The 57,671-nt window shown below is 38.2% G+C and carries 36 protein-coding genes and 6 tRNA genes (2 of these 42 only partly in view); 18 read left to right on the top strand and 24 right to left on the bottom strand.

Annotated features, from left to right (window positions below; genetic code table 11):
• From proB to K5X82_08360, 7 genes are all read right to left on the bottom strand, one after another.
• On the bottom strand, window positions 1-1,081 hold the 5' portion of the coding sequence (proB, locus tag K5X82_08390; protein ID QZT38902.1) for a glutamate 5-kinase. It extends 23 nt beyond the left edge of the window; the window shows 1,081 of its 1,104 coding nt (coding positions 1-1,081); it begins with the start codon at window positions 1,079-1,081; its stop codon lies beyond the left edge, outside the window.
• Window positions 1,082-1,085: 4 nt separating this feature from the next.
• Window positions 1,086-1,871, bottom strand: a complete 786-nt coding sequence (proC, locus tag K5X82_08385; GenBank protein ID QZT38901.1) for a pyrroline-5-carboxylate reductase — start codon at window positions 1,869-1,871, stop codon at window positions 1,086-1,088.
• Between the two features lie 142 nt (window positions 1,872-2,013).
• Window positions 2,014-3,138, bottom strand: a complete 1,125-nt coding sequence (locus tag K5X82_08380; GenBank protein ID QZT38900.1) for an aminotransferase class III-fold pyridoxal phosphate-dependent enzyme — start codon at window positions 3,136-3,138, stop codon at window positions 2,014-2,016.
• A 2-nt stretch (window positions 3,139-3,140) separates the two neighbouring features.
• Window positions 3,141-4,115, bottom strand: coding sequence for an N-acetyl-gamma-glutamyl-phosphate reductase (gene argC, locus K5X82_08375; GenBank protein QZT38899.1), 975 nt, complete (start codon window positions 4,113-4,115; stop codon window positions 3,141-3,143).
• A 157-nt stretch (window positions 4,116-4,272) separates the two neighbouring features.
• Entirely contained in the window at window positions 4,273-5,466 is a 1,194-nt protein-coding gene (locus K5X82_08370) for an argininosuccinate synthase (protein ID QZT38898.1), read from the bottom strand.
• A gap of 201 nt (window positions 5,467-5,667) precedes the next feature.
• A complete protein-coding gene (locus K5X82_08365; GenBank protein ID QZT38897.1) occupies window positions 5,668-6,342 on the bottom strand; it encodes a GNAT family N-acetyltransferase in 675 nt (224 codons plus the stop codon).
• A 66-nt stretch (window positions 6,343-6,408) separates the two neighbouring features.
• On the bottom strand, window positions 6,409-6,921 hold the full coding sequence (locus tag K5X82_08360; protein QZT38896.1) for an ArgR family transcriptional regulator: 513 nt from the start codon (window positions 6,919-6,921) through the stop codon (window positions 6,409-6,411).
• Window positions 6,922-7,256: 335 nt separating this feature from the next.
• Here K5X82_08360 and carA point away from each other — a divergent pair, with 335 nt between their 5' ends.
• Both carA and carB read left to right on the top strand, forming a co-directional pair.
• Window positions 7,257-8,345, top strand: a complete 1,089-nt coding sequence (gene carA, locus K5X82_08355) for a glutamine-hydrolyzing carbamoyl-phosphate synthase small subunit (GenBank protein QZT38895.1) — start codon at window positions 7,257-7,259, stop codon at window positions 8,343-8,345.
• Between the two features lie 38 nt (window positions 8,346-8,383).
• Window positions 8,384-11,608 carry a carbamoyl-phosphate synthase (glutamine-hydrolyzing) large subunit gene (gene carB / locus K5X82_08350; protein QZT39102.1) on the top strand — a complete coding sequence of 1,075 codons (3,225 nt, stop codon included), beginning with the start codon at window positions 8,384-8,386 and terminating at the stop codon, window positions 11,606-11,608.
• A gap of 404 nt (window positions 11,609-12,012) precedes the next feature.
• Here the strand turns inward: carB and K5X82_08345 are convergent, their stop codons facing one another.
• A complete protein-coding gene (locus K5X82_08345; protein QZT38894.1) occupies window positions 12,013-13,470 on the bottom strand; it encodes a sulfatase-like hydrolase/transferase in 1,458 nt (485 codons plus the stop codon).
• A 188-nt stretch (window positions 13,471-13,658) separates the two neighbouring features.
• The gene (locus K5X82_08340) at window positions 13,659-15,122 is read right to left on the bottom strand and encodes a sulfatase-like hydrolase/transferase (protein ID QZT38893.1); all 1,464 of its coding nucleotides are present in this window, start codon (window positions 15,120-15,122) and stop codon (window positions 13,659-13,661) included.
• A 1,017-nt stretch (window positions 15,123-16,139) separates the two neighbouring features.
• Here K5X82_08340 and K5X82_08335 point away from each other — a divergent pair.
• On the top strand, window positions 16,140-16,796 hold the full coding sequence (locus K5X82_08335; protein QZT38892.1) for a DUF6266 family protein: 657 nt from the start codon (window positions 16,140-16,142) through the stop codon (window positions 16,794-16,796).
• A gap of 338 nt (window positions 16,797-17,134) precedes the next feature.
• On the opposite strand, the gene K5X82_08330 is transcribed toward K5X82_08335, so the two are convergent.
• Window positions 17,135-18,769, bottom strand: a complete 1,635-nt coding sequence (locus K5X82_08330; protein ID QZT38891.1) for a peptide MFS transporter — start codon at window positions 18,767-18,769, stop codon at window positions 17,135-17,137.
• A gap of 344 nt (window positions 18,770-19,113) precedes the next feature.
• Here K5X82_08330 and K5X82_08325 point away from each other — a divergent pair, with 344 nt between their 5' ends.
• The 4 genes from K5X82_08325 (at window position 19,114) to K5X82_08310 (ending at window position 24,153) form a co-directional block, all read left to right on the top strand.
• Entirely contained in the window at window positions 19,114-20,634 is a 1,521-nt protein-coding gene (locus K5X82_08325) for an NAD(P)H-hydrate dehydratase (protein QZT38890.1), read from the top strand.
• Between the two features lie 69 nt (window positions 20,635-20,703).
• Window positions 20,704-21,822, top strand: coding sequence for a DUF4831 family protein (locus tag K5X82_08320; protein ID QZT38889.1), 1,119 nt, complete (start codon window positions 20,704-20,706; stop codon window positions 21,820-21,822).
• Between the two features lie 86 nt (window positions 21,823-21,908).
• Window positions 21,909-22,661, top strand: coding sequence for a hypothetical protein (locus K5X82_08315; GenBank protein QZT38888.1), 753 nt, complete (start codon window positions 21,909-21,911; stop codon window positions 22,659-22,661).
• A gap of 130 nt (window positions 22,662-22,791) precedes the next feature.
• Window positions 22,792-24,153, top strand: a complete 1,362-nt coding sequence (locus tag K5X82_08310) for an MFS transporter (protein QZT38887.1) — start codon at window positions 22,792-22,794, stop codon at window positions 24,151-24,153.
• Between the two features lie 66 nt (window positions 24,154-24,219).
• Here K5X82_08310 and K5X82_08305 read toward each other — a convergent pair whose 3' ends face one another.
• Window positions 24,220-25,551 (bottom strand): PhoH family protein, encoded by a 1,332-nt coding sequence (locus K5X82_08305; GenBank protein ID QZT38886.1) that lies wholly within the window; start codon window positions 25,549-25,551, stop codon window positions 24,220-24,222.
• Between the two features lie 228 nt (window positions 25,552-25,779).
• Between K5X82_08305 and K5X82_08300 the strand changes: the two genes are divergently transcribed.
• The gene (locus K5X82_08300) at window positions 25,780-27,069 is read left to right on the top strand and encodes a bifunctional folylpolyglutamate synthase/dihydrofolate synthase (GenBank protein QZT38885.1); all 1,290 of its coding nucleotides are present in this window, start codon (window positions 25,780-25,782) and stop codon (window positions 27,067-27,069) included.
• A gap of 76 nt (window positions 27,070-27,145) precedes the next feature.
• On the opposite strand, the gene yccS is transcribed toward K5X82_08300, so the two are convergent.
• From yccS to K5X82_08275, 5 genes are all read right to left on the bottom strand, one after another.
• Window positions 27,146-29,290, bottom strand: a complete 2,145-nt coding sequence (gene yccS, locus K5X82_08295) for a TIGR01666 family membrane protein (GenBank protein QZT38884.1) — start codon at window positions 29,288-29,290, stop codon at window positions 27,146-27,148.
• 147 nt (window positions 29,291-29,437) lie between these two features.
• Complete coding sequence (locus K5X82_08290; GenBank protein ID QZT38883.1) at window positions 29,438-31,381, bottom strand: dipeptidyl peptidase 3; 1,944 nt, start codon at window positions 31,379-31,381, stop codon at window positions 29,438-29,440.
• An 8-nt stretch (window positions 31,382-31,389) separates the two neighbouring features.
• Window positions 31,390-32,100: a LytTR family DNA-binding domain-containing protein gene (locus K5X82_08285; protein QZT38882.1), complete on the bottom strand. Its 711-nt coding sequence runs from the start codon at window positions 32,098-32,100 to the stop codon at window positions 31,390-31,392.
• 16 nt (window positions 32,101-32,116) lie between these two features.
• Entirely contained in the window at window positions 32,117-32,800 is a 684-nt protein-coding gene (locus K5X82_08280) for an RNA methyltransferase (GenBank protein ID QZT38881.1), read from the bottom strand.
• A gap of 122 nt (window positions 32,801-32,922) precedes the next feature.
• Window positions 32,923-33,195, bottom strand: coding sequence for an HU family DNA-binding protein (locus K5X82_08275; protein QZT38880.1), 273 nt, complete (start codon window positions 33,193-33,195; stop codon window positions 32,923-32,925).
• A gap of 511 nt (window positions 33,196-33,706) precedes the next feature.
• On the opposite strand from K5X82_08275, the gene K5X82_08270 reads away from it, so the two are divergent.
• The 6 genes from K5X82_08270 to K5X82_08245 all read left to right on the top strand — a co-directional run bounded on the left by K5X82_08270 (window position 33,707) and on the right by K5X82_08245 (window position 34,311).
• Window positions 33,707-33,791 (top strand) — tRNA-Ser (locus K5X82_08270).
• 6 nt (window positions 33,792-33,797) lie between these two features.
• A tRNA-Trp gene (locus tag K5X82_08265) sits at window positions 33,798-33,870 on the top strand.
• 46 nt (window positions 33,871-33,916) lie between these two features.
• A tRNA-Ser gene (locus K5X82_08260) sits at window positions 33,917-34,001 on the top strand.
• Between the two features lie 28 nt (window positions 34,002-34,029).
• Window positions 34,030-34,114 (top strand) — tRNA-Ser (locus K5X82_08255).
• A 6-nt stretch (window positions 34,115-34,120) separates the two neighbouring features.
• A tRNA-Pro gene (locus tag K5X82_08250) sits at window positions 34,121-34,195 on the top strand.
• A 28-nt stretch (window positions 34,196-34,223) separates the two neighbouring features.
• Window positions 34,224-34,311, top strand: a tRNA-Ser gene (locus K5X82_08245).
• Window positions 34,312-34,427: 116 nt separating this feature from the next.
• On the opposite strand, the gene K5X82_08240 is transcribed toward K5X82_08245, so the two are convergent.
• The 3 genes from K5X82_08240 to K5X82_08230 all read right to left on the bottom strand — a co-directional run bounded on the left by K5X82_08240 (window position 34,428) and on the right by K5X82_08230 (window position 36,400).
• Complete coding sequence (locus K5X82_08240; protein ID QZT38879.1) at window positions 34,428-34,919, bottom strand: hypothetical protein; 492 nt, start codon at window positions 34,917-34,919, stop codon at window positions 34,428-34,430.
• Window positions 34,909-35,511, bottom strand: coding sequence for an NAD(P)H-dependent oxidoreductase (locus tag K5X82_08235; GenBank protein ID QZT38878.1), 603 nt, complete (start codon window positions 35,509-35,511; stop codon window positions 34,909-34,911). The genes K5X82_08240 and K5X82_08235 overlap by 11 nt, the downstream gene beginning before the upstream one ends.
• Before the next feature lie 325 nt (window positions 35,512-35,836).
• Window positions 35,837-36,400 carry a Crp/Fnr family transcriptional regulator gene (locus K5X82_08230; GenBank protein QZT38877.1) on the bottom strand — a complete coding sequence of 188 codons (564 nt, stop codon included), beginning with the start codon at window positions 36,398-36,400 and terminating at the stop codon, window positions 35,837-35,839.
• 674 nt (window positions 36,401-37,074) lie between these two features.
• Between K5X82_08230 and K5X82_08225 the strand changes: the two genes are divergently transcribed.
• A complete protein-coding gene (locus tag K5X82_08225; GenBank protein QZT38876.1) occupies window positions 37,075-42,483 on the top strand; it encodes a leucine-rich repeat protein in 5,409 nt (1,802 codons plus the stop codon).
• Between the two features lie 264 nt (window positions 42,484-42,747).
• On the opposite strand, the gene rhaD is transcribed toward K5X82_08225, so the two are convergent.
• The 3 genes from rhaD to K5X82_08210 all read right to left on the bottom strand — a co-directional run bounded on the left by rhaD (window position 42,748) and on the right by K5X82_08210 (window position 47,078).
• A complete protein-coding gene (gene rhaD / locus K5X82_08220; protein ID QZT38875.1) occupies window positions 42,748-43,536 on the bottom strand; it encodes a rhamnulose-1-phosphate aldolase in 789 nt (262 codons plus the stop codon).
• A 93-nt stretch (window positions 43,537-43,629) separates the two neighbouring features.
• A complete protein-coding gene (fucK, locus tag K5X82_08215; protein ID QZT38874.1) occupies window positions 43,630-45,102 on the bottom strand; it encodes an L-fuculokinase in 1,473 nt (490 codons plus the stop codon).
• A 188-nt stretch (window positions 45,103-45,290) separates the two neighbouring features.
• Window positions 45,291-47,078, bottom strand: coding sequence for an L-fucose isomerase (locus K5X82_08210; GenBank protein QZT38873.1), 1,788 nt, complete (start codon window positions 47,076-47,078; stop codon window positions 45,291-45,293).
• 114 nt (window positions 47,079-47,192) lie between these two features.
• On the opposite strand from K5X82_08210, the gene K5X82_08205 reads away from it, so the two are divergent.
• On the top strand, window positions 47,193-48,101 hold the full coding sequence (locus K5X82_08205) for an AraC family transcriptional regulator (GenBank protein ID QZT38872.1): 909 nt from the start codon (window positions 47,193-47,195) through the stop codon (window positions 48,099-48,101).
• A gap of 2,864 nt (window positions 48,102-50,965) precedes the next feature.
• On the opposite strand, the gene K5X82_08200 is transcribed toward K5X82_08205, so the two are convergent.
• Entirely contained in the window at window positions 50,966-52,459 is a 1,494-nt protein-coding gene (locus K5X82_08200; GenBank protein ID QZT38871.1) for a TolC family protein, read from the bottom strand.
• Window positions 52,460-52,872: 413 nt separating this feature from the next.
• Here K5X82_08200 and K5X82_08195 point away from each other — a divergent pair, with 413 nt between their 5' ends.
• Window positions 52,873-54,009, top strand: a complete 1,137-nt coding sequence (locus K5X82_08195; protein ID QZT38870.1) for a 6-bladed beta-propeller — start codon at window positions 52,873-52,875, stop codon at window positions 54,007-54,009.
• A gap of 141 nt (window positions 54,010-54,150) precedes the next feature.
• On the opposite strand, the gene K5X82_08190 is transcribed toward K5X82_08195, so the two are convergent.
• Window positions 54,151-56,007, bottom strand: a complete 1,857-nt coding sequence (locus K5X82_08190; GenBank protein ID QZT38869.1) for an alpha-L-fucosidase — start codon at window positions 56,005-56,007, stop codon at window positions 54,151-54,153.
• Between the two features lie 613 nt (window positions 56,008-56,620).
• Between K5X82_08190 and K5X82_08185 the strand changes: the two genes are divergently transcribed.
• A protein-coding gene (locus K5X82_08185) for a beta-N-acetylhexosaminidase (GenBank protein ID QZT38868.1) crosses the window boundary here: on the top strand, window positions 56,621-57,671 show its 5' portion. The gene runs 578 nt beyond the window's last position; the window shows 1,051 of its 1,629 coding nt (coding positions 1-1,051); the start codon lies at window positions 56,621-56,623; its stop codon lies beyond the right edge, outside the window.

The raw sequence follows: 57,671 nt of genomic DNA, 5'->3' as shown, positions 1-57,671 counted from the left end.
CACAGTGTACGATGGGTTTTTTATCCTTTTGCCCCATCTCTTGGGTTAAGGTGTGTGCATCGTAGTTCGCTTTCCCAATGCCAATGGGTTGTCCTGCTTCATCTAAAAGCTTGATAATCTCTCCTGTTTCGAAAGGTTCGACTATTTCGATTACGCCTATTGGCAGAACACTAACCCCCTCATTTGAGTGTAACGCCATTTTGGCTCCATGGTTTAATTTTATGGCTCCTTGTGCAAAATCATAGGAGTGTGCTAACCATCTGCGAATAGGTTTTGCCTTATCGTGGTTGCTCTGAAACCATGTATATGGAGTTTTTGGATTCTGAAATACAATATCTTGGATGATCTGGTGTCTTAACCCCGATCCAATAACCACATCTACCCCTTGACTGGTCATCTTTTTTGCAATACTGAATTTGGTTGCCATCCCGCCACGACCTCTTGTCGATTTAAGCGGTTGGATATATTTCTCTAAATCGGTGCTCTCTTCGGTGACCACATCTATTAACACTGAATCAGGGTGGCTCGGGTCTCCGGTATATAGTCCATCCACATTGGTCAGTAAAAGAAGCATGTCGGCTTTTGTCATAGAAGCAATGAGACCTGATAATTCATCATTATCTGTAAACATAAGCTCCTCCACCGAGATGGTGTCGTTCTCGTTTACAATAGGAATCACCTGTTGCTCTAACAGGGTGTCGAAACAGTTCTTCATGTTGAGGTAGTGACCACGGTCTGAAAAGTTCTCTTTGGTCGTAAGAATTTGTGCACAAGTCAATCCATGTTCTTTAAAAAGATCACTGTAGCGACGAATAAGCTTTACTTGTCCTACGGCTGAATAGAGTTGACGCTCTGAGACGTTGTCCATCTTACCTGTGGTATCTATTTCACTACGACCAGCTGCTACTGCTCCCGAAGAGATGAGAATGACCTCTACACCTTTGGTGCGTAAAGCGGCAATCTCATCCACTAGATGTGCCATGATAGCAATGTTAAGCTTGCCGTCTTCTTTGGTCAACACATTGCTACCCACCTTGACAGCAATACGTTTTATGGACCTATTTTCTAGTTGTCCAGCCATAGAGTTAGGATTTAATCTTATTGTAAGAGGTTAATACTCCTTGAATAAGTGCAGACGAGAAGCCTTGGTGCTCCATGGTGTTTAATCCGGAGATGGTAATACCATGTGGTGTGGTTACCTTGTCAATCTCTTGTTCAGGATGATTCCCATTTTGAAGTACCAATTCTGCTGCCCCTTTGACCATTTGTGCTGCAATCTTCAGTGAATTCTCTGCATTAAAACCTATCTCTATTCCTCCTTGTTGTGCGGCACGTATAAATCGAAGTGCAAAGGCAATTCCACAAGATCCTAGTACGGTTGCTGCAGCCATCATATCATCCTGAATAATTAAAACAGGACCCAATGTTTGGAATAACTTCTCGATGGCAGCTACATTCTCTACCGTAGTGATTTGGTGTGATATACAGGTGATCGATTCCTGTAGTTCAATGGCAGTATTTGGCATCGCTCTGAAACATATTGAAGGTATCCCCCATACATTCTCCATATGCTCTAAATTGATTCCTGCAACCAAAGAGACAAAGATCTGATTTTTAGTTAACAGTGGTCTTATCTCTTCTAAAATACCTAATGCTTGTGCAGGTTTTACTGCAAAGATGATAAGATCGGCACCGGTAATTGCCGCTACGTTATCACTTCCTACAAGAACACCTTTTTCTTCTAAAGCTTTAAGATAATGGACACGTCTACGTGTAACATGAATGGATTGGGGGGCCATTCCAGCTTTTAATATTCCTTCTGTCACTGCAACGCCTAAGTTGCCTCCGCCAATTACTGCTATTTTATCCATATCTTACTGTTATCTAATAAAAAAATACAATGAGTTTTGTCATGTAAAGATAACAATCTCTCTCTATTTCATTATAATAGTACCTACTTTTAAGTATTATGCTAATGATATGTTAGCATAAACCGTATCTGTTTTGCTATCTCTATATCAATACCTTCTTAAAGGTTTCAATAAATCGATCTGCTGCTTCTAGTGTAAGAGTTAATGGGGGAAGCAGACGAATGATGTGTTGCCCACTTACACCAGTAAAGATATGATGATCTTTAAGTAGCGAGAGTCTTAATGGAGCAATCGGTTCGTCCATCTCAATTCCTATCATTAATCCTTGTCCTCTAACCTCTTTGATCTGTGGGATAGATGCAAGTGCATTCATGAGATGATTTCCTATCTTTTCGGCATTCTCTATTAAAGACTCCTTTTCCATTACCTCTAAGACTGATAATGAAGCGCTGCAAGCCAGGTAGTTACCTCCAAAGGTGGTGCCAAGCATTCCTTTCACGGCTTTTATATGTGGTGCAATAAGAACACCTCCTACCGGAAATCCATTCCCCATCCCTTTGGCCATCGTTACGATATCGGCTTTCACCCCACTATGTTGGTGTGCAAAGAATTTACCACTACGTCCATATCCTGATTGGATCTCGTCAAGAATAAGAACAACTTTATATTGGTCGCACAGACTTCGAACTCCTTCTAGGAATGCTTTGTCTGGTATTCTGATTCCTCCAATACCTTGGATTCCTTCAACGATAATGGCAGCGACTTTCTCTTCTTTAAGGGTCGCTTTAACTGCTGAAAGATCGTTGAAAGGCAAGATTATATTTTGGTGTTGTGCATTAATAGGTGCAATGATCTTCGGGTTGTCTGTTACTGCCACTGCTGCAGAGGTACGTCCATGAAATGATTTATCAAAAGAGATTACCTTTGTTTTGCCAGTATGAAATGAGGCTAGTTTAAGTGCATTCTCCACAGACTCAGCCCCTGAATTTGTCAAGAATAGATCGTAATCAGAATAGCCACACATGCTTCCAAGTTTAGAAGCTAGAGCCTCTTGTAATGGGTTCTGTACAGAGTTAGAATAGAACCCAATTTTGGCAACTTGATCTTGCAAATTATTTACATAGAGAGGGTGACTATGACCTATAGAGATCACGGCGTGTCCTCCATATAGATCTAAGTACTCTTTTCCTTCATTATCTGTAATGGTGCAATCTTTGGCACTAACAGGGGTAATATCAAACAGAGAGTAAACGTCGAATAGTTTCATAACTAAAATACCGATGGTTTAAGATGAAGACCAGTGAATTCATCTAGTCCATATAAAATATTAAGATTTTGTACCGCTTGTCCTGAAGCCCCTTTGAGTAGATTGTCGGTACATGTAAGGATCATTAGCTTTCCTTGATGTACTTCTAGGTAAACCAGCGCTTTGTTGGTGTTGACCACCTGTTTCAAGTCGGGATTCTCTTCCACGACATGAACAAAAGGGTGAGATGCATAGTAGCTTTTGTAACATGCTTGTGCAGCTTCCAAAGAACCACTGTATTGGGTGTAAGCACTCACAAATATTCCTCGTGTATGATTGCCTCTTAGTGGAATAAAGTTGATATCGTGATTGAAATCGGGCTGTAGCTGAGTGATGCTTTGTCCAATTTCGCCTAAGTGTTGGTGTGAGAATGCTTTATAAACAGATAGGTTGTTGTTTCTCCAACTGAAATGAGATGTTCTTGAAGGTGCTTGACCTGCACCCGTAGAGCCTGTGATGGCTTGGATATGAATATCGTCTTTCAGTAGTTGGGCATTGGCTAATGGAAGTAGTGCCAGTTGGATTCCAGTGGCAAAACACCCTGGATTGGCAATATGTTGTGCTTGGGCAATGGTTTCTCTGTTTAATTCAGGAAGACCATAAACAAAGTCGTTTCCTTTGGCTTTCAAGCGATAGTCGTGAGAGAGGTCGATGATCTTCACATGACTAGGGATATCTGTCTTCTCCATATACTCTTTCGACTTGCCATGTCCCATACATAAAAAGATGGTATCTACATGATCCATTTCGATATCAGAGAAACGAATGTTGGTTTCTCCAATAAGGTCTTTGTGTACCTCTGTAACCAACTTGCCATCATAGCTTCCGCTTTGAATATGGGTGATCTGAACATATGGGTGAAAAAGAAGAATACGAAGTAGTTCTCCCGCTGTATAGCCAGCGCCACCAACGATGCCAACACTTATTTTATGATCCATGGTATTCTAATTTATAGGCTTCCTTCTCTCGATATATGAGAGAGGTGATTTTTTAATTTTGGGTTGTATTTATCTTAAGGGACCCACTATCGGGGTCCCTCTATTCAGGATAAATTTAAGTATTGGATGAACCAATACATGTGTTTTTGAATTGGTATTACTCCTCGTTCACCGAGTAGTATATCTTAAGTTGATTTGAAAGAATCTTTGTGAATCCTTTGACATCATCAGCACTCCAGCCTTTATTCATTTCACCATATTCGCCGAACTTAGAGCGCATCAGGTCATTCTCTGATTGAATACCTACTAGAGTGAAGTGTTCTGGTTTTAACATGATCGATACTTCCCCAGTAACATTACGTTGGGTGTTCTCTAAGAACTTCTCAATATCACGCATCACGGGATCAAGGTACATCGACTCATGCATAAACATCCCGTACCAATTGCCTAGCTGATCTTTCCAATGTTGTTGCCACTTGGTCAAGGTGTGCTTCTCTAGCATCTCGTGTGCCTTGATGATTAACATCGGAGCTGCTGCTTCGAAACCAACACGACCTTTAATTCCAATAATAGTATCCCCAATGTGCATATCACGTCCAATACCAAATGCAGAACCGATCTCTTCTACTTTACGAATGGCATCTATCGCATTGTCATAAGCTACACCATTGACAGTACTTATCTCTCCTTTGTTAAAGCCAATAGTCATCGTCTCAGGAGTGGTCTTCTCTACCTGTTTTGGGTAGGCCGACTCCGGAAGTGTTTGATCCGAAGTTAAAGTCTCTTTTCCTCCGATACTAGTACCCCAAAGGCCTGCATTGATCGAGTACTCCATCTTCTCGAAATCAGCATCTACTCCATGTTCTTTTAAGTAGTTGATCTCATATTCACGGGTCAACTGCATGTCACGTGTAGGAGTGATGACTTCGATTTGTGGTGATAGAACTTCGAAGGCTAAGTCGAAACGAACCTGATCGTTACCAGCCCCAGTGCTACCATGAGCAATATATTTAGCTCCAATTTCATTGGCATATTGTGCAATAGCCATGGCTTGGAAAATACGTTCTGAACTAACAGAGATAGGGTAGGTGTTGTTACGCATCACATTGCCATAAACCATATAACGTATCCCTTTATCATAGTACTCTTGGGTAACGTCTAGTGTAACGTGAGCTTTCACTCCCATAGCAAGTGCCTTCTTCTCAATGACAACTAACTCTTCTTGGGTGAAACCTCCTGTGTTTGCTAAGGCAGTATAAACTTCTAAACCTCTCTCTTTCGCTAGATACATGGCACAATAAGAGGTGTCTAATCCACCACTATAGGCCAAAACTACTTTCTTATTTTCCATTGGAGTATGTATATTAAACGATGATTTTGATCTTAAATATGATGAGATTTCTAGGCTGGGTGATGTATCCTACCTCTGTAAGACAAACGATTTTAGACAGTATTCCTGTTTGCCTCACTTGCTTAGGCTACATCCCCTTATACCATAGAAATTTTTATGCTTCTATTTTATAACCAATACTATATTGAAACAGTTTTATCTCTATTTTACTGTAGAACGGGTATTATTCTCAACACGGACTCCAGTAAATGCAAAGGCGACCATTCTGTCCTTACGATTTCTAAGCCATAACTTCCATCGCTGCCATCTGCTTTCCTGCTTCTGTTTCTCTTCTTCCCATACAGGATCGAAGAGCATTCCAGTACATAAACATTTGGTTTTTTCTGTACGTTCCAGAATGTCGTAGTTAACACAACTTTTACAACCACCCCAAAAGGCTTGGTCGTCGGTTAACTCTGAAAAAGTTACGGGACGATAACCTAATTCTGAATTGATTTTCATCACAGCAAGTCCTGTGGTTAATCCAAATATTTTAGCATCAGGAAATTTTTGACGTGAAAGTTCAAAGGCTCGCTTCTTGATTCGTTTTGCTAGCCCATGTCCTCGATATTCAGGAGATACAATCAGACCTGAATTGGCCACAAACTTATTGTGTCCCCACGATTCAATGTAGCAGAATCCTGCAAACTCATTGCCATGAAGTGCAATCACTGCTTTGCCTTCCGAAATCTTATTGGCTACATATTCATATGTACGTTTTGCAATACCCGTTCCACGCTCTTTTGAGGCTTTCTCGATAGTATCATTGATAACTTCTACATATAGTATATGTGCTTCGGTAGCTACGACCACGTCAATATTAATTCCCGCTTTCATTCGTTTTCTCTCGTTAATAAATTATCTACTCCATAACGATTCTCTGATACCAATACGATATTGATATTAAGGATAGTCTTCTAGATGAATGGAGTTAGATAGTCTAGGGAATAGTTGAATCAGTGCTATTGCTACTGACTTTCTTGTTACTCCCTCTCTAATGACAAGTAAAATAGTATCGTCACCAGCTATTGTTCCCAATATCTCAAAAATATCCTGACCATCTATAATGGCCGCAATGCTACTCGCGTAGCCTGGAGTGGTCTTAATTACTCCAGTATTGCTTGAAAAAACCAAGCTTCTAAAGCCATCGGCTAGAAAGTTAACATGCGACGTGTTTGACTCATTTCCCGACGAATTATCTACCGTATCCTGTGAAGGTGGAAGGTGGTAGTAGAACCCGCCATTTTCATCTCGCATCTTAACAACTCGCAGACTGTTTAGATCTCTTGATAGTGTTGCTTGCGCAACTTCGTATCCTGCTTCATCCAATAGTCTTAGTAAATGTTCATGGTTTTCTATGTGAAATTTCTGTATCAACTCCACTATTTTTACTAAGCGCTCCTTTTTTGTTTTCATTTTTGATGAATATTTATTCATGAATACAATGCAAATATATCACTTTTATTCACAACTCCTACATAAATATGCAGAAATAGTGAATAATATCCTTTGTTAAACCAATGTTAATGAAAAAATATTCATTTTTATAATAATTTATTTGGCAGTTTCTTTTTTTTTACCCTAAATTTGTACCGTGTTTAAAATAAGGCTCAAAATACCGATCTCCAAGGTCGCATTGTCTGGAAGGAATGCGTTCTCACTACTTAAAAATTTAAGTAGTGGGGGCGCATTTTTTTTATGTTTTTTTTTACGAAATAATAGATATATACCATACATATAAATACGCTGTGATGCATAAACTTCGTAATGTTAAGTTAGTTTTGGAAGATGGAACGATCTTCGAAGGAAAGTCATTTGGAAAGGAAAAATCGATTGCTGGTGAGGTTGTCTTTTACACCGCAATGGTAGGATATACCGAAAGCCTTTCTGACCCTTCATATAAAGGACAGATATTGGTTCCGACTTATCCTATGGTAGGGAATTACGGAATCCCTTCGGCTGATCAGCAAGAGGGAGTAGAGAAATTCTATGAATCAGATCGTATCCATGCATCGGGTCTTGTTGTTGCCGATTACACGGATGACTACAGTCACTGGAATGCCGAAAAGAGTTTGGGTGATTGGTTAAAAGAGAACGATGTTCCGGGGATTACTGGTATTGACACTCGTCAGCTAACTAAGATTCTAAGAGAGAAAGGATCGATGAAAGGAAAGATCGAATTTGAAGATCAACCGATCGATTTCTGTGATCCTAACGATGAGAATCTAGCTGCTTTGGTAAGTACCGATGAAGTAATTACCTATGGAAATGGTAATCATAAAGTCGTTCTTGTAGATTGTGGAGTTAAGTATAATATCATCCGTTGTCTACTGAAAAGAGATACTACAGTGATTAGAGTACCGTGGGATTATGATTTCACTCAGATCGATTGCGATGGTATATTTCTTTCAAATGGACCTGGTGATCCAATAAAATGTGAAGCAACGGTTTCTCATATTCGTAAAGCTTTAGATGGAGACACTCCAATTATGGGTATCTGTTTAGGAAACCAGCTTTTAGGACGTGCTGCAGGATGTGAGACGTACAAACTGAAATATGGTCACCGTAGTCACAACCAACCTGTACTGTTAAATGGAACACAACGCTGTTTCATTACCAGTCAGAATCACGGTTATGCGATCAACCAAGATACGCTACCTGAAGAGTGGGAGGAGCTGTTTATCAATGTAAATGATGGAACCAACGAAGGAATACGCCATAAGAGCAAGCCATTCTTCTCTACACAGTTCCACCCAGAAGCTTCTTCTGGACCAGTAGATACAGAGTATCTATTTGATGAATTCATCGAGAGTATCGAGAAAAGCAAAGCGAAGCAATAACCCAAAGACATTACTTTAAGATCATGATTAAGACAGATATCAAAGATAGAGTGAAGAAAGTTATCGTATTAGGTTCCGGAGCCCTTAAAATTGGGGAAGCAGGAGAGTTCGACTACTCTGGTTCACAGGCGTTAAAAGCATTAAAAGAGGAGGGGGTTGAGACCGTTCTTATCAACCCTAACATCGCAACGATCCAAACTTCAGAGGATATTGCAGACAAAGTATATTTCTTGCCTGTAACAGCTGAGTTTGTGGAGAAGGTAATTATTAAAGAGAACCCACAAGGAATACTCTTGGCATTTGGTGGACAGACTGCATTGAACTGTGGTGTGGCACTTTACGAACAAGGTATTCTAGAAAAATATAATGTTGAGGTTGTAGGTACACCTGTACAGGCTATTATCGACACGGAAGATCGCGAGATCTTTGCAGGTATCTTAGGTGAAATAGATGTAGATACCCCTAAAAGTATTGCATGTGAAAATATGGCACAAGCCAAAGTCGCAGCAAAGAAGATTGGCTTCCCATTGATTATTCGTGCTGCCTTTACCCTTGGAGGTATGGGATCAGGATTCTGTAATAATTTTGAGGAGTTAGAGAAACTAGCGAATAATGCATTCTCTTACTCTCCACAGATCCTTGTAGAAGAGTCTTTAAAGGGATGGAAAGAGGTAGAGTATGAAGTGGTTCGTGACCGTTACAACAACTGTATTACGGTGTGTAATATGGAGAACTTTGATCCACTAGGAATCCATACAGGAGAGTCTATCGTTGTCGCTCCATCACAAACACTTACCAATGCCGAGTATCACAAACTGCGTGAGGTGAGTATTCGCATCATCCGCCGTGTAGGTATCGTGGGAGAGTGTAATGTACAGTTTGCTTTAGATCCTAACTCAGAAGAGTATCGTGTGATTGAGGTGAATGCACGTCTATCTCGTTCTTCTGCACTTGCATCAAAAGCAACAGGTTATCCTCTTGCGTTTGTAGCAGCAAAACTTGGACTAGGTTATGGTCTTCATGAGTTGAAAAACTCGGTAACCAAAGAGACAACTGCCTGTTTTGAGCCTGCTCTCGACTACTGTGTTTGTAAGATTCCTCGTTGGGATTTGACTAAATTCTCAGGTGTAGCACAACAGCTTGGATCAAGTATGAAGTCGGTTGGTGAGATCATGTCTATAGGTCGTACCTTCGAAGAGGCGATGCAGAAAGGGCTACGTATGGTAGGTCTTGGGATGCATGGTTTTGTTGGAAATCGTGGTGAGATGGAGATCGATAATATCGACGAAGAGCTACAACGTCCTACTGACCGTCGTGTATTTGCTATTGCAGAGGCATTTCACAAAGGTTACTCCGTAGATAAAGTATGGGAGATGACCCGTATTGATAAGTTCTTCTTAAGTAAACTTCACCATATCTATCAAATGCGTTGTGATTTGATGGAGTATAATGATCTAGCGTCACTAACAAAAGAGATGCTCTTGGATTCGAAGAAACTTGGTTTCTCTGATTTCCAGATTGCTCGTATGGTGTTGAAAGGGGAAACATCAGAGATGCAGGCCGATGCATTGAAAGTACGTGATTATCGTAAAGCATTAAATATTACGCCGTTTGTAAAGCAGATAGATACCCTTGCAGGAGAGTATCCAGCACAAACAAATTACCTATATATGACCTATCATGGTCAGGAACATGATGTAGATTTTGTACAAGACAATAAGTCTGTTCTTGTTCTTGGATCTGGAGCTTATCGTATTGGATCATCTGTCGAATTTGACTGGTGTGGAGTGAATGCGGTAAATACCATCAAAGAACATGGATACCGTTCCATCATGTTGAACTACAATCCAGAGACTGTATCGACGGATTATGACAACTGTGATCGTCTATACTTTGATGAGCTTTCGTTAGAGCGTGTACTCGACGTAAACGATCTAGAGAGCTTGAAAGGGGTCGTGGTTTCTACTGGAGGTCAGATTCCAAATAACTTAGCCATGAAACTTCATGGTCAACAAGTGCCAATCTTAGGTACTTCACCACTGAAGATTGACAATGCCGAGGATCGTCAGAAGTTCTCTGCCATGTTAGATGAGTTAGAGATTGACCAGCCTCGTTGGAAAGAGTTATCTTCAATGGATGAGATCTTCGACTTCGTGGATGAAGTTGGATTCCCAGTATTGGTTCGCCCATCATATGTTCTTTCAGGTGCTGCCATGAATGTGGTGACCGATAAAGACCAGTTGGAAGGCTTCCTACGAATGGCTGCGCATGTTTCGAAAGAGCACCCAGTAGTGGTTTCTGAGTTTATTGAACAAGCCAAAGAGATTGAAGTGGATGCTGTAGCCAAAGATGGAGAGATTGTAGCATATGCTATCTCTGAACACGTAGAGTTTGCTGGTGTTCACTCTGGTGATGCAACTATCGTATTCCCTCCACAGAAGCTCTATGTAGAGACCATCCGTCGAGTGAAACGTATTGCACGTCAGATCGCAAAAGCGTTAGAGATCACTGGACCATTCAATATGCAGTTGTTGGCGAAAGACAACGACATCAAAGTTATTGAGTGTAACCTTCGTGCTTCACGTTCGTTCCCATTCGTTTCGAAAGTGTTGAAAACAAACTTGATTGAGATCGCAACAAAGGCCATGTTAGATGTACCATTCGAGAAGCCAGATAAGTCGCTATTCGAATTGGATTATGTAGGGGTGAAAGCACCACAGTTCTCATTCCACCGTCTACTGAATGCTGACCCTGTTTTGGGTGTTGATATGTCATCTACAGGTGAGGTTGCTTGTCTGGGTGAAAACTTCTACGAGGCGATGTACAAAGCGATGCTTTCGGTTGGATATCGTACGCCAGAGAAGAACATCCTTATCTCATCAGGACCACTAAGAGGAAAAGTGGAGTTGCTGAACAGTGCAAAGATGTTGAAAGAGAGAGGATATAATCTATTTGCTACTGCAGGAACACATAAATTCTTTGCTGAGAATGGGGTAGACTCTGAAATGGTTTACTGGCCAGATGAAGAGCAACATCCAAATGCGATAGACATTATCAAAGACAAGAAGATCGACCTTGTAATCAATATTCCTAAGGATCACACAAAACGTGAGCTTTCGAATGGTTATAACGTACGTCGTAATGCTATTGACTTCAACGTGCCATTGATTACCAATGCCCGTGTAGCAAGTGCATTTATCTACTCATTCTGTAAGCAGGATATCGACAGCGATCTATTGATCAAATCATGGGGTGAATATTAATCGCCCGATAAGACGATATATCATATCAAACGTTCGACCTCCTCTGTAAAAGAGGAGTCGTTCGGTTTGTAATTCAATAAAAAATGAAGTCTATATTCTTTCCGCTAATAATTCCGATTAGAAGCATCTCTTCTTCGTTTAGATATAATACCATTTACTTCTATAAATGAGCTATATTCTTGCGTTCTATTTTGTTTGTCCTTCATTAAAGAGTATCACAGTATACCTTTGGAATCTTAGGAAGTATATGTGTAGAAATAAATCGTATTAGCCAAAGAACACCACTACTCTTTTCGCCTAGTTCTTGTTTAAATATATTTTAAAACCTCTAAGATAATGTCTATTGGTTTGAAAGTACTTGGTTTGTGTTATTGTGGTTAGCTCCCTGCATAATACAATCAAATTCATTTGGGCATAACTTCTTTTACCTGATTGTTTCTATTCCACCACGTGGGGCCTTCATTTAAGACTTCAATATCTTTCTTTATTAGTATCTTTTTCATTTTGGTAAACTTCTTTGGATATTTCATTGATAAATCGGTGGTCTCTCTAGGATCAAGGTCTAAATTATATAGTTGGAACTTTGTTCTTTGAGAATTACTTAAAAGTTTCCAATTGTCAATACGAATAGCTATGCGATATTCATAATTGTTATTTCTCCAGTATATTGTCTCTTTGCGATGAATATCTTTCCCATTAAAGATAGGCATAATGGATGCTCCATCAATAACTCTGTGTTTTGGAAGAGAGATGCCTGCAATATCAAGAAATGTAGGAAATATATCTGATCCGATCACTGGTTCTGCACTCAGAGTACCAGCAGTGATTTTATGGTTACGAATTCCTTCAGGCCAAGAAATAATGCCTGGAACTCTAATTCCTCCTTCATGTGTGTGTCGTTTTCTTCCCCTCAAGCCTCCAGTGCTTCCACGATATCGTTCTTTACCATATATGTTATCACTATTGTTAAATGTTCCATATCCATCTTTCCCTTCTGGTCCATTATCGCTTGTGTACCAGATAAACGTGTTGTCAAAAGCCTTATGTTTCTTTAGAGTATTCACTATTTTACCAACAGCTTCATCAATTTGTGTTATATTCGCTAGGTATTGCTGATAACTCTTGTCCTTTATTTGTGAATAACGTTTGATATATTGGGGATCACTATTTATTGGTCCATGAGGTTCATGAAACCATATCGTAACAAAGAACGGGGTATCCATATCAAGATTATTATCCATCCATTTAATAAATTCGTTGGCAACGATTTGTGCGGAATAGCCTTTCATCTTGCCCATCTTCTTTCCATTTAAGAAAAAGTTCTCAGGATCCTTATGATTAGGACGAGCAACATTACCTGTAGCAAACCAGTAGTCATAACCATACTCTTTCATTGTCGGTTGATTTGTTGTGCCAAGCTTAAAATCTTTATAATGCCCTTTGACTTTTGTTTTAGCTTCAGAATAATAACTCAAATGCCATTTTCCAAAATGAGCCGTTTGATAACCATTTTTTCGCAATAGTTGTGGTAAGGTAACCTCTTCTTTTGGAAGAAAACAATAATGTTTAGGTGGTATCCAAGTGAAAACTCCATTTCGATATGGTGTCCTTCCTGTTAATATTGCTGCTCTTGATGGAGAACAAACGGAGTGCGCCGAATAACAATTAGTTAGTTTTATACCTTCTTCTGCAAGGTTATCTATATGAGGTGTTTTTAGGAATATGTGTCCATATGATTTTAAATCGCCCCACCCTTGATCATCAGTTAGAATTTGAATAAAGTTAGTTCTCTTTGTCTTCCCTTTTAGATCTTGGAAAAAAAGACATAACATTAGTAGAAATATTACCCTTGAATTAGTCATATTAAGGTGTTTTATTATTTGGAATATTGTTGTTTAGCTTACGATTTATTGAGATGTATTCAACTTACAAATTGTGATTTGTTTGGGTATGGAATAATATCTATTAGTGGTGAGAACTAATAGATATTATGATTGAGATATGAGACAATTGACTTTGAATGATTAATTCATATATCCAACTATTCTCACTATTTAATATTTAGTCTAGACTCAATATTTTTTCGATGCTTATTTGGTGGTAATGGTAGTCCTTTTAAATATTGTTCTTCCATAAAACTAACGAGTTTTGTCTTTAACTTAGTAACTTCCTTTTTATGATTTGCAATAATATTATCTCGTTCTGCAATATCATTCTGAATATCGTACAGTTCGTCTTTATTACTAGTGAAGTTCATGATATACTTCATCCCTAATTTTTCATTGTAAATAGCAGCACTTGCAAGTTGTCCTCTTAATTCTCTATTCACAGGATAATACCAAATAAACTCTCTGTTGGGTAATTCTTTCCCTTCAAAAATAGGAAACCATGAATAACTTTCTGTTTTAGTTTCTCTTTTTACTTGTGCAGCATCTAAAATCGTTTCAAATACATCTCCTATATATATTGCTTTGCGATAGGTCGAGGCAGGTAAAGTATGATTATTCCACACCACAAATGCTGGAACTCTTACTCCTCCTTCATATGTCGTATTCTTACCACCATTAAGTGGTGCACATGGAACATCTTCTGTTGTACTACCATTATCTGAATAGAAAATAAACAAAGTGTTTTCATACTCTCCAATTTCTTTTATTTTGTTGACGACTCGACCGATAGATTCATCTACACTCTCAATCATTGCAGCATAAGTAGCATTTGTCTCACTTGTCAATAATTTTCCACCCACATGATTGTCTGTTCTATACGTTGTATCTAATTTATATGCTCTAATTTTCTTCTTATACTTATTAATAACAGATTCTTTAGCCTCCTTATTATTGTGTACAGCATAGTGCCAGAAATTTAGAAAGAATGGCTTATCAGGATCTCTATTTTCAATAATATTGAATGCCTCGTCTGTCAGACGGTCATTCAGATACTCTCCTTCTTTTCCATTTTTATAGAGCCCAGGAATTGCATTTCTTATGTTTCTTGGTGACCCATCTTTATTACAATTATATGGCCAAAAATAAGACCCAGGTCCCCATGATTCTCCGCCTCCAATGTTAATGTCAAAACCTTTATCTTGTGGGTAGGTGTGTTGTTCTGCATTCCCGATATGCCATTTCCCAACATGCCAAGTCTGATAACCGACTTCTTTTAGATATGCAGGTAATAATTTTTTATCTGTAGGAATGTAATGTAGATGATTCCACATGCGCATTGAATAGGGATTTGATCCAGTTAATGCTGATGCTCTTGCAGGAGAACAAATTGGAGCTGAAGTATATGCATTTGTGAATTTTACTCCATCAGAACATAAACGATCTATATGAGGAGTCTCATATATCTGTGCGCCAAAACAACCTAGATCTTTCCATCCCATATCATCAATTAGAAAGAATACAATATTAGGTTGTTTGGGTGGTTGCTTTTTATCGATGGTTTTACCGTTAATATCTCTTACGTATAAAGCAAATAATATGCAGATGACATATTTAACTTTTCTCATATTTGGTAATTATTTAGTGATTGATGATTATTTTCATTCCAAGAGAGCTAAATCTTATGGTTTTATTCATTTAATGGACGCAGAACAAAGGTCCATTTTAATTGATCAGTTATTAGATATCTATATTACAGTTGTTTACATCGCATTGAATATCCTAGTACATTTCAAATATTTACTAATTGTATTCATTGTATATGCAATTAGGGTGTTTTGTGGATAAATTTGCTTATTCAAATATCCAAAACGTATATTGATTCGTACAAAATGATATATGAAGATACATTTGTGTTAAAAAATGAGATAGTAATTGAGTAGGTTTAAGTATATTAAAGTTGGATACAGATACCCAAAAAAACATCAAATGGAAGAGAAGTAGTGCCATTTGTATTAATGAATAAAGAGAGAAACTATTGTCACTTATTCTTTCTTTTTGATTGATCCTGGTATCTATATCGTTATAATTTCACAAATGAAATATTGTGCTAGAATAATTTATGTAAATAATTATTCTCATAGAAAGGTGTTCTTCGCAGGACACCTTTTTTACTTCCATCGAGTAGACAAACCACCGTACTATAGCGAATAATAGACCAATATCAAGGTCGTTTAATCTTATGAAATAGAGACGTGTCATTATGATGAGCTCTTTTTATATGGAGCCTATGATACCATACTGCTTTCCCCTGTCATTCCCCTGACTTCTTTCTATCATTGGTCGAAGTACACTCAAATTTCATTCACCCAAAGCCCTAAATCGATGAATGAACTTCGAGTGAACAATGAGCTACTTTCGAATGAAAGCAGGGGGAGTTAGTATGAAAGTAGTTCTATGGTACGGGTATAACATAGGGGTTTTTATTCATGTAAGTGGACGCATAATCATACATAATCGCACATAAACGTACATAATCATACATGCATCAAAAAAAATAGTATCTGTTGATTAATAAAGAGATAGATTAGATCTACTTCACAACAATAAGGTGGAGAATAAGATGTAACTAAAAAAATATGATTATGGCTTTAATAAAGAAAAACCACATTAGTGGTATCGTCGGTCCAGTTGTGTGTTACCAAGTAAGAGGTAAAGGAGTGATCCGTTCAAGACCACAGCATATCGATCGTAAAACACCGAAACAGTTGGCCCAACGAATGAAAATGAAGTTGACCATAGACTTTCTTCATAATCTACGTGAAATAGTACGTTTGAGCTTTCCTTCTACAAAAGCATTTGTTAATGGTCATGTATTGGCACGTTCGCGAATTCTAAAAACCCCATTTTTAGGAGAATACCCCCACTTGGAGATGAACTATTCTGAGATACTGTTGAGTAGTGACCCTCAGAGTGGGTTAGAAGATATCACCACGACCTATGATGGCGAACATCTGTCGTTACATCTTAAGCTTCACCCTAAATGGGAGAATAAGAAGCTCCCTTTTTATCTTATTCAACAAGCGGAAGAGAGCGATGTCTCTACGAATGTTCATGGTCCTTTTCAATACGATGCAACATGTCAATGTGAATGTATCCTTCCATCTAGAAGCTATTATCGTAGCAACCAGCATTTCTGGTTAATGCTTTTCGATCCCTTACATTCCCATTTCTATGGTAGTTGTTATTTCGAATTATCGATCGATGATACGATGCCACAGACCTTTACTTTTAACAGTTAAGCTGTTTCTTAGACGCGTAGCATTCCTGTGCATTGAGTATAACACGTATTTTATATTGTGAAGCATCGTGAATATAAGGTATTAACGTAGGATAAACTGTGATGATTGATTTTTAAAGAGGTGTGTAGCTTCTTTTGTTATCCATCCTCCAGCAGATAAGACCCCAAGCTTGTAATGACTGTTGAGCGAGAATGGAGTATATTGGTTTATAAATGGAGGTTGTAATGCTATATGAGAAGGGTATGAATTTAAGGTATGATGTATTTGAGTTGGAGAATAAAAAAGGCGAAATGCATGTGCATTTCGCCTTTTGAAATTTAGTTATATATACTGGTAGATTAACCGAACTTTTCGATCTTCTTCATGATAGAGAAGATGAATGAAGCAGCTATTGCACATAGTATGATAAATACGGCCCAAACTTGCCATATCTCAAATCTTTCATACATCCAACTACCTACACCTAAAAGAAGGTTACCAACAGCCGTTGCACCTAACCATGCACCTTGCATGATACCTTGGTACTTTGGAGGTGATACTTTGGAAACGAATGATAGTCCCATTGGGCTTAAGAATAGCTCTGCAAGGGTTAAGATAAAGTAAGTACTTATTAACCACTCTGTACCCACTCTTGCATGATTTGGATCTACTTCGGCAACAGAGAAAGGAGCAAGGTTTAGAGAACCAATAAGCATCACACCAAAAGCAAAAGCTGTAATGATCATACCCATACCAATCTTACGAGGGGCAGTAGGTTCTTTTCCACGTTTGTTTAACCATGCAAAGTATCCCACAACAATAGGTGTTAAGAATACAATCATTGTAGGGTTAAAGTGTTGGAATAGCTCAGGAGAGAATTTATTTACAGCATCGTTGTTGATATAGAACATATAGATTCCAATAACAGATGCAATAAAGATACCTGCTGAGATCATTTGTGCTTTAATATCTTTTCTGTTAACGATGATACTTCTTAGCGAAAGAATTGCAGCAACAATGGTTAGAAGAGACCAGATATTAAATACTAAGAAAGTGGCAGGCCCGACTTCAGTAATGGTATAGTCACGCGCAAAGAAAGATAGTGTCAAACCGTTCTGGTGGAATGCCATCCAGAAGAAGATCACGGTTGCAAATACCAAACCTAAAGCAACAAAACGTTGTTTTGTCTCTTCCGCAGACATTTCAACTACTTCACCAGACTCTTTTGTTTTTACTTTCACATCAGGAAGCATACGCTTAAAGATCATATAGATGATGAATGAGAAGATCATCATGGCACCAGCTACACCAAAAGCATAGTTAAAACCAGTACTATAGGCTGAAAGGTAGTCAGTACAGAATGTTGCAAGATCTACACTTTTCCCCATCATATTATCTGCAATTGTTTGAAGTGCAGAAGTATCTCCAAGTGTTCCTTCTTGGAATTTATGGATCAATGCAGGAAGTTCATCGTTACGAACAAAACCTTGATTTCCAATAAACCAGTTGATCGTTTTTGCTGCTACTGTTGGCGCAAATAATGCACCAATATTGATTCCCATATAGAAAATAGAGAATGCAGAATCACGAAGGTGAGAATATTTTGGGTCATCATAAAGTTGACCTACTACTGCTTGAAGGTTTCCTTTAAATAAGCCATTACCTAAAGCAATTACTCCTAGGGCACCTATTGTAAAGTAAAGAGAGAGACCCGGAATTGACATAAAGATGTATCCAGCCAACATGGTAATAAGTCCCACACTGATGGTCCCTTTGAAGTTTTTTGTTCGGTCGGCAATAATACCACCAACCAATGCCAGACCGTAGATGGCACCGTAGAATCCACTATAGATCGTACCCGCTTCCGTTCCTGTCATTCCATACTTTGCAGTAAGATAATATACCAGGATACCCATCATGGTATAGAATCCAAAACGTTCACCCATGTTTGCGAAGAATGCAACCAAGAGTCCCTTCGGATGATTTTTTAGCATAGCTATTCGTTTAATTAATTTGTTCTAAATAAAATTCCTATTATCACAAATATAATTCTTTTTTTGATACTGTACCATGCAATGATGATGCCCAAAATATGTTATGGGATATTGTAAACATATGATTTTTATTAGTTTGTATACAACAAGTCTTGATATTAAGTAGATTACTATTTGTTGTATCTTTTATTTTATTGTAACTTGTAGTAGAAGTGGGAAAGGTGGAGAGGTAAGCATCGTCTAAATAGATGATTTTTTATGATGATAAATGGTATTACTTATGATATGGTTTTTGTTCTCATATTACTTCCCATGGTTGGTATGAATCAATAAAGATTTAGAATATGAAAATATGGAGGTCACCTCAAATAGAGCAGTGGGATAGAGAGAGCTGTGCGAAACAAAATATCAGTTCTGTTGAACTTATGTATCGAGCTGCTTCTCGTTGGACAACTGCTTTCACTCAAAAGTATTCTTTACGTTATAGATGTATCCTTTTTATTGGTCCAGGAAATAATGGAGGAGATGGATTGGTCGTTGCGATGTTACTAGATAAGCTCGGATATGAGGTAGAGATTGTTGCAGGTGATCAAGAGGTGGCAAAAAGTAAAGATGCACGTTTCTACTATGATGAGGTTAGAGCAATGACTTCCATAAAGATTGTTCATTGGTGCCATTTTGAGAAGGATCAAGATTTCGATAAATCAACGGTTTTAATTGATGGGTTATTTGGAATTGGATTATCTCGTCCTCTTTCTGGAATCTACAAAGATATGGTGTTGTGGGTTAATGGAACTTCTTTACCTATTGCTGCGATAGATATTCCCTCTGGACTATTTGCTGATAAGGAGACACCAAGAGATGCACATATTGTTTGTGCGAACGATACATGGACTTTTGAAATTCCAAAAGCCTCGCTCTTTTTCTCCGAAAATTCGAGGTACGTTGGTAATTTATCAGTGGTTTCTATAGGTCTTAGTCCAGATATGTTAAAGGGGGAGAGTGCTCAATGTGATTATGTCGATATTCAGCTAATCCGAAAGTGGCTTTTTCCTGTTCATTCCTTTTCGCATAAAGGAAGTAAAGGACATGCATTAGTTATTGCTGGTTCGGAAGGGATGATGGGAGCTGCAATATTGGCTGCCAAAGGGGCATTATCAGGAGGTTGTGGATTGGTTACTTCACATATCCCAAACTCATATGAGATATTGATGCATTTGTCATGTCCAGAAGTATTGGTGTCTGTGGATGAGAGTAATGACTGTTTTAGTTCCGTGCCATGTCTAGAACGTTATAGTGCCGTTGCAGTAGGACCTGGATTAGGTCAAGGAAGTTTAACGGTACATGCGTTGGAAACATTGATTGAACAGACCCATGTGCCAATGGTACTCGATGCAGATGCGTTAAATATTATGTCTGAATATCCTGATTTATTGAAGAAACTCCCCAAAGGTTCTATATTGACTCCCCATCCTAAAGAGTTTGAAAGATTATTGGGTGTTTGTGAGAGTAGTTGGGAACGTATAGAAAAGGCTCGGTTTTTGGCTGTCAGGGGGTCGATAAATATTTTGATTAAAGGAAAAAATAGTGTCGTAGTTGATTCTTCAGGGAGGTGGAGTGTAAATGATAGTGGAGGTCCTGTATTATCAAAAGGAGGAAGTGGGGATGTTCTCACTGGCTTGATTGTGTCACTTCTAGCGAATGGTTATGCACCTGATGTAGCATTACGTATGGGGGTTTGGATTCATGGTAAGGCAGGAGATGTTTTTGCTGAAAGAGGAGACAATCAGAGTTTAAATGTTTCTGATCTACCACAGTTTATTGGGGTAGTTTGGGAAAAGTTGGTAAATTCCTCGTCTAAATAATTGGATGAAAAAGAAATAAATAAGAAATTTACGAAAAATAAAGCGTAATAGAATAATATACCTCTTGTTATGAAGACATGTAAATTGTTGGCCTTATTGATGTTTTGTAGTATGCTTACGATAGCTGCTCCAGACAGAAAAAAGGGAGAAGAAGTGGTTGTTCCATATACTAATGGACCAGTCTATGCACTTCCTGCTACAGGGATACGTGTGTATGTTGAAGCGACTTATGATGAGTTTATCCCCGGCCCTTATCACTCATTTGCAAAAGAGTTGTTGAGTATTCCGAATGTGAAGACAAAAGCTTCTGCATCTTGGAAAATTGAACAGGTTCGTTTTGGGTCTTTTGTGACTGCGGATGGATCGCAGTATCATCAGATAAAAAGTGCAGCAGTGGCAGATATTGCTGTAAATTCAGTGGGAATTATTAAAGGGATCAATGGAGAATTTGATGATGAGGTGACGTCATTACCTATGACTCAAAACGAATTTATGCCATTTGAACCAACAGTGATAGATTGGAATGATCGTTCGATTCAAGAGTTTGTTGAGGTGAATGATTCTTTGCCTGATCAATGGACGCTTCTTTCTGAAAAGAGAAAGGCATATGATGCAGCCCATACAATTACAAAGTTGAGAAAACGTCGTTTCCATATGTTGGCATCGGAATATGAGACTGTACCGCCAGATGGAAAAGCTTACGAGATTGTAGTTGCTCAATTGAAAGAGATCGAAGAGAGATATACCGCATTATTTGTTGGGAAACATGTCGTACGACATCGTACCTTTGTTTTTGATGTAGTACCTAACAACTCGCAAGCGGTTGCTTTTCGTTTTGATGCGAGAAAAGGGGTTGTTCCTACAACAGATTTATCAGGAAAACCGATGATGTTGAATGTGGTTGCTGATAGTAATGCAAAAGCGATATTAAATAAGCAAGCTGGAGCTGGTTCAGTGTCTCCTGATGGAATTTACTATCGTATTCCATGTATGGCATCTGTAAGTTTGATGGACGGAACGAAAGTTTTGGCATCTACTACAATGATGGTTGCACAGGAAGGAGTTCGTTTCCCTATGGCACCGAATCATAGCCAGTCGACTCCAAAGTATAAGATTACGATGGATCAGAAGAGTGGGGCTTTGAAATCAGTTGTGTTATTGGAGCAAGAGAAAAAAGAAGAAGATTAAACTTCTATCGATTATAATATTAAAAAGGTTTGTATATATCTTAGGGTATGTATAAACCTTTTTTACTGATCATTGAAAGAATAGATATGAGCAATAAAGAACGTTTAGAGACGATAATATCAAATGTGTGTAATGATAAGTTAGAGGGACTCTATCTACCTCTTGCATTAGAGATGGCACAGTCATTGCAAGTCAGAGAAGAGCAAGAGTTGGAAGATACGGATTTAGAGATGATATCGTCAGGTGTGGTTTATGCTGCTTCAGTCCATTTGTCATTGACAGAAGGCTTGGTTGTGGATGATGAAGCTATTGCTAATGCATTTAGTGTGACAATACCTCAGATGGAGGATATGGCAAATCATCTTTTCCAACTAGAATCTCTGTTGGGAGCATCAGAAGAGGAGCTAGACTTGATGGAACAAGAGGAGACTCCAGTAGTGACAGAAGAGGTTGCTGTTGAGGATGATCTTAAGGAAGATTCATCATTGACAATTAATCGTTTTGCTGTGACATTAACCCCGAAACAGTTATTTGTCGATTTCTTGAATCGTATGGAGGTGAGTGAAACCCCTTTACATATAGAACACTTTAGAAATCAGAGTTCCGTGTACCTTATTGATGATAGTGAAGATGTTCACTTGGGGGCACCAGAGAATTTCTTGGCATCACATGCTGAAAAGATGGTTCAAATGGAGTTGACCAAGGAGTTTGTGGATGCGAAATATTGGCCTACCAATATGGATATAGATCATCTTCTTAGTTGGTTTGACTATAGTATCTCGATTATGGTGACAGACCTTCATGCACCACATCCTTTGTTGCATGATGTAGAGGCCTAGTCCTTTTGTTCTAAAAGTTATATTAACGATGTGTGAAGGGTTACATTTAAATCATTATTTGTGAATTAATCATACTCGTAGTATAGGGCTTTTATTACTTTTACAATTAAACTTATGAATTTAAGATAAAATGAATACTGTACAGAAATCTTTGCGTGATAGCGCAGTCGCAAGATGGTCCGCTTTGCTGATTGTCTCTATAACCATGTTTTGTGGTTATTTTTTTACGGATGTCATGTCTCCATTAAAACCTTTATTAGAGAAGGATTTAGGATGGACTAGTGGTGACTACGGATGGTTTACCAGTGCATATGGTTGGTTCAATGTATTTTTCGGAATGCTATTTATTGGAGGTATTATTCTTGATAAATTTGGCGCTCGTATTGCTGGACTATTGGCATCAGGTTTAATGGTCGTTGGTGCATCGATTAAATATTGGGCTGTTGCATCTGAATTTCCAGAGGGTGCTATGTTGTTGGGACACTCAAAGCAGGTGGCTTTTGCTGCATTAGGATTTGCTATTTTTGGAACTGGTGTTGAGATTATGGGTATTACAGTATCCAAGATCTTGGTACGTTGGTTTAAAGGTTACGAGATGGCTCTCGCGATGGGATTACAGGTAGCTGTAGCACGTATTGGAACGATGTTAGCTATGGCAGCTCCACTACGTATTGTAGATCATTTTGGTACTATATCATCTCCATTGGCTTTCTGTTTGGTTCTATTGATTATCGGGTTTCTTTCATACTTTATCTATATTGTGATGGATAAGAAGTTGGAAGCTTCTATAGAGGTGGAAAAAGATGAAGCTTCGGATGAAGGGTTTTCATTCAAAGATTTGGGGGCAATATTTGCCAATAGAGGTTTCTGGTATATTGCACTTCTTTGTGTATTGTTCTACTCTTCAGTGTTCCCATTCTTAAAGTATGCGACAGATTTCTTTATCAATAAATTTGCAATGACACCTGAAGATGCTGGTGATTTACCAGGTTTATTACCGCTAGGTACTCTGTTCTTGACACCTATCTTTGGTGGTATTTATGACAAATTAGGTAAAGGAGCTACCATGATGATCATTGGTTCGGTTCTTTTAGTCTTTATTCATGGTCTATTTGCGATGGAAGGACTGACAAGTGTTCCTGTCGCGATCACTTTGGTTGTATTATTGGGTGTTGCCTTATCATTGGTGCCTTCAGCAATGTGGCCATCGGTAGCTAAGATTATTCCTGAGAAACAACTAGGAACAGCCTTCTCTATGATCTTCTGGGTACAGAATTGGGGATTGATGGGTGTGCCTCTATTGATTGGATATGTTCTAGAGAAGTATTGTATTTCATCTGAGCCTGGTGCTGATGTTGTTACATATAATTATAATTTACCGATGACTATCTTTATGTGTTTTGGTATTTTAGCAGTGGTATTTGCAGTACTACTAAAAAATGCGGATCGCAAAAAAGGATATGGATTGGAGCTTCCTAACGATAAGCACTAGTCGATATCTTGTAGATTAAGATATATTAAAGAGAGGGAGGATCTTATGATCACTCCCTTTTGTTTTTTATAGTAAGTTACTTGCCATCTCTGCAAGCGCACTTCTTTCTCCTTTTACAAGGTCAAGATGGGCAAACATCTCTTGTCCTTTCATCCTCGAAGTTAGATATGCCAATCCATTGGATTGTTGGTCTAGATATGGTGAGTCGATTTGATGAATGTCTCCAGTAAATATCATCTTTGTACCTTCACCAGCTCTCGTAATAATTGTTTTAACCTCATGTGGAGTTAGGTTTTGTGCTTCGTCAATGATGAAGAAGGAGTTGGATAGACTACGCCCTCTAATGAATGCTAGAGCAGTAATTATGAGTCGCTCTTGTTTCTGCATCTCGTCTATCTTAGTGTGTTCTTGACTATTGATATGGAAGCTTCTACGAATTACTGATAAGTTATCAAAGAGAGGAGCCATGTAAGGTCCTATTTTCTCTTCAGCATCTCCTGGAAGAAACCCTAAGTCTTTATTACTTAGTGCGACAATAGGTCTTGCCAACATAATTTGATCGTAAAGATGATTTTGTTGAAGTGCAGCAGCCAATGCAAGAAGTGTTTTACCTGTTCCTGCTTTTCCTGTTATAGATATCAGTGTAATATCGGGGTTTAGTAGAGCATCCAGTGCTAATGTTTGTTCTGCATTGCGAGGTTTAATACCATAGGTCATTGTTTTCTCTACTTTCTGTATGGTATTGTTTTTAGCATTGTATCTAACCAATACACTTGTGTTTTCACTTTTCAGTATATAGTATTGATTAGGAGTGGGCGTTTCAATACCACTCTCCTCCAAAGGGATTTCATTTCGTTCGTATATCTCATTAATGATGGCGGTATTGAAGTCTCTAATCGTCTCTATTCCGTAGTAAAGGTCATCAATCTTTTGTACTTTATCGTTTTTGTAGTCCTCCGCCTCAAGATGCAAGGATTTGGCCTTCATACGTAGGTTTACGTCTTTCGATACTAATACTACTTTACAGTACTCACATTGTGTTTCGTTCTGTTTCTGTATCCAAAGTGCTATGGCAAGGATCTTGTGGTCAGGAATATTTTCTGAAAAGGATTCTCTCATCTCTTTACTAAAGGGTTTACCTAATTCGATTTTGAGTTTTCCTTTACCTTCGCCTAAAGAAACTCCCGAATTAAACAGTTCGTCACCCACTATTTCGTCAAGATCCCTAACAAATTGACGCGCCTGGAAATTGATCGGATCGTTTCCTTTTTTGAACTTATCGAGTTCTTCCAAGACCGTTATGGGAATGACTACGTCATTATCTGCAAAGTTGTGGATACAACGGTGGTCGTGAAGAATTACATTTGTGTCGAGAATAAATACCTTCTTGCTTGCCATAGTATTATATTTTAATAGGTTACTGCTCGATATTGGGTGATATAGCTTTTGAAGAGAGGGCCTGTGATGCAAAAAACTCTATAATATCGGAAAAACAAAGTAGAATTCATCCTTTGATTCTTACTTTTTATTTGCGACTTTGTAAAAGCCTTCTCTTTATTAAATGTAACAAAAAAGAGACAGGGTTGTTTGTATATAAATAAGATAAATAAGTTAAAATAGGAGCATATGAGGGATTATCAATCGACATTGGAGTATTTGTATGATCAGCTTCCTTTTTTTCAAAGACAGGGAGCAAGTGCATATAAACATGATTTGGGAGTGACATTGGCTTTGGATGATATATATAACCATCCCCATGCAAACTATCGTACGATACATGTAGCTGGAACCAATGGAAAAGGGAGTGTCTCAAATATGATCGCTTCGATTTTACAGCAAGCAGGATATAAAGTAGGACTATATACTTCCCCTCATTTAAAAGATTTTAGAGAACGTATCCGTGTCAATGGAGAGATGATCTCGGAGGAGAGTGTGATGGATTTTGTGGAACACTATAAGTTGATTTCTCCTGATCTTACACCCTCTTTTTTTGAAATGACCGTAGCCATGGCATTTGACTATTTTGATAAACAGAATGTAGATGTTGCTGTCATTGAAGTTGGTATGGGTGGTCGATTAGATAGTACGAATGTAATTATACCAGATCTTTCAGTGATCACAAATATCGGATTAGATCATACCCAGTTTTTAGGTGACACCTTGTCGAAGGTTGCTAAAGAGAAGGCGGGAATCATTAAAGACGGGGTTCCTGTTGTTGTAGGTAAAAGACAGAGATCATGTATGGAGGTTTTTGAAGAGAAAGCCACCGGTGTGAATGCTCCACTCGTTTTTGCTGACCAATTGTTTACGCTCGAAGACCATCGTATTGAGGGTGATCGTCGTGTGGTTGAACTACGCAAGGGGAATGGTTTTGTCTATCCAAATTTATCCGTGGCGCTACAAGGACGTTATCAAGCAGAAAATGTGGTTACTGTTGTTGCCGTATATGAGAAATTGATTTCGCTAGGGTATAAGTTGACAGAATCAGACCTGTATAATGGACTCCGCAATATACATGAGAATACTGGTATGATGGGAAGATGGCAGAAATTGTCGGATAAGCCACTTGTGGTTTGTGATACTGCCCATAATGTAGATGGCATTGTTCAGGTGGTACAACAGATGGCGGAATCGACCTATGAAAAACTACACTTCGTTTTAGGAATGGTGAGTGATAAAGATGTTCGTGGGGTATTGAAACTGTTACCGCAGGATGCGACTTACTATTTCTGTTCTCCTGATATTCTTCGTGCATTGGAAGCGGATGAATTAAAAGAACGTGCGAGTGAATTTGGACTAGAGGGTAACGTGTATGATTCTGTTCGAGAAGCATTGAAAAGTGCATGGGAGTCTGCTGGTGAAAATGATATGGTCTTTGTCGGAGGAAGTAATTTTGTCGTGGCAGAGGTTGTCTAGATAATCTAAAAAGATAATATAGAGAATGGTTTGATATAGAGAGGATGTCCAAAGAGAAGGGCATCCTCTTTATATTTTACTCTTCTATATAGCGTTGGGTTACCACCAGAATTTGGTATATAACTTCTGCAATATTATAAAGAATCACGAGTTTCTGTCTTTTCGATCCTTTCTCACATACATCAACGGCTGCCGTAAGCTCATCTAGAAAGCCTTTAAACTCCACTACCGGAAGAGAGGCCATATCTTTCATATCTATCTTACTAATTTTATCTAGCTCTTCTCCAATACGAAGGTAGGCCCATGATTCTTGTTCAGAGAAGTGGGTAGGAGTGTGTCGATGTGATCCGAAAGCTGATAGGTAAGAAACCATTGCATGGTTTAGATAGGTTAGTTGAAATGCAGCTTCTTCCTTATTCTTGCTCGAATTCGGCTCTAATTTCATTCCTTGCCATGCTTGTGTAAGTGCATTGTCCGCCATATGTGCACGTTGTCGAGCTTTTGCATAGGAGGTTTCATTTAATTCACACATATGGTAGGCCTTCACAATGGCTTTATAATATAGATTGTTCCTACGTAGAGCCGTAGATAATAAGATAGGTAGTTTATCTCTTTGCCAGTCAGGCCATAAGAATCGGACAGACAAGAGTGCTAATGATGCTCCAATAAGAGTGTCAAGGATACGTGCTCCCATCATCTCTTCTCCCATTCCTGATATCAGGTTAAAAGCAGAAACTACAAATATGGTAATGAAGATTACCGAATGCGAATATCTTCGTTTAAGCCATAAGAAAAAGGCATAGTTTGCAACGAGTAATGTGATAATCTGTCCTGGTAAAGTAGGCATTAATTGAGATATGACCACCCCTGTTACAACTCCAAGTAGTGTCCCTAGTATTCTTTGGAATAAACGTTGTTTGGTTTCGCTGTAACTGGGTTGACATACGAAAAGACTGGTGAGAATAATCCACTCTCCTTTTTGTATCTGAAAAACCAAGGTCAGTAAGTACCCTATCAAGAAACAGGTAGACAGACGAATTGCATATCTCAAACGAGGGTGTTGCAGTGACAGTTGGTTTCGTATCTTTTTCCATACATCTGTCTTCTTCTTGTAGAAGTTTGGAAGAACAATAATGTCCTTGTTATATTCGATGTTCACTAAGGCAAAGTGAGATTGAATTAAACTATGGATAAGTAATGCTAAGGGATGATCATGGAATTGAGGATATTTACGGCGTTGATCTTGCAATACATTAATGGTCCAATCTAATGAAGTTGGATGTTGATATGGTTTGCCACTCAGTAAACTTTTAGCCATGTTCTTACATGACTTAGATAGCTGATGTAATACCTGACCAATTCCTTGTAGTATTGGTCCGTTATTGATGTCATCTAAGAGTAGCGTATATTGCTCGTGGCTTGCTGCCGCTCTTTCGTGCAAGGATTGAAGCAGTACAAAACGATGTAAGTAGGGCTTCATATTCTCTTTGTTTGCACCGGAGTTGGTATAACTCTGTAATACATTTCTACAACGCTCTAGGGCGATAACAACCAAGATGTTCTGCTGTGCGAGTTTATTGACTCTCTTTTCTATATTTACTCGGTCATCAGTGAAAAGAGTTGACTTTAACTCCATATATTTTGCTAAAGCTGTGTACCCTCGTGATAGCTGCTCTTCTAGAAGACGATAGGGATGCCATAATAAAAGAATCCATGAGAATAGACCATAGGTAAGAGCTCCAACACAAAGAAAGATCGGTTGCTCGTACCAAGTGCTACTTAGACTAGAGCCCAACATAGCATAGATGCCTATCAAGATAGCTCCAAAAGTAATACCTCTAAACTTTTCATCAATTCCTCCAACGATAATAAAGATAATGGTGGAAGAGACCATTCCAAGGGCAAATAGTATGGGGTAAGGTCTTAGTAATTCTACAGATGCACTCGCGACAAAAAAGCAGATCAATGTAAACCCTAAAGAAACAATACGCCCTTTAGGATGATCATCTGTTTCAGATAGTGCCGCAGCAATAACTCCTAAGCTTAAGGTGACTCCAATAAAAGAGTAGCCTAGAAGAAGGAATGGTAAGACGATAAACATCATTGCTAAGGTCACTTTAATGGCAAGAAGTCTATCTGGATATAGCCAAAAAGTCTCTTTCATCCATGAGAATAGAGAAAGTCCTTTGGTCTTTGATAATAATTTCGATTTGGTCGTCATATTTACATTAACGCGATTATGATCTCTTATGTTTGGTTCATGCGTCTAAAAATATAAGGGATAGAAGGATTATTGATGTTAGAGCTTGGTGTTATGGGAGAGGGTAGTGTATCGACCAGTATAGTCTGGTCAATACACCAATATATTCTATGCTAAAAATGAATATTCACTGCTATACCTTACCATTTGTGATGTGTAGTCTTCATCATAATCGATATCGATATCAATGATTTGATCATTTTCATATCTTGGTTTAAGTTGAGGGTTAAGAAAACCAGCGTACGGAGGAATCTCTAGCTTCTGGTAACGATCAAGGACCTCTTTGTGAAGTTCCTTATCTATCTTTACAGCGTATTGCTCTACAAGTGCTTTACCTGCGTTATAATCGCCTTCAGACTTAATCCTTTGTACCTCTTTTAACAGAAGTCCAAATAACTCTCTTAACTTCTCATAGTCACGTATGGTAAAGAAGCTTTTGCCCTCTTTAACAACTTTTTCTATGACATGGTTTTCTTTGCCATATTCGTACGCCCACTGCGCGATAAGCTGTCTATTTCGCATGTGTGACTCCTCTAAGTCTTTGCCAAGCTCGACACGAACAAGTTGTGTTAGTAGTCCGTTTCTAATGTAATTGTCATATTCTGTTTTGCCGACCTCTAGAGATGGAATTAAGCCCACTTCTATAAGTTTTGGATCCATTATATAGTAAAGCGCAAAAAGGTCCGCACGTGCCTCCTCTAGCGTCGAGTGATAGTTTTTTAGAGCATCTACAGGTACACCTTCTAACATTTTACCTGAACCGTGACCAAGACATTCATGAAGGTCGGTATGAAGATTACTTCCAAGATAGCCGTACTTCTCTGCATTAGCTATCTCAGATTCATGGTATGCAAATTCTGTTAAGAAACCAGAGCCTTTAGATGCTTTGTCATAGGCTGCTGTGATATTCTCAATAGTTACAGATTTTGAACCATAGGCCTCTCTAATCCATTCAGCATTCGGAAGGTTGATGCCTATAGGTGTGGCAGGATAACAATCTCCACCAAGCATTGCTACATGAATAACCTTTGCGGACACACCTTTTACCTCTTCCTTCTTATGCGCTGGATCTGTTGGTGAATGGTCCTCAAACCATTGTGCATTATCGCTAATTATCTTTGTTCTTTTAGATGCTTCATGATCCGTATATTGAACAACAGATTCCCAACTTGCCTTCATTCCTAATGCATCTCCGTATACTTCGATGAATCCATTGATAAAGTCAACTTCTCCTGATAGCTCTTTGACCCATTTGATGTTGAACTGATCAAATGTTTGTAGATCGCCACTCTTATAATAGGCGATAAGAAGTGCTAAGCACTCTTCCTGTTGGCTGTTTTCGCAAACAGTCATAGCTTTCTCCAACCAATAGGTTATTTGGGCAATTGCAGTACCATACATTCCGTCTTGGTGCCAAAGCCTCTCTTTAATATTACCTCTGTCATCTTTGATAAGTTGGGTATTTAACCCCCTCGACGGTTGCGGTTCCAATTCGTTTGCAGCTACATCTTCATAGAACTTATCCGCTTCGACTTGTGTCACGCCTTGATAATAGTTGTTTGCTGAAGAGCTTAACAAATCGGTGGTAGTATCAAGAGATACTCTTTTGGCTTTGTAATTCTTATCAAAAAGCAGTTTGTCCAACTTTTCGGTCTCTTCAATCGTGAGATGAGATAATACAGCACTTCCTAGTTGCTCCCATTCAGACTTGTCAAAAGGGACTGCAAATTTATCCATAGAATAGTGGTGGTGGATACCATTGGCAAACCATACCCTCTTTAGGAATGTGGTGAATCGATCCCAAAGATCTTCTGAGACATCTAACCTATCTTTCTGTGTTAAGATAGATTCCATTGTTCGACGTAACAGTAGGTTCTCACTACCATTCTGATCCCATAAGATATCTCTACCACACAGCGCTGCTTCAGAAAGATAGTAGATATACTCTTTTTGCTTTAAACTAAGATCACTGAAGTTCTCCAGCTTATATCTTAAAATTTTGGTGTCCCCAAATTTCTCTATATAGTATTGAAACGAATCGTTGTTATTCATTATAATGCTTATTTTTTATTTAGCACAGGTAGTATGCCTAATAGCTCTTCTTTTTTTGTTGTAGTCTTCTGGTAAGTCTCCTTCTCTGATTGAAACTCAATGATATTTCCTCTGATCCGTTGAATGTTGTAAATATTGGCAACAATAGAACGCTGTATCTTGTAGAATCGGTCACTTGGTAATTCTTCATGTACAGATTTTAATGTTGCATGAACCATGTAATTTGTATGGTTTGTATAAAACTTAACATAGTTCTCTTCTGATTCAACAAAAAGTATATCATCTAAATCTAACTGAATATGAGTGTTGTTAGATTTAATCATAATCTTATTTGATTTAATAGTACCTGTATTAGATCGTTTTGCTAATGCTTTTTCTACTCGTCCTAATGCTTTTGAAAGACGTTGATAGGCTATCGGTTTTAAAATATAATCAACACAATCATGATCGAATGCTTCTGGCCCATAGTTCTCTTTCGATGAAATAAGAATTACTGGGGGTACTTGTTCCATGGATTCAAGAAACTCAATACCTGTCATCTCAGGTAATTCAATATCAAGAATTAGAAAATCGATAACCTGCTTATGCTCGTTCCATAAGTTTGTGCCCTCAATTCCATCCTCTGCAATAAATATTTTGGAGATTCTATTGTCCTTATTAAGCATTCGAGTGAGTCCTTGTCTCACTAATGGATCGTCATCTATGATTAAACAATGCATGATTGTAGTCTTTTAATTAGGTGTTACATATTAATTTATTTTTTTCTTCCCACATAGAGATAATCAGATCAGCCGAACGAATCGACCGTTTTAACCATTCATACTTTATCTCTTCTTTCTCCTCTTCCGATAGTTGCCAAGCAACGTTTTCTCTACGTATTCGAGTTGTAAGGTCTTGCATAACCAACGATGCACAAACAGATATATTGAAACTTTCTGTAAAACCGTACATAGGAACTTTAATGAAAGCATCCGCCTCCTCTTTTACAATATCCGAGATTCCTGTTAGTTCTGTTCCAAAAACCAAAGCGGCTTTCCCTTCATGAAGATCAAAGTCATGTAAAAATACATCTTTTTCATGAGGAGTAGTTGCAACAATGCGATATCCTTGCGCTTTCAAGCTTCTTATCGCTTCTCTTGTGTTGTTCTCTTGTTTATTGTACTTATGAAGATCAAGCCATTTCGTCGATCCCATGACAATCTCTTTATGAATGCAGAATTCATTTTGATTTTCAATGATATGTACATCTTGAATGCCAAAACAGTCGCATGAACGAAGTACAGCACTTGCATTTTGTGCCTGAAAGATGTCTTCTAATACCACTGTAAGATATTTAGTTCTATTTTCGATAACACGATCAAATAGCTGGGTACGTTCTTCTGTTGCAAACGATTCTAGGTGTTTGATGATCTCTTTCATAAGAATACTTTACTTTGAATTTTATTCGTACAAGTTGAAAGTTCATTTTATTCACCCACAAAGATAAAAATAAAAAAGGGAGCAACACGTGCTCCCTTTCTATTCCTATAAGAAATATCTTTTTAGTTAATCTTGTTTCCGAAGTCTTGTCCAGCTTTGAAACGAACAATTCTTTTAGCTTCAACCTTAACTGGTTTTCCAGTTGCAGGGTTTCTTACTTCACGAGCTTCTCTGTCGATAGTGTAGAACGAACCGAATCCAGCAATAATTAGTCTGTCCTCTTCCTTCAACGTTTCCATGGTTGCATTAAGAAAAGCTTCCACTGTTTTCTTTGTGTCCTTAATTGTCAATCCTGTTTCTTCAGAAACCTTTTTAATTAATTCTGTTTTGTTCATGGTTATGTATATTAAAATTGGTTAAGATACAATTTGCTCTATTTTGTTGAATCAATCATTCTAAAAAAAAGAAAAATAGATTCTAATGGGGCATTTTTGGTTATAATCTTCTTTTAATTAATTTATTAACGTCTTAAATTTCATAAATATTTTCAAAAAACAAAAGGAAACGTCCCGTTTTCAACCCTTTTTCTATTAATAAAACTGTTTTCTTACAGAAATGTTCACTTGTTCATGATAAAATCAGCTTTTTTTTACCATCCAATGGGCTTATTGATCTGTTTTTATGTTTTCCTTTTTAAGGGTAATCATTATTTTGATCAAAATGTTCACTTTTTTATTGATATTTCTGCTATTTTGATTTTAAGAGGTGAAAAAGTGAATATTTTTTTTCAAATGAATCTTCTTGATAACCAAATGTTAGGCAAACAGTGATTGAAAAACCATGAAAAAAATATTACGATATGTTTGCAGGTAATACAAAAAGTCCTACTTTTGCTACCGCATTTCAGGAGAGATGGCAGAGTGGTCGAATGCGGTGGTCTTGAAAACCATTGTACCGCGAGGTACCGGGGGTTCGAATCCCTCTCTCTCCGCAAAATACGGGTGTAGCTCAGTTGGTAGAGCACTGGTCTCCAAAACCAGGTGTCGGGAGTTCGAGCCTCTCCTCCCGTGCGAGTTCTTGAAAATATTGAATTGATAATACCTCTTCATAAACATTGGAGAGATGGCAGAGTGGTCGAATGCGGTGGTCTTGAAAACCATTGTACCGCGAGGTACCGGGGGTTCGAATCCCTCTCTCTCCGCAAGGAGACTTTGTTTGAGGTATTATTAGGAGAGATGGCAGAGTGGTCGAATGCGGTGGTCTTGAAAACCATTGTACCGCGAGGTACCGGGGGTTCGAATCCCTCTCTCTCCGCAATTTCGGGGTGTAGCGCAGTCCGGTTAGCGCACCTGCTTTGGGAGCAGGGGGTCCCAGGTTCGAATCCTGGTACCCCGACATATTTTATTGAAAATAACCATCTTTAGGAGGGGTGGGTGAGTGGCTGAAACCACCAGTTTGCTAAACTGACGTACTCTATTCGGGTACCGGGGGTTCGAATCCCCCTCTCTCCGCAACAAGCTTCAATCATATCGATTGAAGCTTTTTTGTTTTTGTCTCATTCACAAAAACTGTTTAGGTAATATTTTGGATCACTTGGTATTAGATAAGATCCAAATAATAATTCATATCAAATCCTCATTTTGTCTATTTTTAATTTGTATTTTCTCATTTTGATGTAGATATGATGTATCAGATAACTTGTATAGATTATCGCAATCTTGTCATGAATTTCAATTATTATTTTACATGCTTCATTTCTACCAAAATATATTTCAATTAGCCATGGACTAAGTCCAGTAATTACAGCTAAAGCAAAACAAAATGAAAGCATTAGAATATGTCTGTTTTTTTTAAGAAGTCTATTTTTGATGATAACATTATAGAACTGTCTATGTGATATAATATGAAAGATCATCAGAATAGATAGTATGCTAATAGATGTCTTGTGTATACTTATCCATCCTTCATAGTTTATCCCCAAAGAATAGTGGTTTACATCATCAATCTTGATGTTTCCGATGTGATATTCTATTTGTAAAAGAAAATCTGAGATTATTGATAAAATATTTGAAATAACTAGTCCTATATTGATGATCGACCTTGAGTTGTTACTTTTCATTTACTCTCTTGTTAATCGTTTTCTCAATTTTACGGAGCCACTTTTCACGATTCTCGTTAGACGTTTGCTTTACCATGTTAAAACTAATCCATTTAAGATTCTTGTACCCTATCTTCCAAAAAGTTCCTCTCAATAATGCTTTTTTTATTGCATTGCCCAAAAATAAATGATACAGAATTCGAGGGGTATTCATTGTTGTTATTAATGTTATACCCTTTAGTTTCATTAATAATGGTTTCATTTTTGTATTGTTACTATTCGTATAGTCATAAGCAACTCCTGGAAAAATAACTTTATCAACGAAGCCTTTCATCATTGCTGGCATAAGCTCCCACCAGATTGGGAATATGAAAATAACATGATCAGCTTTTTTTAATTTTGTTTTATAGTTCAGAACCATAGGATCGATGGCTTGTTTATCTCGAAAAGCTTTTAGATCTTGAGATGTCAATACGGGATTAAACTTGTCCTTATCTAAATGAATTAGATCAACTTCATGACCTCCTAATAGTAGTCCTCTAGTTACAGCATCCAGAATTGCATTGCAGTAACTGCCTTCATAAGGATGATTAAATACTAATAATATTCTCATTTTTATGTAATTGAATTATAACACAAAAATGATGGTTTAGGAATGTTTAGACGATAACAATTGTTAATTAATGAAATGTCCGTACAGTTATTGTATAAATTAAATCTACAATTACATTCGTAAATATTATTGTAGATTACGAACGTGTGCATCTATTACTACGCAATGCAAATCGAGTAACTGATTTAAAAATGATGTTTAGCCTATTGTATTCATTAAACGACTGTAATATAAACTAATAGAAGCGATATCAGTAAATAAAAAGTGTTATCGTTCTAGATAGTAATTTGGTCATAAAAATGTGATTAATTATTGGTAAAATAATTTACTGTTTACGATTCCTAATTCGACTGAGAGATATTGGAGTAATTCCAAGATATGAAGCAATATAATGCTGAGGTATTCGCTTTATGATTTCAGAATGATTATCAATTAAGTCTTTATACAGCTCTTGTGGAGTGTTTTTTATTCTTGATATAAAAAGTTCTCCATAGATTCTAAATCGTTTAAATAACAAGTCTTGAAATGTGTTTTGGATATCGGGAAAGTTCTTTAATATATTAAGATAGTTTTCTCTTTTTAATAGAAGAATGGTTGATTGCTCAATTGTTTCAATACTGAATAGGCTTGGTTTTTGTTCGATAAAACTATCTATTGACGCGACAGCTTCTCCTTCAAAAAAGAATTGAAATGTAATGTCTTTTCCATCGTGATTAGATGACTCTCTTAAACATCCCTTTTTAATGAAAAAGAAATTATTGGAAATCTCACCTTCTCTAAGAAGTAATGTTTTAGGTGCAATTTTTTGTTCTACAAAAAGTGAGTTTATTTTTATCCAAACTGCCTGATTCTCTTTTAATTTATCTAGGAGATTTTCATCATTCCACATATTGATGCAATTTAAGTACTGTAATTAGTAATAAATATTCGAACATGTTTATTATGAATGTTTGCATTTAGGCAATCACACAATACATGATTAATGACATCAAAACTAGGGAATTTTGTGTACAAGAACACTTGATGTCAGTAATTATTTCAATACAGTTTCAACCCTTGTAATCTGTAGATTAATCTACGGTCTATTCTTATTGATTTTAATACTTAGTCATATACCAATACTGAACTTCTCAATGCAATAAAACAATAAAGATGTGTATATCTTTTATTAGCCTGATTCAATAATTTAAAGAGAGTTAGATTTATATTATATTACTCTAATTCTATTGTGTTATGCAGTTCAAGTTGCTTTCTTATAATGTAAATGCAAGTATCTATTTATTTAATTATAATATAGTTGTTTGATGAAATGAATTTAAAGAAGAGTCGTTGTATTTTAATTGGTATTTTATATTACTAAGACTCTCTGTTTTATTAATGACCTAATGAAGTGTAATGTTAATTAACAATATAGAGTATGTGATTTTGTTTGGTGTTTTTAACAATTGTGTTGTGTAATAATTTGGTGATGAGATATACTTATAGGTTCGATAGTCACTATGTTATAGGGCATATTAGTAGTGATTATCCTCTTTACAAAATACAAATGTTAAATAAAGATCTATGAGAAAAACATTACTATTATTGGTTTCTATTCTGATTGTACAGAATTCGATTGGTCAAATTATTGAATGGCCCGACTTTTGGGCAGAAGGAAACTCAAAAAAAACTGAATATTATCATTATTATACCAATAATGATCCTAATAGTCCCGAAAGAAGTGCTGTATTTAAGGAAGATGGCTATTTAAAATATATACAAGCTATTGGGCCATTTATACAGAATGATCAAGTTTATACAGTGGAAAATGGATTAATTTTCATAAAGACAAATAGTCTGAATTCTTTAAATGTAGATACCTATCCAATTAGTTTTTCTTGGCAAAAGGGTATGGCAGATAGATTTGGTTATGTGTCAGGATTACGGTCAGCAGTCTATTATACTGATACTCATGCTCATGTTACCGTCTTGATATATTCAGGAGTGGATAATCCTGGATATCAACCTGACGGCGCATTAAAAATGCAAAAAAAGTTTTTGCAGACTGGTACTCCTGCTGGGTTTATCCCAGACTTTAATTACAATAGTAGGTTGTTCAACTTTGATTTATCATCAAAACCTGATGGTCAATACAATGTTAGAGCTCATTATGTGATGGACCAATCTTGGCCTAGTTTTGACCCATCTGGCCATGGAAATATCAATATATATATTGATCGAGTGGCTCCAGATGCACCAAGTGTTCTAAAATTAAAGACTGCAAGTGATACTGGCGAAAGTAATACAGATCTAATTACCACTAATGATGTTGTTGATATAATTGGAAAGGCAGAACCATTTTCAACAGTAGTTTTAAGTAATCAGATTGTTGATGTAGCTCAAGTACGTGTAGATAAAGATGGAAATTATTCAGCACAAATATCTAATCTTAAGGAAGGTCAAAACCCTATCGATGCTAAAGCTATCGATCGTAATGGCAATGAAGGGGCTTGGATGGGACTTAAGCAAATTGTTGTCGATAGGACTGCTCCAACTGTTCAATTCCAGACAACTATTAATGGACTGTTTAACGGAGAACAGCAGAAGATTACAGTTAACTTCTCAGAAAACGTATATGGTGTTGAGTTGACTGATTTTAATGTAATCAATGGAACACTTTCGAATCTTGTTAAAGTAAGTGGATCTAAATATGAATTGACTTACCTTAAGTCAAATAACAGCAATGATTATCAAATCACGTTGTTAGATAACAAGGTGGCTGATATTGCTGGAAACTTCACGGCTACAGCTTCTTATGACTTCAACCCAACAAGCACAAAGAAACCTGTTGCAACATTGGCTAGTAGCTCTTTTAATATTCGTAATGGGCAAACACTGGATGTGAATGTCAATTTTGATGAAGAAGTTGTTGGTCTTGAAACTACTGACTTCGCTGTTACTAATGGAAAGGTATCAAATCTTGTCGGAAGTGGTGCAAACTACACATTAAGTTTAACGAAAACAGTAGATGTCAAAGAGATGTCAGTTAGACTTGAAAGGTTTGTTGCGTCCAATAGATCTGGAAATACAAACGATTCAATATCAATAAAATTATATAATGATTCTGATTGGTCTTATAGGATTCATGAAACCCCTGATGGCAAATATTTGACATTAGATTACTATTGGAAGGATGGTTCTACTGTTACTGTTCCTGCTAAGATTGAAGGAATAAATGTAAAAGAGATTCGTACATCAGGTTTTGATTCATTTAGATCACAAATCACCCGATTAGATTTATCTGAAGCAACTAATTTAGAGTTGATTGGAGAGAGTGCATTCAGTTATACTGCTTTAGAAGAGATTGTGTTTAACGACCAATTAAAAGAAATTAGAGAAGAAGCATTCTACGCAGCATCTTTATCTGGAGAAATAGTTCTACCCGATAATCTTCTTTTCATGGAGCACGCCGTTTTTGATAAAAATGAAGACATTGAAAAAGTCGTGTTAGGAAGTAAAATAGAAACAATTTTTGTGCCTTTTACTTCGTATAAAACTAAAACAGTAGAAGTTAAGAGTGATAAGATCCCTCAGGTTTTGGGCGGGTCATTTTCTACAGTTTTTGTGGTTCCTGATGATATGATTAATGATTATAAAGCTGATCGTAATTGGAACAGATTATTGCTTTCTTCGAATTCAACGTATGATGTAAATCAAGATTTCTGGGGAAAAGAGATTGAAATAGATGGTGTAAAAGGTTATGAAATTAGTTGTTATCGCGGTGATGCCAATAGCATCGTTGTACCAAAAACGATCGATGCACTACCTGTTATTTCAATTAAAGGAGGATATCACTCTTCCTTTATCTATAGGAATACAAAGAGGGTTGCTCTAATGCCAATACCAATTGGTACTGTTCAACCACATACTCCAGTTAAAAATGGACCATTTATTGAAGATCCTATAAGTTTAGATATATCTAAAGCTACTAGTCTAAAGAAGATTGGTAAATATGCATTTTCGTCTTTAAATGTGAGTAATGGAATGATTTTTCCTGCAAAACCTACAGAAATTTCAATCGAAAGCAATGCCTTCTATAAGGTAACTTTCCCCAAGAGTTATACGCTTCCGTCTTCTGTAAAGAGTGTCGCAGAAAACTGGCTGAGTAATTGTATTGCAGACATTTTGATCGTGCCAAATGACTTTCCAAGTCTGAATACCTTAGCTAATCCATTTAGTGAACTATCGTTGTTGAAAGTCAAAAAAACAACGGCACACGATGTTATATCGTTATCACTTCCTTCCAATGCAAAAGTTGTTGTCCCTAAAGGATCATTAGTAGCATACCAAGCACATCCTGTTTGGCAAACGCTACCTTTAATTGAGGAACAAGGAACCCTAAGTGCTGACAAGCAATGGTTGACAGAGAGTGTTCAAGTGGATGGAGTTGATGGTGTAAGAGTTGTTGGATATAAAGGAAGTGAAAATCCTATCGTCATTCCTGCATCTATTGATGGTGTAGATGTTTTAGAATTATCAAAAGGAACAGACCATTTCTTTGCTACGTCTACCTACACTAATGGTGTGTCTATAGATGCAACTCAAGCTACGTCCCTAGTAAATATCAAAGAGAAGTTATTCTCTGGGATTACGGAGTTAAAATCGATCAAATTACCATCTAGTCTTAAAAATATCGAAACGGCAGCGTTTAGTGAAACAGGACTAAGTGGCATAGTAGATATTCCAGAAAATGTTATAGTCATAGGAGAGAAGGCATTCGAGAAGACTAATGTAGTTGCTTTACGATTTAAAGCTGATGTTCCTGTGGATAAATCGAATATTAACACTGCAAGTTACCCCGTATTAGTTAAAGCAGATGCCTATGATAAATATATCGCTGCTTGGGATGATCGAAGAGTATTTAAAGACTATGTCGTAGATAATTTCATAGTAAATGACTATTCATACCAAGAAACACCTGATGCTAATACAGTCGAGGGTATTGAAATTCTTGGTTATATTGGAGGTAAAGAAACACTTGATATTCCGAATCTTATTGATAATAAAAAAGTCTTAAGAATACGAGGGGGAGCAAATGACGGAGAACACATTTTATTAAAAAATGCAACCAATCATGTAAACTGTGAGAGTGCTTTATATCTAACGGTAATTGGAAAGGATGCTTTTGCAGAATCGATTATAGAGTCTATAGTATTCCCTCCTAATCTTGTTCGTTTAGAATATGATGCATTTTGGGATTGCTCTCATATCTCTCATCAAATTATTCTACCTTCTACAATAAAGTATATTGGAGAGTATGCGTTAAGTGGGCTAGGAACATTAAATTATGTTATTCCTGATGCAACTATTACGTTTAGCTCTTCTGCAATATCTCATAGAGGTCAAGGAGTATTTTATAATTTAAAATCAAACTTGCCAAACAAATATAATTTAAATGATACGATTGGTGGTTGTTTCGGAGACAGACCAGTTTTCTTTGTTCCTGAAGGAACTCTGACAAAATATAAGAAGGAGTCTTCTTGGAGTACAACTAAATATATTGCTGAAGAGAATAACCTAAATCTGTGCTTAGTTCCTAACAATAATCAATACAGTTGTAAGGTAGGGCAAAGCGTAGTTATTTCGTTAGACTATAAAATGCTAAAGGGAGCATTGTCAAAACAAGAAGTCTCATTAAGAAGTACTGACTTCGAAGTAAGTCGTTATGATGTGACAGATGCTTCTATCTCACTGGATGCAACTGCACTGGCAAAAGAAATAAAACAAGGTAAGATTGAACTTGTCATAACTAAAGGGGATGAGGAATTCATTTATCCTATTTACGTGGATGTACAGTCTGCTGCAACTAGAAATATTGCATTAGTTAAGAGTGCTACTTCAACAGACACCAACGACACAGGGTTAGAGTACTTGACCAACGACACAAATGCTAATGGAGAGTACTGGACATCTAGTGCAACGACAGAATCATCTGTTGTATTGGATCTGAATAAAGATTATTGGATCTATAATGTGACAATTATGGACCGAGGAGTAGATGGTACTAACAACACAAATGCAGCTGCATATCGTATTGAGACTAGTGATAATGGAACGGATTGGACAAGACAATCGGAAGAGTGGGTTAATGATATATCCAATATAAAATTCTGGAATAGAACATCCAATCCAGTAAGTGGTAGATATGTGAAAGTAACATTAAAACCAAACAGCCAAAATAGTGATATCAATATCTATGAAATCAAAATTGATGGAGAGTATCATGTGCAAAAACCTAAAGGTTACTGGAATGTTGCTTTAAACAAAGAGGTCCTAGAGAAAAATTATTCTTATAATCGTTATGTGAAATATTTAAATGATGGTTCTTATGGAACGCAGAAAAGTGAGCAATGGTGTCTAGTTGCGGCGAAGGGTGAAGAAGTAATAAGAACGCTTGATTTAGGGAAATCATATCTATTAAAAAGTTTTTATATTTATGATGCATGTTTATTCGAAGCTCCAGGCTATAATATTCAGTCGTATAAAATTGAAGTTAGTACTGACAATGCAGACTGGACTGAAGTAGCAGCAAAAACAGATGTCTCTGCAGAAAACATTCATTCCATTGAATTAGAAAATGAGGTGAATGCACAGTACGTAAGATTCCGATTTATTGGTTGTGCCCAGGATGATGACGTACGTATTTACGAGTTAGAGGTGTATGGTAGAGATGCTTCGACTCCAGTTGTTCAACAACAAACAGCAGAAGTTAGAGTTTATCCAAACCCAGCATCTAACTTCATTCGTGTTGATGGATTAGGCATCGGAAATAATCGAGTACTAATTATGTCGATAACAGGAACCGTTGTATATGATAGTACACAGTATAACGAAGGAGAAATGATCGCAATTGATCAACTTCCTTCTGGCCTATATATCGTACAAATAAAATCAGACAATCAAACAACAGTGAAGAAACTGATCAAACGATAGGGTTGAACTAAGTTTGTTGTCTATAATAGGAGGTGCCACATTTGAGCACCTCCTTTCTGTTTAATATTTAGTTGTATTGAATGGGAAACTTTCAGTCTTTATTGCTTTTGAAAACCATCTGTGTATAGAGTCTTTAAATAAAAGAACAGAGAACCCATCACCATATGATTATGAGAGTCGCGTATAACGAAGAGAAACGGGGATGTACTTCAAGAACTTTATAAATAGAGTCCTTGAGGTACAATGTTTTAAATAAAGATAGGATTAGATCAAAGCTTCTAATTCGGCTAATTCATCATCAGATAAACCTACAGGTTCAAAGCCAGCACTCCAGGCCGTTAGAAGTAATTTTGCCCCTTTATTGGCCACATCAATATAATCGAATGCCACCTCTACATCTTCTCCTGTAGCTAAAGCACCATGCTTTTCCCATAGCACCACATCACGATTCTCCAACCCTTTTATAGTGATATCTGCCAGTGCTTCTGTTCCAGATAAGACGTAAGGAGTACAATCCACCCCTTGTGGTACAAAAACCCGAATCTCTGGACACATCTTCCAAAGGCTGTGGTTCAGCTTCTCTTCCTCTTTAAATAGCGGATGGTGACTCATCACAATCAGTTCAATAGGGTGGGTATGAACAATGGCTTTATGAGAAGGTTTGTTTACCCTATTATGAAGATGAATTTTTACATGAGATATCAACTCCGAGGTAGGTCTAAAGTTCTTCTTCTTTCCTCCCCACACAATCGTATATCCATCTGCTTTATCATTGATCACAATAATACAAGCCACCTCTTCCACTCTGTCCACAAGGTGTCTCAAATGACATCCTGTTCCAGAAACAAAGATAACTGCACCTGCGGCCTCTTTAGGAAATTCAAATGCAATCACCTCACTCGCTTCACGCCAATCGTTTGCCGAAACAAGATCCGTTAAGTCTATCGATATATTCCCAGCATTTCTCTCTGCCCACTCTCTCTGCCACAGGTAGCCTGCAATCTGCGAGACCTTATTTATCTCTTCTTGAACCGAAGTTGGTAAAATATTCATTGTCTTTAATATTTTTCTAATTTATCTAAATAGACTGTATGTAAGAGTGTTATTTGTTCCCTTTTTCAGCCCAATTCCTACATTCAACAACACTTAGTTGTCTCTCTCCATACGATATTGTTGATACAACATATCATACTCCTTATGGTTGTGGCTAGGCAAAATAACTTGTGGTTTATAGTCAATATATTCTCTGATCATATCTATGGTTTCGAAAACTTTAGATCCTACAAAAACCACCATCGATGCCCCTAATACTGTCGTCTCTTTTTGATCGATAAGTTGGATTGGGCGATTACAAATATCCGCTCGAAGCTGATTCCATAATCTGTTTTTTGAACCTCCACCTACACATATAATCTTCTCTGCCGTAAAACCACCTGCCTTCTCTAGTGCCTCCAGCCCCTCTCGTAATCGGAAAGAGAGTCCCTCCAGAAAAGCACGATATAGTTCTGCTCTATCGGTAGCGATTGTCAACCCTTGAATGGCACCGTGTGATCTCCCTGAACTGTTTGTATAAAAATCAGGCCCTACCGTCACTCCATTCGAACCAACCGCAACCAATTCCGCATCCGTCACCATACGGTTATAAAGATCTTCTTTGTCAATATCTCTATAGAACTGCTTTGAGAACCATTCTAGTACCCCAGAGCCAATCCAATTTTGACCAATGTTATAGATCCCCTTTTCTGCATCCAGCTCAGTAGTAATACCATGCTCTAATTCACGTATAGAGGCCGTTTGTGACTGACTTCTTGTCATCAGAATTTCCCATGTTCCAGAGCTTAATACAGGTTGATTTACTTTCGCTCCTGATCCAATCAATGCGAACTGTGTGTCATGGCCAGCCATAAAGACAGGAACGTCTTTAGGTATGCCGGTCAATGCTTCTGCCTCTTGGGTAACAGCCCCAGCTCTCTCTCCAGGTTCCGCGATCTCCCCAAAAATATCGGGGTCCACACCGAGGGTTCTACAGATCGAATCTGAGCAAGCTCTTTGACCAATATCCCCCATCATTGAGGTTCCAAGCATGGTCGCGTCATTTTTTAATACCCCAGTAAGCTTTGAACTTAGAATCGATGGAATAAAAAGAAAGCGACTAGAGCTATCCAATAATTCTGCTCTATTCTCTTTAAACCAAATCAACTTATTAATGGTATTAAAGGCGTATGGATAGACTCCGCTAATCTCATATACCTTTTCGAGAGGCATATATTTATCGATACGCTCCATGATCGATGTCGTACGTGGACATTGCCACGATATAATTGGATATAAAGGGTCTCCTCCCTCATCCACAAGCGTGCCATCCACACCAAAAGTCGTCACCGTCACCCCAACGATACGACTAGTGTCTATCTCTTCCATCACCATCTTAGATAGGCTACAAAGTTTCCCCCACAGCTTCTCCATATCCCAAATAATACCCCCCTCAAAAAAGGGGTCTTTATCCGTTTCATTAGACATCGAATGAGAGGCAACAATATGGCCATCAATATCCATGGCCACCACCTTTACATTCGTAGCACCACAATCGAAAACAATGGCTATCTCTTTTCCGTTCATAAGAAGAAAATATAACTAGGCTCTCTGTTGTTGAAATATAGTGCTTTGGACTACTCCAACGCAGGCTATAATATCCTTTTTCTCTTCGAAAATCATCTATTCCCCAATAACCGATTGTTCAACGAACAACCGTAATAAAAACAGAAGAGAGCATTCAATAACAAGAGAGCCTATATTGTCAAATCAATTTATTTTATTCCATATAGAGGACCATAATTCTGGCACGCTCTATAGTCTGCACCCTCTTTCTCTTCTCCAAATGATGACCATGCACTTGGGCGGAATATCTGTCCCTCTTCCACATTATGCATATTCACTGGAATACGTAATATCGAAGCCAAAGTGATCAAATCCGCACCAATATGTCCATAGCTGATCGCACCATGATTGGCACCCCAGTTGGCCATAACACTATACACATCTTTAAATGCGCCCGCTCCATTTACTCTTGGCACAAACCATGTCGTAGGCCAAGTTGGATTGGTTCTTTCATCCAAGACACGATGGATATCATCAGGTAGTTCAACAGTCCATCCCTCTGCTATCTGTAGTACTGGACCTAACCCTTTCACAATGTTCAAACGAGACATCGTCACAGGCATCTTTCCTTCTGTTTTAAATAGTGAGGAGTAACCTCCGCCACGGAAATACTCTCTGTCGGCTTGTGGCCACTGTGTATTATCCAAACATCTCTGTGCTTCCTCCTCGGTGATCTCCCAATAAGGTTTCATAGCAGGCTCCCCGTTCACATCTCTTTGCTGTGCTGTAGCATCAAGCGTAGTCGATCCTGAGTTAATAAGATGGATAACCCCTCCCGAAGCAATGCCCTCAAGCGCTTTGCCAGTAACACGTTCTACTGCATCTGGACTCCAATAAGTTCTTACATCAGAGAAGATCTGTGACGTATTGGTTAACAGATGTCCAAACAACATACTGATGCCGTTTAAACTGTCGTTCTCTGTCGCAAAAACAAATGCTTGACGAATACCATTCCAATCGAATGACGAGTTCATAATAGCTTCAGTGAAGTCTGCGTTAGGTTGATAATCGGTCCACTGTCTTTGTCCTTGGAAACCACCAACAATAGCATTTCTTCCTAACCCCTCTTCTCTATATCCTTTCTCTATTAACTTTGGATTTCCGACCATCATATCCTTACAGATAAGGGTCATCTTTACCACGGTTTCCCACTCTTTATCTTTGCGTGCTTGGTCTACCTTGTTGTGTTCTTTATTTCTATCTAACCCCTCTTTACAGTGCTTTTTAGTCCATGCCAAAGCCTTTTCATACTCCTGTTCATCATAGACTCCTTCATCGATACGTCTAAGGATCTCCACCGACTCAACAAACTCTGCGCGAATACCTAAGTAGTCTTGCATAAAATTTGAGTCAACCATAGAGCCTGCAATACCCATAGAGCTATAACCCACCGACAAATATGATTTACCATTCATCTGTGCTACAGCCAAACCAGACTTCACAAAACGTAAAACCTTTTCGCGTACATCTTCAGGTATGGTTGTATCTCCAGCATCTTGAACATCTTTTCCATAGATACCGAAAGTAGGTAGACCTTTCTGGGTATATCCAGCCAACGCTGCAGCTAGGTAAACAGCACCAGGGCGCTCCGTTCCATTAAAGCCCCAAACGGCTTTAGGGATCAGTGGATCTGTATCCATTACCTCTGTACCATAACACCAGCAAGGGGTGACAGTCAATGAGACACCAACATTCTCTCTTTTGAATTTATTGGCACACATGGCTGCTTCTGCCACTCCTCCAATGCAACTATCGGCAATAACACATGTTACCTTTTCGCCGCTAGCAAAACGAATATTCTCCTCAATAAATTTCGCTGCTGCCTTTGCAAGTTCCATAACCTGAGTCTCTAATGACTCTCTAACACCGCGTTCACGACCGTCAATTACAGGTCTGATACCTACCTTTGGAAGATCTCCAATCAATCGATTACCCATCAGAAAAAAGTTTAAATATTTGTCATGTTAATTTTAATGTAAAGTTGGTCATCTCTGTCTAAGTATAAAATGGATAATTTTACTATTTTTATATCTGTTTGAAACATCCGCGATATGGAAGCATTTAAAAAGATACCCGATATTGGTGATCCATCCGATATCCATCAACATTTTCCTAGTTATGACCTGCATCTACTCTGTTGTAGGTATTGGTGGTTGCGTCATTGGGAGTTTCAAGAGCTCTCTTTTCCCTACTGGAGAATATATCACAACAGTCGTTCTGGGGCCTCCATAATATATAATGGACAAGAGCATCAGTTATCGCCTGATGAGATCGTAATGATCGCTCCAAACACCTCTTATGCCACCCGAATGTTTCATCACCCCATCCCTAAAGTGGGCTACGCTTTAGAGGGAAATAGGATCGATCTAGATAATGTCAGAACATCCAAAAAATCATTGGATACCATCTGTCATCTTTTTATCCATTTTAACCTAGGGATGCCTTACGATAGTGTCTCTCCTGAAGTCTTTTTTCTGAAACTAACCCCACATATCAAAGAGAAACTCGACACAATCAAGGATCAAGTATTGCTCTATAATACCCATTTTAGTTTTCATACCAACCTAGCCATACGATCGATGATTACCGACCTATTATTTGAACTCCCTCAAGACAAATGGCTGTTAATAAGTAAAGATTACCGTATTATTCAGGTGATGAACTATTTGGATCAGAATATCTCAGAAGACCTCACCAACCCAATCCTGGCAAGTGAAGCACGTATGTCCACCAATGCCTTCACACGGCTTTTTAAAGAAGAAACAGGCATCTCTCCACAACAATTCGTCAAGAAGAAACGAATAGATCATGCCTGCATCTTACTGCATCACTCCGAAAAGACCATCGATGAAATTGCCATCCTCTGCGGCTTTGCGGACCGCTACCACTTTTCAAGAATATTTAAACAACACACCACCCAGTCTCCCGCCAAATATCGTAGACAGTTCGGTTTGCAGTAACAGTGCTTCATGGAAGTCTTGAATCGCAAGGATAGCACACAGATGAAACAGATCTTCGTTGATGTGGATGGGACAACCGCTGGGAACGCTGAGCTCCAGCTCGGCATCGTGTATCAGGAGAGCAACAACTTAGTATTGCTTCATGTAGGTGTTGAATCGCAAGGATAGCACACTGATGAGACAGATTAGACAGATGAAACAGATCTTTTTATGGTTATGACTACGTAGAGTGGCGATGCTCGCGTCTATATCGATACTTCAACTTTCCCTGAAAGGGAAACCGAATCTAGCCCAATGGTGGAATGGAAATGAAGTGCTTTAGCTCTGAATATGGAATGGAGCCTTGGGTTAGCTCCACTCACCTACATTCAAGGGCTGAAAGTCCGGCCCAGTAGATCAAATATGTATTATAGCCACGGATTAGACGGATTTTCACAGATCTTTGTTGATGTAGAAGAGAGCGACAACAGCTGGGAACGGGGTGCTGCCCCTCGGTATCGTGTATCAGGAGAGCAACAACTTAGTCTTGCTTCATGGAGGTGTTGAATCGCAAGGATAGCACACTGATGAGACAGATTAGACAGATGAAACAGATCTTTTTATGGTTATGACTACGTAGAGTGGCGATGCTCGCGTCTATATCGATACTTCAACTTTCCCTGAAAGGGAAACCGAATCTAGCCCAATGGTGGAATGGAAATGAAGTGCTTTAGCTCTGAATATGGAATGAAGCCTTGGGTTAGCTCCACTCACCTACATTCAAGGGCTGAAAGTCCGGCCCAGTAGATCAAATATGTATTATAGCCACGGATTAGACGGATTATCACGGATCTTTGTTGATGTGGATGGGACAACCACTGGGAACGCTGAGCTCCAGCTCGGCATCGTCTGTCAGGAGAGCGACAACTTAGTATTGCTTCATGGAGGTGTTGAATCGCAAGGATAGCACACAGATGAAACAGATCTTTTTATGGTTATGACCACGTAGAGGCGCGATGCTCGCGTCTATATCGATACTTCAACTTTCCCTGAAAGGGAAACCGAATCTAGCCCAATGGTGGAATGGAAATGAAGTGCTTTAGCTCTGAATATGGAATGGAGCCTTGGGTTAGCTCCACTCACCTACATTCAAGGGCTGAAAGTCCGGCCCAGTAGATCAAATATGTATTATAGCCACGGATTAGACGGATTTTCACGGATCTTTGTTGGTGTGGATGAGACAACCGCTGGGAACGGGGTGCTGCCCCTCGGCATCGTGTGTCAGGAGAGCAACAACTTAGTATTGCTTCATGTAGGTGTTGAATCGCAAGGATAGCACACTGATGAAACAGATTAGACAGATGAAACAGATCTTTTTATGGTTATGACCACGTAGAGGCGCGATGCACGCGTCTATATCGATACTTCAACTTTCCCTGCAAGGGAAACCGAATCTAGCCCAATGGTGGAATGGAAATGAAGTGCTTTAGCTCTGAATATGGAATGGAGCCTTGGGTTAGCTCCACTCACCTACATTCAAGGGCTGAAAGTCCGGCCCAGTAGATCAAATATGTATTATAGCCACGGATTAGACGGATCTTTGTTGATGTGGATGAGACAATTACTGGGAACGCAGAGCTCCAGCTCGACATTCCCAGCGTTGGCAATATCATTGTTTCGAACCCACATTATTGCAACAATGTACTAAAAGCTCTCTCTTTTTAAGACGTGTCAAGCCTATATTTAAATCACAGTTAAGAGACGGTTTCTTTACCCTTAAGTTACCTTTTAGTCGAGTGGAGGTAAGGGAAGGGTAACTTAAGGGTAACTTAACCTACTGTTTGTCATTTTGTTGGGGGTATGATTTTAATGGCTAGAGAGGGACGTCTGTTTCTGGTAATTATATTTACGATAGGTGTTTATTACGTGATCGAATATGCCCGTTTAATGGTATGGAAGAGATATTTGTAATCCAATGCCATGGAGTTGACGACAGTATATGAATGTAGGTAGATGGTAGTACCCTCCTTCGTGTCTCCTCCCACCCTCCTTCGACTCTTGGTCACATATTGCATATCCATTGTTCATATATTGATTATGCTTTTGTCACTAAAAATGTGGAGGAAGGGTGAGCAATATATGACCAATATGTGAAGGATATATGAACAATAGAGGGAGGAGGGTCGAAGGAGGGTGGGAGAAGAGACGAAGAAAGGTGGGATTAGGATCTTTTATTATTGGTTGTGGTGGAAAGGGAAAAGTACCATGTAGAGGCGCGATGCTCGCGTCTAAATTTTAGTCACGGATTGGATGGATTGGACGCATTCCCACTGATCTGGTTGAAGTGCAAGAATGGGACAACCGCTGGGAACGCCGAGCTTCGCTCGGCATCATGTGTCAACCCTACTATAGGGCAATATGCTCGTGATGCAACCTACGCAGATGAATACTATGGTTGTGGCTCTCTTGTGGCACGATGCCGAGCAGGAGCTCGGCGTTCCCAGCGGTTGTTCACATTTAATTCTTCTTCCAACATTCCCTGAAAGGGAAATCGAACATAGCCCAATGGTGTGAACCATCGTTTGACCGCAAGGTCAAGGTATTGGTAGGAGCCTTGGGTAATAGTGTAAAATAATAGTAGGGCGGTGAGTCCGATCCACGGACCTCATTCCATCGACGTGGATGATATCGTTGTGGGTTCCCTTTCGTGTAGATGAATTCGCATGTTTTGCGCGTTGTTTTCCTGAATTCGAGATGGATGTCCGTATGTTACCAAAGTGGGAAATATAAGTTTACACTGTTAGAAAGACGGTGTAAACTTATATTGTAGTCGATGATGTAATGATCATGTCGTGTTTGATAACTCATGGAGAGTTGCATGGAGATTAGTTTGTCACGAGTGCATCGAAGTTGGTGCTTAGGGGCATACTGTTTTGGAAATCGTAGAGTGTCTGTTTTCGGATCTTATATAAGTAGGACCAGAATTGATAGATGCTTTGTATATAGGCGATCTGTGCACTTGACCTCTTTTGTCGTGAGCTTTGCAGTTGGAGCAGATCTACGTTGCCTTCTATATATCTACGATAGTTCATATTATAGGCATCTTCTGCTGCATTTTTGGCTTTCTGACTATTGTTGACCACTTTCGGTTGTAGATTGAAGTCGATGGTGGCAAGGAGCACCTCTTGTTCGAACGATTGACGTTTTTGTGCTGCTTCGATACGTACTACTTCTTGGTTCTTTAGGGCTTTCTGTTTTTGTCCTTTGCGGTTTCCCCAATCCAAGATGGGAATGGATAGGTTTAGGAGGATCGATTGTTGATCCATGGGATCTTTTAGGGACTCATTAAAGGTTGGGCCTTGTTGGTTTAGTCCATATGTAGCTCCTATGTTGGCCTTAAATCGACTCTCTTTGATTCTCTTATCCACTTGCTGTGCTGCGGTGAGCTCTTTGGTTTTAAGTCCTAATATTTCTGGATTGTTTTCAAAAGCTTTCTGTATGGCTGTCACCTTGTCGATAGATGTTTTGTTGTCTATGGCAGGAAGGACAGGGGTCCAATCTGTATTGGCATCGATATCCAAATAGGAGGTGAAGATGGATTTGCTTTTCATCAACGACTTATTGGCTTCTGCCAATTGTACTTCGGCATTATATACATCTAGCTCTAAATCGACCAATTCGCTTTTGGTTATAAAAGCAGTTTTGAAGCGTTCTTTCCCAATGATAATAGAGCTTTTGGCGTCTTCTAATATCGATTTTTGTAGGCGATATCTCTCTTGGGAGATAAGGAAATTGAAGTAGTAGGCTACCACATTGAGATGAATGTTTTCAAGTTGCAGGATGTAATCTGCTTTGGCAATCTCATACTGTAATGGTGCCACTTTTCTACGCCACTTAAACTCATTGTAACCGTTTAATGGTTGACTGAAACCAACTTGGATGATGTTGGTGTTGAAAGAGGTGGACTTGGTGTTGCCAAAGTTTTGTAGACGAGAGGTTCCTGAAGTGATAAAGAATCGACCTCCTGTTGCAACTAAGTTTTGGTTGATCTCAAAGTTAAGATTATTTTCTAGGCTCTGTTCTTGTTTATATTGGTCAATATTCAGTGCCTGATTGTACCTTTTTACAAAACTCCTACGATAGTTGGCAGGGGTGAAGTCACTGGTTATCCATGGGAGTTTTTGGGCATGATACATGCGGTAGTCCCAATAGGATACCAAATACATGTTTTCGGCTTTGAAGGCATCTAACGACTGTTTCTGCGCCATCTTCATCGATTCCATCAAAGTTATGGTTGTCTGTGCAAGGCTGTGGTTGTATAAATTTACGAAAAGACACACCCATAGGATGCGAATAAATCTAGTGTAATAATTTTTCATCTTTAAGTTATGTCGGTTTTTGTTCTCTTTTACTTCTGTTTCTAATATTCTTTATTATTCTCAGGAAGTCATTGAATAATATTTCGAAAGATAGTCTACTAAATTAAAGATAATTATTGTAAGATTTAAAGGAAAAGCATATGATTTATATGTCATACTACTTGTGCTTTTTCGTGTGTTTCTACATGGTAAGAGTAGTTGTTTGTTTGAAAACCTTATTTGGGTCTATTTTATCGTGGTAAATTATATTTTGTTGTAAATATAAAATATTTATATTTACAATTCAGTCCAGCTTTAAGGTCTAAATAGATATGATCACAGGTGGACAACTAAACTATATAACCAATAAAGATAAATATAGGATTCATGGGGTTTTCTCGTGTTGTATTCTGTGTTGATATAATTATTAGATTATGATAAAACTAACTTTTTATTTTTTGACATTCATATCTATATGGTGTCTATCTTCTTGTAACGTCGTTTCTAACAATGAAGAGGAAACAAAGTATACGACGTCTGTTAGGGAGGTGATTTCGCAGAAGTCTCAAGCATTACCATTATCTAACTATTGCTCTTCTATAAAGTATATTCTTCTAGAAAGTCGAAAAGAAGCAATGATAAGGAAACTATTGCGTATAGAATTCTCAGATAAACATCTGTTTGTTTCGGATGGAAAGAAGATTTTAAAATACCATTTGGATGGCACATTTGTTCGTCAAATTGGGAGTGTTGGCAAAGGTCCTGAAGAGTATGGGGCGGGTAGAGTCAATTTTGTATTAGACCCAGTACACGAAGAAGTATTTGTTTGGAATACCCAAGGACAAGTGGTGGTTTATCGTCAGACAGATGGTATGTACTTACGACGTTTTAGTGTTCGACAACGTATTCTGGATATGGCATATTCTAAGAGTGCAGATAGGCTTGTGGTCGTTGGACAACGAACGGAAGATAAGGAGGGGGACCTATTTTTATATAAAGATATGAAGCGGTATGATAGGATGGGAATGGCTACTGATTCTCTAAATTATCATAATTCATCAAAAAAACATATAGGTATGGGATCTATTTGTTACTCTTTGAAGGATCATATCCATTTTATGTTTGGATCAGATGATCTAATGTACGAAATGAATAGTGATGGGAGTATCCATCCATATATTCATTTCGATTTTGAGAATAGCGTCTCTTATGAGCAAGTGGATGTTCGAAAGAACAGCTATCCGAACTATCTTCAAGTTTTATCTCCAGTAGAGATGGATGATGCACTTTTTTATGTAATAAAGAAAGGGTTTAACAGAAAAGAGGTGAAGTTTTACTTCTCTGTTTTTGATAAAAAGAGTGGTCAGTCGACTTTGGCAAAGCATATTATAGATGATATTCATGGAGTGGGTACTTTTTGGCCAGTGCAAATAACTGACTCTGGGATAATAGGCCAAGCAAGTGCATCAACCATTCTGTCTGAATGTGAGAAGAAAAATATCGATAAGGCCACTTTGGGACTTCAGGATCTTACTATGGAAAGTAATCCTGTGGTTATTATCGCGAAGTAGTATCGATGAGACGATAACCTTTATGATATATAAAATTAAAGGTTTTACCGGTAGCAATAAATAAGTTTTGGCAATGAGAGTTTGATAATAGATACAGGGCCTGTTCATAGATCTAGTTTTATGAACAAGCCCTGATTTGATCTACTCTTTGGTGTAGATGGATAGTTTGCTGAATGATAGTGTTACAGGTTTATTTGAATCTAATCCGATACGAATATACCTAACGGATCTACCTTGGATAGTGGCTCCCATATCAGTGATGTTGAATGGAATGTCCCACACTTCTTCTAGCTTAGTTGTTTTCCATATGGTGGTCCATGATTTAGCATCACCAGAGATGGATAGGTTCATGGTCTTCATGTCTGGATTGTTTTTTAATACTCGACGATGGATTTTTATGCCATATACTTTTCTCTCTTTCTGAAGATCTAATTCAATGTATGGTGTCTTCTCTTTTTTCGATTGGAATGAGAAGTCTCTTACTTTTTGGTCTCCTATCAGTGCATCAATATTTATTGGGAGTTTGATGGCATCAGATACAGAAGAATATTTTACTGTGAGACCATTGGTCAATTGTTTTGCTCCTTCAATTTCGTAGCTACTTAATACTTTTTTGATGGGAGATAGGCCTACTCTCTTCTTAAAACGTAGAGCAACAACTCTAACAGGTTGCATGTTCTCTATTGTTGATAGATCAAAGATCCATTGGTTGTTCTCCTTTTTCCATGATATTTTCTGTTTGGTTCCAAAAACTTTAGCTGAAATAGGTTCTTGACCTAATGCAGGAAGGTGAAGTTGTTGTATGGTTGGATCGGTAACTAATAACCACGCATCTCGGCCTTTTCGTGTACTTACACCTCCTTTATATGGGTAGAATGGTCCTCCACGGGTTTCATAAATGGCTTTGCCATATTGATGAAGCCATTTGCCTAAAGAGTCCATCAACGCAATTTGGGCTTGTTCGAATGCACCATCTGGACGAGGGCCCAAGTTGATCATGTAGTTTCCATTATTTCCAACCACCCCTACCATGTCACGTATTAATTCGTTAGGGGACATGAGCTTTGGAGTTTTGTTGTATGACCACTGGTTTTTGTCGATGGTTACCCATGCTTGCCAAGGGTGATCTAACCATGCTGTGACATTGTTGCCATGCTTTACCAAACGTTCACGATCTTGGAAATCGCCGCAGTATTTAAGTCCATCCATATAGAGGTGGTTCCCTTTACCAACACTACGTCTTCCGATATCGATGCGAGAATTGAGAAGAATTTCTGGTTTCTCTTCATGAAAACGGCGATATAGACGTGATCCTACTTCGTGGGTATAGGTCTTGTCCCACTCCCCATCGAACTGGATAAAGTCCACGTTATATTTATTGATTAGCTCTAGACATTGGTTCTCGAAGAAGGTGAAATATCGTTCTAAGTTGGGGCTGTCGTTTTGTTTTTTGATAAGAGGTCCAGGACCACCGAAGTTATATGGTGCCCAATCAGGATGGTACCAATCTAAGTTTGAGTAGTAAGCCCCTAGCATGATATGGTGACGTTTACATGCTTTGGATAGTTCTTTCATGATATCTACTTTGTATTTGGCACTCTCCATGTCATATGGGGTATAGTCTGAATACCATAAACAAAAGCCGTCGTGGTGTTTTGCAGTGGGAGCCATATATTTGATTCCCCAACGTTTCATTAATGAGGCCCACTCTTCTGCATTAAATTTAGTTGGGGCAAACGACTTGTAGTAGTTGTCGTATACCTCTTTAGGTATTTTGCGATCTCTAGCCCAGCTGATCTCTTCTCCTCCTAGTGAGGATGGCCCCCAATGAACGCTAAGACCGACTCGAAGATCCATCCATTTTTCTTGTGCTTTCTTTGGAGCTTTCAGGTCGGGATTAAGGTCGCCGCCACCACTTAATTGGGAGAATGCTGTGGTGGAGAAGATTGAAACGATAAGGAGTAGGCATAGCTTGCCTATTCGTTGTGTAATTTTCATGGTTTATTAGTTAAATGTGAATTAATACCTATAGATTCAAAAGGCGACCAATCATATTAAGAAGCTATTTGAATAAAGGTGGCTTGAATTTAATCATAAAATATGATTAAATTCAAAGATCTACTTTTTCAATTAGGGGCGCTGATTCTAATTATAGAGATAGTTACGCTATTTCAGTGTGAAATATACCCATTTAGACTTATTGTGGTGGCATTTCGTTGTTCTCGTGGTTATATATATTGATCCTTTTTAGATAGTAATGTTAGGTGCATTAAAAGGAGTAGGTATTCATTTAGTAAGGGTGGTAAATGAGTTTGTGTCTTGATATTAGTATTACAAATATAACTTAGAGTAACACTCCCGTTGCAATTTGTATAGGATAATCTATAATATAGATGAAATAAGTATTTTCTATTCAGTTTGTTATTATATTTAGTGTGACTTTTTGGGACAAAAGTAGAGGGTAACTCTATTAATATCTCAAAAAGTTTAAGCCTTTAATTAAAATATTTGAGATACTATTCAAGTATTGATATAATACTTGGATATGTATTGTTGCGTTTTTGAAGGCTGTTGCTTATGGATTTATTTCAATAAACTTTAAATACACAACATGATTAAAAGAATTATTCTAATTCACTTAGGAGTCCTTTTCTCTTTGGTAGGCTTCTCAAAAAATAGTAATAAAGAGTTAGGTGTTGTTCCGCAACCCAAACATATTGAGCTAACACATGCATCTAAGAGTTTTGTTTTAGATCAAAAAACGGTGGTCTCTTATGGAGATGGTTTATCTAATATTGCATCTTATTTGGGAGATAGGCTATCACAATCAACAGGATATAGTGTAAGACAAGAGGCGAAGACAAGTAGAGTAGGTATTCGTTTAGAGGTGAACCGATCATTGAGTGATAATGATGGTGCTTATACTTTGGTAAGTAGTAAAAAGAGGGTAACTATTATAGGTGCTACCCCTAAAGGCGTTTTTTGGGGAGTACAAACTTTACTTCAGTTGTTGCCACCAGAAGTGTATTCTAAAAGTGTGGTGAATAATGTGGATTGGAAAATCCCTTCGGTTAAAATAGAGGATGCACCATCTTTTGAACGATTTAGAGGGGTCCATATTGATATCTCAAGACACTTTAGAACGAAGAAAGAGATACTCCAAACTCTTGATATGATGGCGATGCATAAGATGAATGTACTGCATCTTCATTTTTCGGATGATGATGGTTGGCGTATAGAGAGTAAAGTGTATCCTAAATTAACTGCTGTTGGGTCACAGGGTGATCGAAGTTCCAAAGGTAAAGGGGATTTCCATTTCTTAACACAAGAGGATGTAAAGGAGATTATCGCTTATGCGAATGCTCGTTATATTGAGGTGCTACCTGAGATTGATATGCCCGGTCATATGCATGCTGTGGTTCGTTCATACCCTGACTTAGCAAGTGATAAGGATCCTAGAAAGAAGAAGAAAGTGATTCGAATAGATGAAAAAGGGGCTACCTTTTGTCGTAATATCCTTAAGGAGATGGTTGATCTATTTAATCAGCCCTCAGAGTTTCACCTAGGTTTTGATGAGGTGAATTTAGGTGCCAAGATTTATACAGATGAGGAGATTAATGCTTTTGCATCACAAATGGCTAAGTATGTTAAGGATGAGTTGA

Source organism: Prolixibacteraceae bacterium, from assembly GCA_019856515.1.
In the GTDB taxonomy this organism is placed as follows: Bacteria; Bacteroidota; Bacteroidia; order Bacteroidales; family Prolixibacteraceae; genus Halosquirtibacter; species Halosquirtibacter xylanolyticus.
The sequence above is the reverse complement of the archived record's forward strand: the minus strand, read 5'-3'. Positions and strand labels throughout refer to the sequence as shown.

Excerpts from the sequence above, each read along its gene's own strand:
- proC (QZT38901.1), bottom strand. The coding sequence starts at position 1,871 with ATGGATAAAATAGCAGTAATTGGCGGAGGCAACTTAGGCGTTGCAGTG.
- K5X82_08380 (QZT38900.1), bottom strand. The coding sequence starts at position 3,138 with ATGAAACTATTCGACGTTTACTCTCTGTTTGATATTACCCCTGTTAGT.
- argC (QZT38899.1), bottom strand. The coding sequence starts at position 4,115 with ATGGATCATAAAATAAGTGTTGGCATCGTTGGTGGCGCTGGCTATACA.
- K5X82_08370 (QZT38898.1), bottom strand. The coding sequence starts at position 5,466 with ATGGAAAATAAGAAAGTAGTTTTGGCCTATAGTGGTGGATTAGACACC.
- K5X82_08365 (QZT38897.1), bottom strand. The coding sequence starts at position 6,342 with ATGAAAGCGGGAATTAATATTGACGTGGTCGTAGCTACCGAAGCACAT.
- K5X82_08360 (QZT38896.1), bottom strand. The coding sequence starts at position 6,921 with ATGAAAACAAAAAAGGAGCGCTTAGTAAAAATAGTGGAGTTGATACAG.
- carA (QZT38895.1), top strand. The coding sequence starts at position 7,257 with ATGCATAAACTTCGTAATGTTAAGTTAGTTTTGGAAGATGGAACGATC.
- K5X82_08345 (QZT38894.1), bottom strand. The coding sequence starts at position 13,470 with ATGACTAATTCAAGGGTAATATTTCTACTAATGTTATGTCTTTTTTTC.
- K5X82_08340 (QZT38893.1), bottom strand. The coding sequence starts at position 15,122 with ATGAGAAAAGTTAAATATGTCATCTGCATATTATTTGCTTTATACGTA.
- K5X82_08335 (QZT38892.1), top strand. The coding sequence starts at position 16,140 with ATGGCTTTAATAAAGAAAAACCACATTAGTGGTATCGTCGGTCCAGTT.
- K5X82_08330 (QZT38891.1), bottom strand. The coding sequence starts at position 18,769 with ATGCTAAAAAATCATCCGAAGGGACTCTTGGTTGCATTCTTCGCAAAC.
- K5X82_08325 (QZT38890.1), top strand. The coding sequence starts at position 19,114 with ATGAAAATATGGAGGTCACCTCAAATAGAGCAGTGGGATAGAGAGAGC.
- K5X82_08320 (QZT38889.1), top strand. The coding sequence starts at position 20,704 with ATGAAGACATGTAAATTGTTGGCCTTATTGATGTTTTGTAGTATGCTT.
- K5X82_08315 (QZT38888.1), top strand. The coding sequence starts at position 21,909 with ATGAGCAATAAAGAACGTTTAGAGACGATAATATCAAATGTGTGTAAT.
- K5X82_08310 (QZT38887.1), top strand. The coding sequence starts at position 22,792 with ATGAATACTGTACAGAAATCTTTGCGTGATAGCGCAGTCGCAAGATGG.
- K5X82_08305 (QZT38886.1), bottom strand. The coding sequence starts at position 25,551 with ATGGCAAGCAAGAAGGTATTTATTCTCGACACAAATGTAATTCTTCAC.
- K5X82_08300 (QZT38885.1), top strand. The coding sequence starts at position 25,780 with ATGAGGGATTATCAATCGACATTGGAGTATTTGTATGATCAGCTTCCT.
- yccS (QZT38884.1), bottom strand. The coding sequence starts at position 29,290 with ATGACGACCAAATCGAAATTATTATCAAAGACCAAAGGACTTTCTCTA.
- K5X82_08290 (QZT38883.1), bottom strand. The coding sequence starts at position 31,381 with ATGAATAACAACGATTCGTTTCAATACTATATAGAGAAATTTGGGGAC.
- K5X82_08285 (QZT38882.1), bottom strand. The coding sequence starts at position 32,100 with ATGCATTGTTTAATCATAGATGACGATCCATTAGTGAGACAAGGACTC.
- K5X82_08280 (QZT38881.1), bottom strand. The coding sequence starts at position 32,800 with ATGAAAGAGATCATCAAACACCTAGAATCGTTTGCAACAGAAGAACGT.
- K5X82_08275 (QZT38880.1), bottom strand. The coding sequence starts at position 33,195 with ATGAACAAAACAGAATTAATTAAAAAGGTTTCTGAAGAAACAGGATTG.
- K5X82_08240 (QZT38879.1), bottom strand. The coding sequence starts at position 34,919 with ATGAAAAGTAACAACTCAAGGTCGATCATCAATATAGGACTAGTTATT.
- K5X82_08235 (QZT38878.1), bottom strand. The coding sequence starts at position 35,511 with ATGAGAATATTATTAGTATTTAATCATCCTTATGAAGGCAGTTACTGC.
- K5X82_08230 (QZT38877.1), bottom strand. The coding sequence starts at position 36,400 with ATGTGGAATGATGAAAATCTCCTAGATAAATTAAAAGAGAATCAGGCA.
- K5X82_08225 (QZT38876.1), top strand. The coding sequence starts at position 37,075 with ATGAGAAAAACATTACTATTATTGGTTTCTATTCTGATTGTACAGAAT.
- rhaD (QZT38875.1), bottom strand. The coding sequence starts at position 43,536 with ATGAATATTTTACCAACTTCGGTTCAAGAAGAGATAAATAAGGTCTCG.
- fucK (QZT38874.1), bottom strand. The coding sequence starts at position 45,102 with ATGAACGGAAAAGAGATAGCCATTGTTTTCGATTGTGGTGCTACGAAT.
- K5X82_08210 (QZT38873.1), bottom strand. The coding sequence starts at position 47,078 with ATGGGTAATCGATTGATTGGAGATCTTCCAAAGGTAGGTATCAGACCT.
- K5X82_08205 (QZT38872.1), top strand. The coding sequence starts at position 47,193 with ATGGAAGCATTTAAAAAGATACCCGATATTGGTGATCCATCCGATATC.
- K5X82_08200 (QZT38871.1), bottom strand. The coding sequence starts at position 52,459 with ATGAAAAATTATTACACTAGATTTATTCGCATCCTATGGGTGTGTCTT.
- K5X82_08195 (QZT38870.1), top strand. The coding sequence starts at position 52,873 with ATGATAAAACTAACTTTTTATTTTTTGACATTCATATCTATATGGTGT.
- K5X82_08190 (QZT38869.1), bottom strand. The coding sequence starts at position 56,007 with ATGAAAATTACACAACGAATAGGCAAGCTATGCCTACTCCTTATCGTT.